The sequence below is a fragment of the Sphingobacterium bovisgrunnientis genome, from assembly GCF_009829085.1.
GTDB lineage: Bacteria > Bacteroidota > Bacteroidia > Sphingobacteriales > Sphingobacteriaceae > Sphingobacterium > Sphingobacterium bovisgrunnientis.
Window position 1 is genome coordinate 1 of record NZ_WUQY01000029.1, and the last position, 53,916, is coordinate 53,916.

Consider the following 53,916-nt stretch of genomic DNA (forward strand, 5'->3'; position numbering starts at 1 on the left):
AGGGATTCGAACCCCCGAACCTGTGACAGTTAACGGTTTTCAAGACCGCCGCATTCGACCACTCTGCCAGCTCTCCGTCACAAAAGTAGAAATTCTTACTAGATCTACAAAACTTATTTTACGCTTGTATCTTTATCCTTTGAAAATGAGCTTAATTAATTTGTTTTAGGCAAAATAAAGCTCTTTAAGGATTATGGAGTAAGTATTTCTCGACAGTGTTTTCGGATATTTGAAGCTATTTTATCAATAGGAAGATCGTCAGTATCCGTACCGAATGGTTCTTCAATGGACTCACCAATCATCTCAATGGTAATAAGTACATAAAATATAAATGGGACAGCCAATGCTACAAAGTAGCCCATAGAAAATACATAGCCCACAGGAAGAGTAATCGAGTATATAATAATAAATATCTTGATAAATGAACTGTAGGCAATAGGAATAGGAGTGTTCTTAATGCGTTCACATGCGCCACAAACACCAGTCATAGCAGTTATGTCTTCATATACTATTCTATATTGATCGCCTGAAATAACACCGTTTTTATACAAATTATTTACTTTGCGAAATATGAGTGACGCTACTTGATTTGGACCATGTTTTTTATCGTCCAATTCTACCAATTCTGGATGTTCTTTTTCATCCAGCATAAATTTTGTGTAGTCTGATCGTAAAAAATTAAATAATGTCTCTGCGAATAATGGAATTGACTTTCGGAAAAAATGACGATTCACTTTATCTTCTGCCGGCAACATTGCATTTAGTTTTATGGATAGTGTACGGCTCAAATTTGTCAGTGCTCCCCATTGTTTTCTTGCTTCCCACCATCTATCGTAAGCAGTATTTGTTCGAAATACTAAAATCAACGATAATACAAAACCCAATAAATTGTGAACTGTTGTAATATTTTTAATCCAACTTTTGTCAGATAATTTCAAGTATTCTAGTTCCAAATAGGCTACTCCCCAAGAAAATGCAGAGACTAATATAAGAATAGGGAATATTTTTTTAGAATGATGAGATTTTAATAAGTGTATAATTGTATGAAACCAGTCTTTGGGGTTATAAACTTTCATTAACTAATATTGTTGCTATAAATTGTTAAATAACTTATTTTAGTCGCAATATGGCGAAATATCAGAAAACGAACAAGAAAAAAATATCATCACCAGGGGACGAGAGAAGGCGATATTTGATATATAGCATTGCCATACCTTTGAGTATTATATTGTTAATTGCGGTTTGGATATATCGACATAGTATTCAGTATTACTATCATGTACTCTTCGACAAAGAAATAAAAGAATCAACATCCGAGAAAAGTAAGCATGATGCGCGTAATATTTTGCTGATGCAAGCCCATTCGGATAAATCGTTTGGTATTGATGTGAGCCAATATCAGGGCAAGATTTTATGGGATTCGGTAAGTTTGATAAATGAGAAATTCCCTATAGATTTTATATTTGTCCGTGCGACAATGGGGGAGAATGCACGTGATAGTAGGTTTCAACGGAATTGGGAAGGGGTAGAATCTATAAATAAACTACGTGGTGCTTACCATTACTTCAGGCCAAATGAAAATTCAATTAAGCAGGCTAATAATTTTATTAAAACAGTAAAGTTAAAACCAGGAGACTTACCACCTGTTTTAGATATTGAAGAACGTCCACGTATGCAGTCGATGGACAGCTTGCGTGTAGGATTGAAGCGTTGGCTTGATAGAGTAGAGGCACATTATAATGTACGCCCGATAGTATATTCGGGAGATAGTTATTTTACGGATTTTTTGGAAAAGGAATTTAAAGATTATAAATTATGGATAGCCAACTATAATTTTTGGGTTGAATCGCCAAAGGCACATTGGGATATTTGGCAGTTTTCTGAAAAAGGAAGTGTAAAAGGAATAAAGGGCTTTGTCGATCTGAATATGTATCAGTCTGATGTGGAAGATTTAGAAAAATTGAGTATAACTTATAATTAATTAAAGATTATGGCAAGTTTTAACGATTTGATAGCAAAAAACAATTTAGTATTAGTTGATTTTTCAGCAGAATGGTGCGGTCCCTGTCAGACTTTAGCTCCAATTCTAAAAGAAGTGAAAGAGCATTTTCAAGATAAATTAAGCATTATAAAGATAGATGTTGATAAGAATAATGCATTGGCTAGAAGCTTTTTAGTTCAGGGAGTACCTACGATGATTTTATATAAATCTGGTCAACAGGTGTGGCGTCAGAGCGGCCTATTGACCAGAACAGATTTAATATCGGTTATTCAGAAATATGCTGACTAATCGATATTATCCGATAGATCCGTACTTGGAGATTGAATGCGGGTCATTATTATCTTATCAATACGATTTCCATCCATGTCTAAGACTTCCAATTTATGACCTTTGTATGTGATGGACTCACCTTCTGAAGGTATGTGATCAAGATAAAGAAACACAAGTCCTCCGACTGTTGTCACATTTGATATCTCATCTTCATCTTCTTCCGAAAGACCCAATTCAAATCTATCAAAGAAATCATCCAACTGATACCTTCCATCAATAATGAAGGAACCATCTTCGCGTTGACGTACTAACTTAGATTTGTTTTCTTTTGTTTCTTCGTCAAATGCGCCAACTAAATTTCCCAAAATATCTTTCAATGTAATAATACCTTGCGGACTACCATATTCATCTATTACTACAGCTTGGGTAACTTTACTAGTTTTAAGTAATTCTAATACGGCATAAATTCCACTATTTTCATTCACAAAAGGAATCGGCTGTATTAATTTCTGAATATTTGGATTATCATTTTGAATAAAAGCTTTTAACAAATCTTTTGTCGAAATAATACCTTTCATATTATCAAAATTCCCTTCACAAACAGGGTATTCGGTATGATTTGATTTTAAAATATACCCTTTAATATCTTCAAAAGAGTCTTCAATATCCAAATAGGTGATATCATTACGGTGTACCATGATATTGATAGCGCGTTTATCTCCAATTTCTAAAAGTCTATCCACCAAGTCATGTTCAAAACCTTCGATCACACCACTATCGACACCTTCATCCACCAAAGCCTTAATTTCTTCCTCTGTGACGGTATTTTTAGAACTTTTTATATTTAATAGCTTTACGACAAAATCCGTAGCCACCGATAGCGACCATACGAATGGTCTTACTATTTTGCTGAGAGTGTCCATGGGGATAGCGATTAGCGAAGCATATTTTTCAGGAATTGCCATGCCGATTCTTTTCGGTACGAGCTCGCCAATTACTAATGTCAAGTATGTAATTATTAATACGACGATACCTACAGATAGCGTATCGCTATACTTTGAAAGTAAAGGAATGTTATTTAAAATTTCAGCGATATATGTAGAAATCGATCCGCCTGAGAAAAAACCGGTCAGTATACCGATTAGCGTTATTCCAATTTGTACGGTCGATAAAAATTGATTGGGGTCGTTTTTTAATTTAAGGGCTCTTTTAGCTCCAGAGTTTTGATTACTAATTGCTTGTAAACGTGCTTTTCTACTTGATACTATGGCTATTTCGGAAGCTGACAAAATACCATTTAATACCATAAGCACCAAAATGACGACTATCTCTGTGATCATAAATATGATTTGTGTTCTTTAATTACGAATATAAGAAATTATACAGAATTCTGAATCTAAATTGTTCAAGTAAATGGTGCAAACGTTTGATATAAAAAAAAGCTTTATTTAATACGATGAATTATTGATATTGGACAATATTTGAAAATCAAGTGCATGAATTTAACCAATGACTTTAATTTAGAACTGAAAAATGTTGTCTCTCAATTTGAGATTTCTGGTGAAATCTTAAGTATTGAGAAATTTGGTTCTGGTCATATTAACGATACATTCAGAGTTCGTATAGTTTTGTCCGATACTTCTTATTTATTGCAGAAAATCAATCATCATATATTTCCGAATGTAGACGGTTTAATGCAGAATATTCAGCTGGTAACCGATCATTTAAAGAAAGTGCTAAGTGGTAAGGTTGAAAATGTTGATAAACATACCCTTACCATTATATCCTGTAAAGATGGCAAACGCTATCATCATGATGCTCAGGGCAACTATTGGAGAGTGTTTGTGTTATTAGATAATGTAAAGAGTTATGATATTGTCGAAACCTACCAACAGGCATACTCTGGAGGAAGGGCATTCGGACAATTTCAAAAGCAGCTTTCTACCCTTGACGCGCGTGAGATAGTTGAAGTTCTACCGAATTTTCACAATATTGATTTCAGATTAAATAATCTAAAATCAGCTGTGGCGGCAAATAAAGCTAATAGATTGCTAGAAGTTCAAGATATTTTGGATTTTATAGATTCCCGAGAAGAGCGCATGCGTACAATTCTTCGTATGGCAGAAAATGGTGAATTGCCTTTGCGAATAACACATAATGATACCAAGTTTAATAACGTATTATTGGATGAGAATGATGAGGTTCAGTGTGTGATAGATTTAGATACGGTAATGCCAGGTTATGTTGCGTATGATTTTGGTGATGCTATTCGAACGATTATTAACTCAGCTGCAGAGGACGAAAAGGATTTATCGCAGATTGTACTTAATATTCCACTATATCAAGCTTATGCGGAAGGATATTTGGAAGAAGCAAGAGAGTTCTTGACTGAAAAGGAGATAGAATCTTTGTTCTATGGAGTTTTGTTACTTCCATTCATGCAAGCTGTTCGTTTTCTGACAGATTATATTGAAGGTGATACCTATTATAAAATTCACTATATTGACCATAATTTGGTTCGTGCACGTGCGCAAATGAAATTATTTCAGGAACTCGAAGTGCATGAGTCTCAGCTGAAGGAAATATTGAATAATAGTCTATCGATTGAACAGTAAATGAATACGCTACAAGTACCTAAGATTCATATTCCATCTATAAATTTGGAGTCTTTGCGCTTCGCATTTAGCGATTTAGTTTGGCATAATATAGATAATACACCGTGGGTGAATGAATATCCTTACAAGCCAGAGGTTAAATTCCAAATTGCGTACGATAGTGAGCATATATTTTTGCATTACAAAGTTCAGGAAGAATTTGTAAAAGCAACTTACATACGAGCTAATGAAAACGTATGGGAAGACAGTTGTGTCGAATTCTTTATATCATTTGATAATCGTCAAACGTATTATAATTTTGAATTCAATGTTTTAGGTACAGGATTGATTGGATATGGTCCAGCTGTCAAAAGTGAAAGACAAAGGTTAGATCCAGCACAAATCGATGCCGTAGATGCTTTTGTGCAATTAAAGAAAATAAAAGGTAAGAAAGAGTGGGAAATTGGATTAGTAATTCCGAAATCCACATTTGGAAATGTTGGAGAATTAGAAGGAAATACTTTTCATGCTAATTTTTATAAATGCGGAGATGGATTGCCACAACCTCATTTTATTGCATGGAATACTATTGATTTGCCTAAGCCTAATTTCCATCGACCAGATTTTTTTGGAGAAATTAGTTTTATATAAATTATAAAAATAGCGAATCGTAAGATTCGCTATTTTTATAATTGACGTCGATAGAATTTTCTTTTTTCTACCTTATTACTCCAGTAGATAATAATAATTGTACCAACTATTGTCGGCGAAATCCAATATATAACGTCGTTAAGCTGCAGTCCTGTTACTATAAATGCTGTGAATGATGCAATTAAGGCACCGACCATTCGCCCTATATGACTTTTTAACCAGCCTAATTTTTCTTTTTTGAATCTTTTAGAATTTCGGAAATCATTTATCGATAAGAAGAGTCCAAAAGCTGCGAAAATGAAATAAAGTAATGCTTCTTCAATTCTATCTATTTTAAAAACACCAAAAATCAACATTATTAATGAAGGGATGAGCATGGAAGTAGATACAATTCTATCGAAAAGATCAGCTTCAATTTTGTCTGAATTTTTAAACGTCAAAGCTCGTTTACCAGCTATAATCATGTAAATCGTGAATAGTCCAATTAAAAATAAGAAAGCATTTTGGTGATTTGGTAAAACAGCAATGATTAATGATAATGAGGAACTAATAATAATAGACACAGAAAAGATGTGTCCTGTATTACGATGTCGCGACCTTCCTTTTCGAAAATACATACTCGCTAATCGAGAAAATAAGCCTAATCCACCAAAAAATGCATGGATATAAATAATAACTTTAATAAAAATCTCCATTAGGTTAGTTTGATGATGTGTGATATATAATCAACATTTATAACTACATAATGTTTTCTTTTGGATTAAAATTGTTTCAAAAAAAATAGCAAATCATATGATTTGCTATTTTAACTAATTTTTAAATGTAGTATAACTTTCGATAATATAAACCTTTAGGTCTTCGTCTGTGGTATTTTCGATAAATTCTACGCTAGGTCTAAATCGCTCTCGAAATAAAGCGATATCCGAATCACTTAGTGGCAATAGCGATCTTACCAAATGCTTTGTAAATCTTTGATCTATTTTTCGAGCTTGATATTCTTCAAAAAGTATATCCACATTTTTGCGGGCATTTTTTGCATCACGTCCAAATAGTCGAGATGGAGAAACTTTTACGCCACCTTTATTGCGTGGTACTTCAACAATTTTGCCAGCATTCTTAGCTTTCTCAAGTTCATCTGCCAATACGTTGTCCGTTAATCTTTTTACCAATACTTCATCGATATGCAGAATATTTTCATCTTTATTTAAATAAATTCGACGAACTGCATCGTCGTAATAAAAAATTGTGTCTGCATCGTAACCAAGAATATTTACGGCTAAATAATCGTTGACTTGCCCTCCAATTTTGAAAGCACCATCGCGATTGGAATTTGCTATTTCATTGGTTCGTAAGTTTTTAATTTCGACATTGTACAGCGGCTTACTACTTACCAAATCGTAAATGTAACCATTGATCTGTTGCGCATGTGAAAATGTCGCTAAGAGCGTAATAAACCCTAAAATTATATATCTAATCATCTATTTTGTGTTCCAAGTATTATTATCCGGATTTATGTCGGGGTACACGTTGCGTGGATCCAACTGAACTTTTGATAGTTTTTCTGTCGAGTTCAATTTGAAAGTCCACACTCTATTTCTTTCCCAGACTTCAACAGGCAACTTTGTTGTGATTTTTTTACCACTGACCGTTGTTGCTTCTATTTCAATAGGCATTGGAAGTTTACCTAAGTTTTGAACAGTTATTAGCGCTCCTTTGTTCTCATCTAATTCTACATATCGAACTTCCGAAATAGCTTGATCCATTTGCCAGTTGTGTTGAAACATTCCTCTCCAATACCAATTTAAGTTTTCGCCAGTTTCGTTTTCAATTGTACGGAAAAAATCATTTGGCGTAGGGTGTTTGTAAGCCCAATAATCAATGTACTTACTAAATGCAACATCAAAACGCTCTGGGCCGATGATTTCTTCACGCAGTAATCGCAACGCATAAGCTGGTTTGTAATACGCTAAATAACCAATATGTCGTTCGCGCATATTTTGTGGCGAACTCATTACGGGTTCTAGGGAAGGATTAAAAAGCGCTTGTGTTAAATTATTTTTTGCACCGAATCGCTGGTTATATTCGCCTTTATTAAAATGTTGGGTAGAAATTTCATTAATAAAAGTATTGAAGCCTTCGTCCATCCAAGCATGTAGTCTCTCATTGCTGCCTACAATCATCGGGAACCAATTGTGTCCAAATTCATGATCTGTAACACCCCAAAGATCTCCACCTTTAGCATTGTAGCCACAAAATGACAAAGCTGGATATTCCATTCCGCCAACATTTGATGCAACATTAACTGCAACAGGATAAGGGTATTCTAACCATTTTCTAGAATAATGCTCTATCGAAGCTTTAGTATATTCAGTTGATCTCTCCCACCCGTTTTTACCGTTACTTTCTTCTGGATACAGAGATAACGCTAGACTTTTTTTACCCGATGGTAAATTGATTTTTGCGGCATCCACAATAAAAGATGCAGAAGAAGTCCAGGCTACATCATGCGCGTTTTCAAGTCTGTATTTCCAAGTCAGGTCTTTTTTGTTTGGTCTAGTATTTTTGTCCGTAACTTCTTTCAAAGAACGAATCATAACGGTCTTATCCGAATTTTGAGCTTCATTATAGCGTGCTAACTGTGTTTGTGTCCATACTTCTGAAGGGTTCAACAGTTCGCCACCCAAAGCAACAATGTGATTGGCTGGTGCAGTAATTTCTACGTTGAAATCACCAAATTCGAGATAAAATTCACCTGGACCTGTATAGGGTTGTGTATTCCAACCTAATATGTCGTCAAATACGCAAACACGTGGATACCATTGGGCGATAGAATACACCTTGCCATTTTTAGTAGGAAGTATTCCAGTTCTATCTGCACCATATTCTGGAATGGAAAATTCAAAATCCATTGAGAATGTAATTTTACCACCTTTTGCCGGTAAAGGTTTGGGTAAATTGATGCGCATTCGCGTGTCAGTAATCACATAATTCGTTGTCGCTTCGTTATCAATTTTGAGGTTTTGCAACACATAACCTCCCTCGAAATTATTTCCTGCGCTTCCATATCTGCTCTCGGTAAGTGGAACTATAGCTTGACCTCTAGATTTTGAATTGAAGAGATTCTGATCCAATTGAAACCACACAAAACCCAATTCCTCCGGACTATTGTTTGTATAGGTAACAATCAGAGAACCTTTGATTTTATCCAGTTTGTCATCTAGTGATGCTTTAATAGTATAGCTTGCTGCATTTTGCCAATATGCGGGGCCTGGTTTGCCACTTGCAGAACGGTAGGCTGTGCCATCTGAAGTATAAAATCCTGGGCCAAAAGCTTCTAAATAACTATAATCACTTTTTGTTTGAGCCTCAGAAATTTGAGGTGTAAATAGCGTGAAAGCTAAACCTACTAAAAGAAATTTAGATATGTTTTTTATCATAAGGCAGAAAGTTTTTGTTGGTATGTTGCTTCATCAAATCCTAAGATAATTTCATTTTCCAACTCAATAATCGGACGTTTGATCATACTGTTATTTTGTAATAATACTGCACGTGCTGATTGCTCATCTACGACAGCAGCTTGTTGTTCTGGCGAAAGTTTTTTCCAGGTTGTACCTTTTTTATTAACTAAACTTTCCCATGAAACAAGTTGTTGCCACGCAATCAATTTTGAAACTTGAGCAGGTTCTTTTTTATAATCATGAAAAGTATATTGAATATTATGTTCATTTAACCAATCCAATGCTTTTTTAACAGTGTTACAATTCTTAATTCCGTAGACGTCTAACATTATATTTCCTTTTAGATAGTAATTAAACACTATAAATGTACAGATAATTTCAAATTATCTGTTTTAAAAATGAAGGTTCAACGTATTAAAAAGTAGTATAATGACTGCTGACTGAAGATATGAATGTATTGAATCTAATTTTTATTTCATGGCAATTACTGATCTAAAAAGTTATCTAATAAGTTGATTATTCCAATTTTTGTAGCATTATATTGAATTGATAGTGTATTTTTTACACTATTATTTTTTTTACTGATAAATTAATTATATTTTTATAACTTCATTAAAAATAATACAAAATGAGCCTAAAAGATTATAAAGGTGTTTTGACTGGTGATCAAGTTCAAGAATTATTTGAGATCGCTAAAAAACACAAATTTGCTTTACCTGCTGTAAACGTTATAGGTACAAACTCTATTAACGCAGTATTAGAAACAGCTAAAGCTGTAAACTCTCCAGTAATTGTTCAATTATCTAATGGTGGTGCACAATTTTATGCTGGTAAAACATTAAATAACGATGGATTAAAAGCATGTATTTTGGGTGCTGTATCAGCAGCTCAGCATGTTCATTTATTAGCAGAGCATTATGGTGTAGCCGTTATTTTGCATACTGATCATGCTGCTAAAAAATTACTTCCTTGGATTGATGGTTTATTAGATGCTGGTGAGAAATTCTTTGCGCAAAGCGGTAAGCCTTTATTCTCTTCACACATGTTGGATTTATCAGAAGAGCCATTAGAAGAAAATATTGAGATCTCTGCAAAATACTTAGCGCGTATGAAACCACTAGGTATGACAGTTGAAATCGAATTGGGTGTAACAGGTGGTGAGGAAGATGGTGTAGATAACTCTGATGTAGATAGCTCTAAATTATACACTCAACCTGAAGAAGTAGCTTACGCTTACGAAGAATTGTCTAAAGTATCTGATAAATTTACAGTTGCTGCAGCTTTTGGTAATGTACACGGTGTTTACAAACCAGGTAACGTGAAATTACAACCAGTTATTTTGCACAATTCTCAAGAATATATTCGTGAGAAATTTAATTTGACTGCTGAAAAACCAGTTAATTTCGTGTTCCACGGTGGTTCGGGATCATCTCCTGAAGAAATCGCTGAAGCAATTTCTTACGGCGCAATCAAAATGAACATCGATACAGATATGCAATGGGCAATGTGGGATGGCGTTCGTGCTTACGAAGCTAAAAACCACGATTACCTACAAGCGCAAATCGGTAACCCAGAAGGTGAAGATTCACCAAACAAAAAATACTACGATCCACGCGTATGGTTACGCAAAGGTGAAGAGGCTTTTGTTACACGTTTGACGCAAGCATTCGAAGAATTAAATGCTATCGATGTTAACAGTAAATTGTAATACCAAACATTCTATATAGTAGAAGGGGTTATTGATTGAACATCGATAACCCTTTTTTATTCCCATAAAAATCTCCCATCACCGCGCATTTTACTGCGTATTTCTTCATATAAATACAGTATATTTGCTTTTTAAATTTGAAGGCATAACACCTGTATGAAGCATATACGTAATTTTTGTATTATAGCACACATTGACCACGGTAAAAGTACCTTGGCGGATAGATTATTAGAATATACAAACACTATCTCACAACGAGAAGCACAAGCGCAACTTTTGGATAATATGGATTTGGAACGCGAACGTGGTATCACGATCAAAAGTCACGCGATCCAGATGGATTATATCCAAGATGGTGAAAAATATACTCTGAATCTTATTGATACGCCTGGACACGTGGATTTCTCCTATGAGGTATCTCGTTCTATCGCGGCGTGTGAAGGTGCATTATTAATTGTGGATGCTTCACAAGGTATTCAAGCACAGACTATTTCCAATTTGTATTTGGCAATGGAGCATGATTTAGAAATCATCCCGATTCTAAATAAAATGGATTTACCTGGTGCAATGCCAGAAGAAGTAAAAGATCAAATTATCGATTTGATCGGAGGGAAACGTGAAGATATTATTCCTGCTTCGGGTAAAACTGGGTTGGGAATTCCAGATATTTTAAGAGCTATAGTAGAGCGTGTTCCAGCACCTGTTGGTGATCCAGAAGCACCACTTCAAGCATTAATTTTCGATTCTGTTTTCAACTCTTTCCGTGGTATCATGGCGTATTTCAAAGTGGAGAATGGCGAAATTCGCAAAGGCGATAAAGTAAAATTTATTGCTACCGGTAAAGAATATTATGCCGATGAGATAGGTACATTGAAGCTAAATCAGGTTGCTAAGGATGTTATCAAAACTGGTGATGTAGGCTATATTATTTCTGGTATTAAAGAAGCACGAGAAGTAAAAGTAGGGGATACAATCACGCATAAAGACCGTCCTAGTACAGAAGCTATTAATGGTTTCGAAGAGGTAAAACCAATGGTTTTTGCGGGTATTTATCCTGTAGATACAGAAGATTACGAGGAATTGCGTGAATCAATGCACAGGTTGCAGCTGAATGATGCTTCTTTGGTTTTTGAACCAGAATCTTCAGCAGCATTAGGTTTTGGTTTTCGATGTGGTTTCTTGGGTATGCTTCACATGGAGATTATTCAAGAGCGTTTGGAACGTGAATTCAATATGACTGTAATTACTACAGTTCCCAACGTTTCTTACAAAGCTTATATGACCAAAGACAAGGAGGAAATCCTCGTTCATAATCCATCGGACTTGCCAGATCCAAGTAAATTGGATATGATTGAAGAGCCATACATCAAAGCAAATATTATTACGAAATCTGATTTCGTGGGACCAGTAATGTCACTTTGTATTCAGAAACGTGGTACTATCATCAATCAATCATACTTGACTTCTGATCGTGTAGAATTAGTTTTTGAGATGCCAATGGGAGAGATTGTATTTGATTTTTATGATAAATTAAAAACCATTTCTAAAGGGTATGCTTCATTTGACTATCATCAAATAGGCTACAGACAATCCGATTTAGTGAAATTAGATATTCGTCTTAATGATGAGCCTGTAGACGCCTTGTCATCCTTGATACACCGTAGTAATGCATATGATTTTGGTAAGAAAATCTGTGAGAAATTGAAGGAACTTTTACCACGTCAACAATTCGAAATTCGGATTCAAGCATCAATTGGTGCGAAGATTATTGCCCGTGAAACTATTTCGGCTTTACGTAAAGACGTAACTGCTAAATGTTATGGTGGTGATATTTCGCGTAAGCGTAAACTATTGGAGAAACAGAAAAAAGGTAAAAAACGTATGCGTCAAGTAGGTAACGTAGAGATTCCGCAATCGGCGTTTATGGCTGTTTTAAAATTAGATTAGTTCGTAGATCAACCTATAAAAATATATAAGCATGAGATTATTAGACGGTAAAGAAGTATCCGCTAAGATTAAAGAAGATATTAAAAGAGATGCTGCTGAATTTACAGCTACTGCGGGTCGTAAACCTCATTTGGTAGCGATCTTAGTAGGAAATGATGGCGGTAGCGAAACATATGTTGCAAGTAAAATGCGTAACTGTGAGTTGGTTGGCTTCGAGTCAACAAACATCCGTTACAGCGTAGATATTACCGAAGAAGAGTTAATCGCTAAGATCGAAGAGATCAATAAAGACGAAAACATTGATGGATTAATCGTTCAATTACCATTACCTAAACATATTGATCCAGATAAGATTACAGAAGCTATTGATTACCGCAAGGATGTAGATGGTTTTCATCCTATTAACTTGGGTCGTATGCAACGTAATTTGCCATGTTTTACTCCAGCGACGCCTTATGGCATCATGTTGATGTTGGAGCATTATGGTATCGATACGGCAGGTAAGCACGCTGTAGTGGTAGGTCGCAGTAATATTGTGGGTTCACCGATGAGTATTTTGTTAGCGCGTAACAGTAACCCTGGAAACTGTACAGTTACATTAACTCATAGTCGTACTGCGGACCTGAAAACTGAAGTTCTTCGTGGTGATATCGTTGTTGCAGCTATTGGTAAGAAAAATTTTGTAACTGCTGATATGGTAAAGGATGGTGCTATTGTAATTGATGTGGGTATTAATAGAGAAAATTCGACAGAAACAAAATCTGGTTTTAAATTATATGGCGATGTAGATTTCGAAGAAGTTTCAAAAAAAGCTTCTTGGATCACGCCTGTACCGGGTGGTGTAGGGCTAATGACGATCGTTGGGTTGTTGAAAAACACACTTGAAGCAGCAAAAGGTACTATTTACAGCAAATAATATAGTTGTTATTGGCATAAATATTGCAATGTTATCGCAGTTAATAAATTTTTAAACTAATAAATATGAAAAAAATTGCACTATTAGCTGTTATGGCAGGAGCGTTAACATTTACTGCATGTAATAGTACACCTTCGAAAGATAAAAATGCGGATGGCGAAGTTACTGCTGGAGAGCATTTAGATCATTCTTTAGAAAATTTGGATGACGCTACTCATGCGGCAGCTCATCAAGCTGAAGAAGATTATAATAAAGCAAAAGCTGAGTTAGATGCAGCTGTTGCAAAAGGAGACAAAGAAGCTGAGGAAGCGGCTCGCAAAACTTTAGCAGATGCTGAAACGGCTTGGGAAAAAGCAAAAGCTGATATTAAAGACGCTGCTGATAAAGCTAAAGATGGTATCAACAATGCCGTTGATGTGACTAAAGATGCAGCAGACAAAGCAGGTGATAAAATTGAAGAAGGAGCTAACAAAGTAGGTGACACTGCTAAAGATGCTGCTAACAAAACTGAAGCTGTGGCTAAAGATGCTGCAGAAAAAACAAAAGAAAAAGCTAAAGATATTAAAGAAGCTTTAAGAAACTAATTAAACAAATACATTTTGGTAAAGCGTCTATCAATTGATAGACGCTTTATTTATTTTTGGGTATGGACAAAGATAGAATTTTAGAGGAGTGTTTCGCTATAGTGGATCAAAAGATCGCACAAGTAAATCTGGGTATCCAAGATGCAAATCAAAGTTTACAAGATGATACAAAGAGTAGTGCGGGTGATAAATATGAGACAAGCCGTGAAATGATTCAACAGGATTTGAATCGCTACGAGCAACAATTGAAAGTTCTGAATCAAGATTTGGATATTTTGACTCGAATCAAAAATCAGAAATTGGATGTAAAAAAAGTAGGATTAGGATCTTTAGTTAAAACAGATAAAGGATTTTATTTTTTAGCGGTTAGTATTGGACAAATTTCAATTGAAGACCAAAAAATATTTAGCATATCTACAGCTTCGCCCATTGGAAAAGTGCTAGTCGGCAAAGCTGTTGGTGAAAGCTTTGAGTTTAATGGTGCCAAACAGCTTATTAAGAGTGTAATTTAATTTATTGTACTCAAGTCCTTTATGACTGTCAAAACAAAAATAATTATAGCAGTACAGAAGAACATATGCCCCATAAAGAATATTGTTCTTTTTTTTCTGGGTTCTTCTTTTAATTTATAACTTTTCCAACTATAGAACATACCCAAAGGAGATAGGATTAATACAAGAATAAAAGGAAGTACTGTGATAAACTCTACTAATATCAAATAATCTTCTTTGAAAGGTTTAATCAATTGATTAATGAAGATTATAGACAAGATTAAATTGATCGTATATATTCTAAAAATTTTAATGGATATTGTTAAATAACTATTTAGAGGTTTATTACTAATTTTCATACTAGTAATTTAATTAAATTTTTCCAATTGTCCCAATAAGCCCGTTAACCCACCAGTGTGTACAAAAAGTATTTTACTTTCTGGGCTAAAGTAATCATTTTGAATTAAATCATGTAAGGCAAACATAGCTTTACCTGTATAGGTGGGTTCGATCATGATGCCTGTAGATTTGACGTAGTTTTTTACAAATGCAATTAGCTCTGGTTTTACTTTGGCGTATCCACCAAAGTGATAATCTAAATGTAATTGTACTTGTTCAATAGGGGTATCATATTTTAGCATTTCATCCAAAATAAAACCACCGTTTTTTAAAACTGTAATTACATGTAATTGTGTATTTAAATTACAGTCTGAAATTCCTTGTGCAATACCAGCCGCGGTAGTTCCCGTTCCAGCGGCACAGAACATGTGATCGTATTGATTTTTTAATTCATCAATTAATTCTTTGCAACCATAAATTGCTTCCAGACTTGCGCCACCTTCGTCAATAAAAAAGTATTCTTCTTTATTCTCCAATTGCTCAAAAAGTTGAGGTTTATCTTTATACTCTTCGCGTGATACAAACCTCAATTGCATACCAAACAGCTTACACATATTCAGCACAGGATTACTAATTTCTTCCCCGCGTACAAAACCAATAGTTTTAAATTGAAAAGTAGCTCCAGCGCAAGCGGTAGCCAAAAGATGATTAGACCAAGCTCCTCCAAATGTAACTAGTGTACTCTTATTTTCTTGTTGTGCTTTTTGTAGATTATATTTAAGTTTTCGCCATTTATTCCCAGAGATAAAAGGATGAATCATGTCATCTCTTTTAAGATATACGTGCACTTTCTTGCTTTCGTAAAGTGGATGATTTACCTTTTGTTCAGGGCTGTAAATTTGCATGTAATATTAATTGTAATCTTGAGTTTAAATTCCTGAAAAATAATCACTGAATAATCAGTGATTTTAATACCAGAACACTCCAAAGTTAATAGATTTCGGCTTATTTCCTGTACTTTTGTACCATGTCTGAAGATTTGGAATTAATCGAACAAGAGGAACAGGAATTATTTGAACACGTACGAATTGTAGCTGAAAAAGGCGTCACTTTGATACGTGTAGACAAATTCTTGATGAATAGAGTAGAGAATACCTCGCGTAATCGTATTCAAAATGCTATCGATGCAGGGTCCGTACGTGTGAACGATAAACCTATCAAAGCAAGTTACAAAGTAAAACCGTTTGATGTTATTACAATGGTTTTACCAGATCCTCCACGCGATAATGAAGTATACCCAGAGAATATACCGCTTGATATCATTTACGAAGATGATGATGTGTTGCTGGTTAATAAAGAGGCGGGAATGGTTGTTCATCCAGGATTTAATAATTATACAGGAACTTTAGTAAACGCTTTAACATATCACTTAAATCAATTACCTACATTACCAGGCAATACAGGACGTCCTGGCTTGGTACACCGTATTGATAAAGATACTTCGGGCTTATTGATTATAGCGAAGAATGAGTGGGCGATGACTTTTTTAGCAAAGCAATTTTTTGAGCATACGATCAACCGTCGTTATATTGCGTTAGCTTGGGGAGATATTGCTGAAGATGGCACGGTGAGTGGTTATATTGGGCGTGATTTGAAAGATAGACGTATTATGTCTATGCATGAAGATCCAGAAAAAGGCAAATGGTCGGTAACGCATTATCGTGTTTTAGAACGTTTGGGCTTTGTGACGCTGATCGAATGTCAATTGGAGACTGGAAGAACGCATCAGATTCGTGCGCATATGAAATCTATTGGGCATCCGTTATTTTCGGATAGTACATACGGTGGGGACAAAATTTTGAAAGGAACAGCATTTACTAAATATAAGCAGTTTGTAGACAATTGTTTTGCTATATTACCTCGACAAGCACTTCATGCGAGATTGTTGGGTTTTGAGCATCCTGCAAGTAAGCAAAAAATGGATTTTGAAGTACCGATGCCACAAGATATGCAACAGGTTTTAGAAAAGTGGAGAGCGTATGCAGCGCAAATTAATAGTTAATTGAAAAGAGTTTATGCCGATACATTATATAAATTTTAATGGAGAAATAGTTGCAGAAGATGCAAAAATATTGACTGTTGAAAATAGAGGTTTGCGATATGGAGATGGTATTTTTGAAACCATGCTCTATCAAGGTGGGGAGATAAGGTTTTTGCATTTACATATCGAGCGATTGCAACGCAGTATGCAGAAGATTCAATTGGAGCAATCGGCGATGTTTGACGAATATTTCATCAAAAAAATTACAGATGAATTGATTCGAAAAAATAATATGGTTGGCCAACGTGTACGCGTTAGATTAATTGTTTATCGAGATGGTGGAGGAATCTATTCACCTGCAACCAATAAACCAGCTTATATTTTGCAAGTGCAAAAAGTAGATATTCAGGTTCGGGATAAAAAGGTTGGTCTTATTGTAGATTTATATTCGGAGATCAAAAAGCCGTATAGCGATTTGTCAGAGCTAAAATCAAATAATTCATTGATTTACGTTTTGGCAGGGAATTTTAAAAAGAAATTTGATTACGATGATGTATTTATCTTGAATCAAGAAGGATTCTTGTGTGAAGCTTTGACCTCTAATATTTTTGTGTATTACGATAAAGTATTATACACACCAGCTTTAAATCAAGGTTGTATTGATGGTGTCATGCGTCGTGTTGTGATGGATATGGCAGAAGATGAAGGTATACCTGTTGTCGAAGCACAAATTAGTCCGGAAATTATGAAAAAAGCAGATGAGCTATTTTGTACAAATGCCGTTCAGGGAATTCAATGGGTAATGGGGTATAAACAGAAGCGTTATTTCAATAAAATATCGCGCATCCTGCAAGAAAAATTACGTACTTGGAATTATAATAAAGAAGATTAGGCTTTGATTTTTGGTTAAAGTCAGTCTTTTGTTGAAAATATTTTAAATGTAGAGTTGTGACAAAATTTAGATGATGCGACGCTAGCAATTGTTTATTTTTGTCCTTAATGATTTTACCCTCATGGGTAAAAATATAAATATAGATTCATGGAACTAAAATTAAAACGTCCATTAGCTTTTTTTGATTTAGAAACAACTGGTGTAAATATTGCATCCGATAGAATTGTTGAGATTTCAATACTAAAAGTAAATGTTGACAATTCAGAAGAAGTATACACACGTAGAGTAAATCCTCTGATGCCAATACCAGTGGAATCGTCAATGTTTCATGGGATCTATGATGAAGACATCAAAGATGCACCTACATTTAAAGATTTAGCACAGGAAATAGCAGATTTCATTGGCAATTCTGATTTAGCAGGATACAATTCCAACAAATTTGATGTTCCCATGCTAATGGAAGAATTTTTAAAAGCGGGTGTTGATTTTAGTTTGGACGGTCGTTCTTTTGTAGATGTACAAAATATATTCCATCAGATGGAACAACGTACTCTGAAGGCGGCATATAAATTCTATTGTGGCAAATCTTTGGAGAATGCACACCAAGCAGAGGATGATGTACGTGCGACTTACGAAGTACTAAAGGCGCAATTAACAAAATACGAAAACGAAAGTTTTACAGATAAGCATGGCGCTGTGTCTTATCCAGTTGTGAATGATGTGGAAGCCTTGCACAAGTTTACAAATCTTACAAAGCCTGTCGATTTTGCTGGACGTTTTGTTTACGACGAGCAAGATGAGGTATGCATCAATTTTGGTAAGCATAAGGGTAGAAGATTAACAGATGTGTTTGACGCAGAGCCAAGCTATTACGCTTGGATGCAAAATGGTGACTTTCCTTTGTATACTAAACGCATTTTGGAGAAACACTGGAATGCCTACAAAAATGAGAAAAATGCACAGAAGCAACCTGCTGACAAAGCTGTGAAAGCTGATGTACAAAAGCCTAAAGTAGCGGAGCCAGCTAAACCTATCACAAATGATATGTTGGCAAGTCTGCAAAGTAAATTCGGTAAAAAATAAATCTTAACATATAATGAATAAAGAGCAAGTATCAGAACATGTTAATTGTTTGATCATTGGGTCTGGACCTGCAGGATATACTGCGGCGATTTATGCAGCTCGTGCTGATTTGAAACCTGTAGTATATACTGGAATCGTTCCTGGTGGTCAGTTGACTCAAACTACTGAAGTAGATAATTTCCCAGGTTATCCAAATGGCATTACAGGACCAGAAATGATGGAAGATTTGAAAAATCAAGCTGAGCGTTTCGGTACACAAGTACGTTTTGGTTACGCTACGAAAGTTGATTTTTCACAAGATGGTGGAATTCACTATGTAGAAATTGACGGTAAAACCGTGATTTCTGCCGATACTGTTATCATTTCCACCGGTGCGACAGCTAAATGGTTGGGCTTAGAATCAGAGCAAAAATATAACGGTTTTGGGGTGTCTGCTTGTGCTGTATGTGATGGATTCTTCTACAAAGGCCAAGATGTAGCGATAGTTGGGGCAGGAGATACGGCAGCAGAAGAGGCAACATATTTAGCGAAACTGTGTAATAAAGTCTATATGTTGGTTCGTCGTGATGAATTCAGAGCTTCAAAAGCGATGTATCACCGCGTGATGAATACACAAAATATTGAAGTATTGTACAACAGTGAAGCGGAAGAGATTCTTGGTGATGGTCAGGTTGTAACAGGTGTACGTGTGAAAAATAATAAAACGAATGAAACTCAAGACTTAAATGTAACAGGTTTCTTCGTAGCTATTGGTCACAAACCTAATACTGAGCTATTCCAAGGTATTTTGGATATGGACGAAACAGGCTATTTAATTACACAGCCAAATGTTACAGCAACAAATATTCCAGGTGTATTTGCTTGTGGTGATGTGCAAGATAATGTATATCGTCAAGCTATCACAGCAGCAGGAACAGGTTGTATGGCTGCATTAGAAGCTGAAAGATACTTAGCAGCAAAAGGAGATCACTAAACTTCTACAGCTTTTACAAACAATAAACGCTCGGATTTTTCCGAGCGTTATTGTTTTATCCTAACTACTTCTTTTCTTTATTTGCTTTGACAAGTCGATAACTTATATAGAGTAATAACAACCAAACTGGTATTAATTCTACTGAAATCTTTAAATCGGTCAACCACATTAATCCTAATACACCGAACAAGAAAATCAATGTCAAATAATTACTTATTGGGTAGAACAAACTTGGGAATTTCGTTTTTTCATTTGCTTTGCTTTTCTGCTTTTTAAAATGCAAATGTGTCCAACAAATCATAATCCAATTGATCACCAGCGAAGAAACTACCAAAGACATTAGAATACCAAGTGCCTCTTCGGGCATAATTTTATTAATGATGATACATATACCTACCAAAGCAGCTGACACCATTAATGCCGTGATTGGCGCATGATTTTTGTTGAGTTTTTTCAAAAATTTAGGCGCATTTCCTTGTTCTGCTAATCCATAGAGCATTCTTGAATTGCTATATACACAACTATTGTATACGGACAAAGCCGCTGTTAATACTATTATGTTAAGAACATTAGCAATGAAACTCATGAAATCGTATGTCTTTCCAAATAGTGTAAAATGCTTGTCATTCAATATATCAAATACTTCTACAAAAGGACTTGTATTTGCCGTAATAGATCGCCAAGGCATCAATGAAAACAAAATAAACAATGCACCAACGTAAAAAATTAAAATACGAATAAGTACTTGGTTCGTCGCTTTAGGAATGTTTTTCTCTGGGTTTTCAGCTTCTGCTGCTGTGATGCCGACTAATTCAAGTCCGCCAAAGGAAAACATAATTATTACTAAAGCGGCTAAAAGGCCTTGATAGGATCCATCAGCATTTTGTTCAAACCAACCTTTTGGAAAGAAGCCTCCATCATTCACTAAATTTTGAACTGTGGCGTGTTCGCCTTCAGCACCAGATATCAATAAATAGGCACCAAATATGATCATCGCAATGATTGCCGTTACTTTGATGATAGAAAACCAAAATTCTGTTTCGCCATAAACCTTTACAGAAGTTAAATTCAATGCGTTGATGACAACAAAAAAGAAAAGACTGGATGCCCAAAGTGGTATTTCAGGCCACCAAAACTGCACGTATACACCAATAGCAGTCAATTCGGCCATACTTACTAGTATGTAAAGAATCCAATAATTCCAACCCGAAGCAAAACCTGCGAATGGTCCCCAATACTTGTTAGCGAAATAGGAGAAGCTACCGGACACAGGTTCATCTACAACCATTTCGCCTAATTGTCTTAAAATAAAGAATGCAAAAATACCTGCAATAGCATATCCAAGTATCACGGATGGTCCAGCTAATATAGCGGCTTTACCAATTCCTAAAAACAATCCCGTACCGACCGCACCCCCAATAGCGATTAATTGGATGTGCCTGTTGCTTAATCCTCTTTTTAATTGATTTTCTTTGTTTTCCTCCACCGTAAATGTTTATTTAATCGTATTTATATTTTTAAATCCTATTATTTCATCCCAATATGTGCCTGGTTTACGATAATATACTAGTATTTGGTATTCATTTTCTGTTTCAAAAAATGATCCTGCGTACAAATCTGTATTTACCTCAGTTTCGTTTTTTCGGATGTATTCATAATTATAAATGCCTTGTTTTAACAATTGCTTAGTTTCCCATAAACCACTTTCTGAATTATACTTGAGTTTATTTTCAATAGTGGTATTGAAATTATTAAATGCACCCACAAGGTAAATATCTCCTTTAATATTTGCAGAATCTTTTAGCGAAAAATGTGCAGAAATATATTCACTTTCTAGTTCAGCATTATCGAAGTCTATATTTCGGATGAAAAACCGACCGTTTTCATCTAGTTTAAATTCATATTTTTCGTTAGATACTTTATCGTCATTATACAATTGTGCGTTGATGACGATATCGCGCACAATATTCTGGATTGCCGATGAGGTACTTCGCATACTTCGTAAATCCAGCGTTCTAAATTCATTATTCCCTTTGAAATCTAAAGTAGAAGGTTGATTGTATGTGATTTTTTGAGGGCTTATTTGAGAAATCTCTTTAAGAATCTTATAGTTATCAATACGCTGATTTTGGAAAGCATGGATTTGAATATTTACAGCTGGATTAATAATTTCTTGTTGCGAATTTACTGTAATATTTAACTTTTGATTTTTTGATTTTTGAGCAGAAATGGGAGAGAGTAGAATTTCTACATCCAAATTTACAGAAGCGTTTAAAACATAAATCCTCCTACTGAAAAGTAATCTAGCTTTATCCGCATCTTCGTAAACTTTCAATAAAAAATTGCCAGCAACTTTAGGTCTACTGTTTTCATTTGGAAATACAAAAGAATAATGAGTATAAGGTGTTAATGTATTTTTTGATGATTGAATCTCAAATATTCTATCTTCTTCATACCCAATCAAAGCATCTAATAGTGGTAATCGACTCGGAGACCAATCAGCATTGCAGTGCTCTACACTATAGTATAAAGCACGGTTATCCGCACGCAAATCGTCAAATGAAATCTTTAGAAATTTTTGATTTTGTAAATTAATTATAGGAAATACAGCCTCTTTATCGACATGATTCAACTGTACACTTTTTATGTATGAGCAATAATTTATATTGTCATAGATTAAAGTGTTTTTAACAGTTCGATTATCATCTTGTTTCTTCTTTGGCTTTTGCGCAAAAATATTTAAGCTACATAATAGAAATAACGCGCTTAATATAAATGATTTAGGTTGAATCATTTAACGTAGAAATAAGTTACCTCATTTGAACTATTTTATCAACGACGTATACCGTATTACCACGCCATGGCAATGCTCCTTTGTACTCTTTATAATGAAGATCGAAGAATTTACCGCTATTACTTTCTAATATACTGTAGATAGAATCGCTTTCTACAGAAAATACAAACTCATTACTAGTGACTACACCCGTACGGCTTCCACCGAAGCCTTCTTGGATAAGTTTGCCTTCATAAGTTTTAAAGAGATTTCCCTTTTTTACTGCGTAGTTTAAATATCCTGATTTAACGCCTTCGCCAAAGACAAAATAGTATTTCCAATATACGATGCCTCCAACGACTAAAAATGCTACTAAAACTAACCAACCTAAGAATGATTTCATTTTTGAACCTTTATTTTGTGTGTGTACCGATGAATCAGCCATAATTGAATTAATTGTTGTATTTAAATATACTACAATGTTTCAATAATTAAGATACATCTTACGATAAATTTCTCTACTTGTCAGCATAAAAGTACTTATAAAAGGAAAGCTCCATCCTAAGATGAAGCCCTCCATTATATACATTTACCTAAATGTTTACAAATTTACTATTTCTTCTTTGATTTTTTGTTGTGTATTTGAACTAATTGGAACTAATGGTAATCTCACGTAATCTTTTCCAAATCCAAGCTCTTGCAAGATATATTTTACACCACAAGGATTACTTTCTACAAAACATAAGTCAGTAATTTGCAGTAATTTATTATGGATTGGTCTAGCTTCTACATAATTGCCCTCTGCGCATAAACGCGCCAATGTAGAAACATATTTTGGATAAGCATTACCTATTACAGAGATAATTCCCACCGCACCTAAAGCCATCATTGGTAATGTAGCAGGATCATCTCCCGAAATTAATAAGAAATCAGCGGGCTTATCTCTCAATATTTCTGAGAATTGTGCAAAATTTCCTGAAGCTTCTTTAATCGCTACAATATTTTCAAAGTCATTAGCTAGACGCAAAGTCGTCTGTGCGGTCATATTTGAGCCTGTTCTTCCCGGGACATTATACAAAATAACTGGAAGTTTTGACGCTTCAGCTACTGCTTTGTAATGTTGGTAAATACCTTCTTGTGTTGGTTTATTGTAGTAAGGTGATACTGAAAGTATCGCGCAATAACCATCTGTATCAAAGTTTTTTATAGCTTCAATGATTTCCTGCGTATGATTTCCTCCTATACCAGCTACTAATGGTATTCTACCATTAACCTTATCCTTTGTAAATTTCCAAATCTTCTTCTTTTCCTCAGAGCTTAATGTAGCTGTCTCACCTGTAGTTCCTAACGAAACTAAATAATTCATACCCTCTTCGATTTGAAACTCAATTAAATTTCCTAAAGTTTCAAAATCTACACTTCCATCTTCATTAAATGGTGTAACCAACGCTACACCTGCTCCTTGAATCTCCGTCATTTTGATTTTTAAATTTATTATATAAGTTATTCTTGATTAATCATTTGTAATAGTTCCTTTTCAGAAATTATAGGAACATTTAATTTTTCTGCTTTTGCTAATTTTGAAGGCCCCATTTTGTCGCCAGCCACCAAATAATTCAGCTTTGCTGAAATACTACTTATCATTTTTCCGCCGTGTGATTCGATCAATTCTGTTAATTGCTCACGCGAAAAATCAACAAACACACCAGAAATTAAAAAAGTTTTTCCAGCTAATCCATCACCAGCAAGGATCACTTCTTTTTCTTCAATCTGAAATTGCAAACCATAGTTTTGAAGCTTATTTAGCTCCTCTACATTATCTACATCTTGTAAATAAGTGTGTAAACTTTCGGCTATACGAATTCCAATATCTTGTACCGAAGCAATTTCTTCAATGCTCGCGGATTTAATATTATCTAAAGATTTGAAATGAAAAGCCAATTTCTTAGCTACAGTTTCACCTACATGGCGTATTCCTAACGCAAATAATACTTTCTCGAAAGGCTTCGACTTTGATTCTTCAATACCTTTCAACATATTATCAATAGACTTTTGACCGAATCTTTCGATGTTGACCAATTGATCGCGTTTTGCTGCTAATGAATATAAATCCGAAATATGACGAACCAAATTCATGCGGTAAAGTGTCTCAATAGTCTCGTCACCGAGCCCCATAATATCCATCATTTTACGCCCAATGTAATGCTGGATTTTACCCACAATTTGAGGCTTACAACCATTTTCATTTGGACAATAATGTACAGCTTCGCCTTCTTGTCGCACCAATTCGGTTTCACATTCTGGACAATGCGTAGGGTAGTGGATAGGAGTCGCATCTGCTAATCGTTTGTCAGCATTAGCAGCGATTATTTTTGGAATAATCTCACCACCTTTTTCAACAAAAACGGTGTCTCCTTCGTGTAATCCAAGACGTTCAATCTCGTTTGCATTGTGTAGGGAAGCTCTTTTTACCGTTGTACCAGCGAGTAATACAGGTTTCAAATTTGCAACAGGCGTAACTGCACCTGTACGACCTACTTGGTAGCTTACACTCTCCAAAGTCGTTTCTACACGCTCGGCTTTAAATTTAAATGAAGTCGCCCAACGAGGTGATTTCGCTGTAAAACCCAGTTCTTCTTGGTAAGAGTAATCATTTACTTTGATTACAATTCCGTCGATATCGTAAGACAGTTTGTGACGTTTCACATCCCATGCATGCACAAAGTCTAAAACTTCGTCAATATTTGCACATAATTTGCTTTCTTCAGAAACAGGGAATCCCCATTCCTTTACTTTCGTTAGACTTTCCCAATGGGTAGCGAATAACTTGTTTCTGTTTTCCAAATACAAGAAATATAAGAAACAGTCTAAAGGTCTTTTCGCAACTTCTGCTGAATCCTGTAATTTAATGGTACCCGAAGCAAAGTTCCTTGGATTCGCATAGGTTTGCTCGCCATTATCTTCACGCTCTTTATTCAGACGCAGAAAAGCTGATTTGTGCATAAAGATTTCACCACGAATTTCAAATAATTCTGGGAAATCTGATTTTTTCAATTGATGCGGAATCTTACGTATAGTTTTGACATTTTGTGTCACATCATCTCCTTGCACACCGTCACCACGAGTGATACCTTGCACTAATTTTCCATTCTCGTAAGTCAATGAAATAGAAAGTCCATCAAATTTTAATTCACACACATAATCTACCGGGTGTCCAATCGCTTTTTGCACGCGATTATCAAAATCCCGTAACTCTTGTTCGTTGTACGTATTGCTCAGTGAGAGCATCGGCCAACGGTGTTTTACAGTTTTGAATTTGCTAGTAATGTCACCACCAACTTTCAATGTCGGCGAGTTTGGATCTCTATACTGAGGGAATTCGTTTTCTAATTTTTCAAGTTCTTTGAGTTTTATATCAAAGTCAAAATCCGAAATAGCGGAATTAGCCAGTACATAATATTGGTAATTATACTCGTTAAGTTCTGCTGTTAATTGTTCGATTCTTGCTTGAATATCTTGTGACATACGCGACGAAATTAATAAAATTAAAATGCTTAAAATAATTTAGAAACCAATATTTTATGAACTATAACTGCTAGGAGAATAGTGTGAAAATTGGATGTTCTATGAATTGAGTTGGGTTAAAAATTATTTGCTGATAAGTCAGTAAATTTTTGAATTTTATTCATATAAAAATCCCAAATAATGGATTTTTGATAGATTCCATTTTTGTTTGCTATTACAGAATATTTTTTACGTTTTTTAGAATTTCTAATGAAATTGATAAAAAAGTCTTGATGAGCACGACTTACAGCCCAGGCATCTTTGCCTTTTCCTTGAATAATAAAATGTATCAAGGCTAATAAATCCAGCCATAGACGGATAAAAATAACTACAAAAGCATTTGCAAGAGGTAAATTCTTCTGTAGCATAAAAAGATTATTTCTAAAATTTAGATACGTCTTTTTCGGATTGCTGGTATTAAGTGTTCCACCACCAACATGAAATACTGTACTTGTTGGACAATAGCCAATTTTGTAACCTAACTTTTTTAGGCGCCAACATAAATCAATTTCTTCCATGTGCGCGAAAAAATCGGCATCAAAACCTTGGGCTTCTTCCCAAGCAGATGATTTTATAAATAAAGCAGCGCCAGTGGCCCAGAAAATTTCCTTCTCATCATTATATTGACCTTGATCTTCTTCGGTGATATGGAGAATTCGTCCCCGACAAAATGGATAGCCTAAGGCATCTATATAGCCACCTGCTGCACCTGCATGTTCGAAATGTGTTTTCTTGTGGTAGGCAAGAATTTTAGGTTGGGCAGCGGCATAATTTTCACGCTCCATCATGTCGATTACGGGTTCAATCCAATTATCAGTTACTTCTACATCAGAATTTAATAGTACGTAATAATCAGCCTCAACTTTTTCTAGAACTTTGTTATAGCCACCAGCAAAGCCATAGTTTTGATCGTTTTCTATGACGCGGATATGGGGATAAATTTCTTTGACAAAAGACATAGAATCATCCGTCGACGCATTGTCTCCAATGACGAATTCAATATTAGGATAAGTACTGTTGTAAACCGAAGGTAGAAATTTCTCCAAGAAATATTTACCGTTCCAGTTTAATATTACTATAGCTACTTTTGGGTAATGTGTCATGCCTTTTCTCTTCGCTGTCTTTTCCATCTATTATGCGTCCAAAGCCAATATTCGGGCTTTCTTCGAATTAATTCTTCTGTGTATTTGTTATGAATATGCGTTATTTCAAATGGTTCATATGCAGAAGGATCTTCTACCAATGTAGTGAATTTTGAGTAATAATAGCCTCTTTTTTCTTTGGGTATGATTTCACAAAAAACAATTGGGTTATTTGTCATTTTTGCAATTCGCTCTGGACCGGTGTATACTAATGAATCTTGATTCAAAAATGTCAAGTAATAATCTGAATCTTGATATACTGGTGTCTGATCCGCTACGAAGACACTGAAATATGGAGAGTTTCTTAAACGTACAATGTGTCGTAATATTTGTTTCATAGGCACCATTGTAGCACCAAATCGGGTACGTATTCCATTGTAGACATCATCAAAATCTTTATTATTGAGTGGTTTGTATATAACCAATCGTGGAAAATCAGTCATAAATGACAAGCGATGAATTCCCCATTCCCAATTGCTATAATGAGAGGTGACACATATGATGCCTTTGCCAATATTCAGGTGTCTGTAAACTTCTTCGGTATTAATTAATTCAACTCTATCAATCACTTCTTGCTCAGTGATACTCGCCATTTTAATTGCCTCAACGATAAGATCAGGGAATTTTTTGTAAAATTTCTTTGCAATGAGTTGAATTTCTTCTTCTTTTTTTTCGGGAAAAGAATTTCTTAAATTTTTAAAAACAATCTTCTTCCGGTATCCGAAGACGTGGTAAATAAGTACGTAAAGCATATCCGATAAAAGATAGAGTAACCCAAAAGGTAATTTGGATAAACTCCAAAATGTATATCGAAGGATGCTTTTGCTCATTAACGTATCTTGCTTTTCTATGCTACAAATATCCTCAAATTAACTTATTTTTGCGGTAAATTTTAAGAAGTAAGTATAAATATGTCTAATTCAATCATTTTACCTGCGTGTTATCTTCCTCCAGTGCCTTATTTTCATGCAATTGCACGAAATGAAGGAAATATCATACTTGATAAACATGAGCATTTTCCAAAGCAAACTTTTCGTAATAGAACTGGAATAGCGACAGCAAATGGTATTTTGAATTTAGTTGTGCCTATTGATCATGGGCGCAAAATGCATATGCCTATGAAGGATGTCAAGATTAATTACGATCACGATTGGCAGCGTTTACATTGGTTGAGTATACAGACAGCTTACCGCAGTTCGGCTTATTTTGAATATTATGAAGATGATTTTAAAGCGCTTTATGATACGAATTATGAATATTTGTTCGACTATAATGTTGCGCAGTTAGAATTAGTACTAAAATGTCTTAAGTTAAAACGTACAATAGAGTTTACACAAAAATTTTCTAAGACTTATGATCAGCTAGATTTACGTAATCTCATTCATCCCAAAAAAGAATCAGTTTACGTAAATCCTAAACCTTATTACCAAGTTTTTGAGGAAAGAACTGGATTTATTCCGAATGTTAGCATTATTGATCTAATATTTAACCAAGGTCCCCAAAGCAAAAATTATTTGTAGTATATCTGCTCTCACATTCTAAAACTTTTAGAGCCTGTTGTTGTTATGAGAATATAAAGCCTAAAAGTATTTTATGTCTAAATATTTAACACTTGTTATTTGCCTGATTTGCGCTGTGCAAATTTCTCATGCGCAAAAGGGAGCTGATACTATTCACTACCGTAAGGTTTATTATTTTGCAGGAACTGGACTTGCTTTACCAATAGGTAAAACTAAAGAAGTACTTTCTCCAAAATTATTCTCGGGAAGTATGGGTTTGGATATTTCCTTGAAAAATCCCAAGTATTATCTCTATCCAGCGTTGTACACGTTTAATTTTGCTTACGATCAGAAGATTGCCGATAATAAATATAATCATACAATAGAAAATGGTAATTCAAGTATCTATATGTTAAGCTTAGCAGGTGGCACTCGTAAACAAATGAAACGTTTGAATACCTATGTCTATGCTGGTCCTAGTTTCGGATTAGTGAATGAGCCGCGTGCACAGCAAATTGGTACTACAGTCAAAATAGATTACAAACGTTCTTTTGCTATTGGAGGTAAATTGGGGATAGGTGCTGATTATAAATTCAAAAGTTTCTTTCTTGGTGGAGAAGCGGGCTATATGGGGCATTTGACAAGAATACAAGATCGCCCATTTCATGCTTTAACTGTATTATTCGGCTTAAAATCGGATATAACTAGACTCAGCGACAAGGTCGTCGAAATTATTATACCGTCTTCAAACTAAAAGTCATTTGTTAAAAAAATGTTAAAATAAAATATCTAAATAATAAAGTGAATGCTATATGCGTTTTATGAGTAGAAATTAATATTCATAATTTCATATTTAGGTTAATAATTGGTTTGGTAACCCCTGAAGCTCTCCGCTTCAGGGGTTTCTTTTTTATTTCTAATTATTCTTAATCTTGGCATATTATTTGATATTAAATATTCGAATATAAAATTTTCAATAATTTCATATTTAGGTTAATAATTGGTTTGGTAAACCCTGTACTCTCCGTACAGGGTTTTTTTATAATTCTTGCTTTCGATAATAATACTTTTTGTCTTCTTCCGTAATTTCACGCAACACTTTACAAGGGTTTCCGACAGCGATTACATTTGATGGAATATCTTTGGTAACTACAGATCCCGAGCCTATTACAGTATTGTTGCCAATATTTACATTGGGATTTATCACGGTATTTCCTCCGATCCATACATTGTCACCAATAGTTACAGGTAGTGCATATTCCAATCCTGTGTTTCTTATTTCGTGATGAATGGGGTGTCCTGCTGTATAAATCGCAACATTAGGTCCAAACATGACATTCTCGCCAATAGTTACAGGCGCGCAATCCAAAATTGTCAAATGATAGTTGGAAAAGAAATTATTTCCGATTCTAATATTGAAGCCATAGTCACAATAAAAAGGTTGTTCTATACAGAATAATGCATCTGTATTTGCAAATAAACCTCTAATTAGCCCTTTTCGTTCTTTATAATTTTTGGGATCAATTTGATTGTATCTATAACAAGTGCGTTGCGCTTCAAGTCTCGCTTTTTGTAATTCTCTATCTGAAGCCATGTATGGCTTTCCAGCAATCATTTTTTCTTTTTCTGTCATGCTTTTTGTCTGTGTGTGAATATTCCATTAAGATAGCTAAAGTCATTTTTATTCCATTAATTTAAGTTAAGAATCCGCTATACATTTATATTAAGTATCTTTGTAAAATCATTAAAGTATGGATAAACACATTTCAAATAGGATTGGTGTCATCGGGAGTGGTAGTTGGGCGACGGCTATGATTAAGATGTTGACAGACAATCTAACAGAAAAAGATATATATTGGTGGGTTAGAAAGCAAGAGGATATCGATTACATTCAATCGTATAATCATAATCCAAGTTATTTGACCGCTGTCGAAATTAAAATACCTTTTGAAAACATTTCTTCTGAAGTGAAGTTTGTATTTGATAGGAGTGATGTTGTCGTGTTAAATACACCTGCAGCTTATCTTAAAGATGCTTTGCAAGGTCTTACGGCAGATGATTTTAAAGACAAAATCATTGTTTCAGCCATAAAAGGCATTATTCCAGATGAAAATCAAATAATAGGTGAATACTTGACAAGCACGTACAATGTTCCCTTAGAAAATATAGTTGTAATAGGTGGTCCTTGCCATGCAGAAGAAGTTTCGCAAGAGAAGTTGTCGTATTTGACTTTTGGATGTAATACTATTGAAAATGCCGAAGCAGTTGCTTCATTCTACAAAAGCAGATACATCAATACCATTATTTCGGATGATATTTTTGGCATTGAGTATGGCGCTGTTTTAAAAAATATTTATGCTTTGGCAGGTGGAATTTGTCATGGCTTAGGTTTTGGAGATAATTTCCAAGCGGTATTGGTGTCGAATGCTATCCGCGAGATGGAGTATTTTGTAGAGGCTATAAGTCCCGCTTCAAGAGACATTAATGCATCCGCGTATTTAGGCGACTTGTTGGTGACTGCTTATTCACAATTCAGCCGTAATCGAACTTTTGGTAATATGATTGGTAAAGGTTACAGCGTGAAATCAGCACAATTAGAAATGAATATGGTAGCAGAAGGTTATTATGCATCTAATTGTATACAGGGTATTATCGCGCGATATCAATTGGATATGCCGATTTGCCATATGGTGTACCAAATCCTGTATAATAATAGTCCAGCAATAAAAGAAGTTAACATATTAGCACAGAAATTGTCGTAAAAATCATGACAAAACAACATATAGCAGCATCTTATCAGACAATACAAGACGAAATCACAAAAGCGCTTGAGGAATTAGATGGAGGAGCGAAATTCCAAGAAGAGATTTGGGAACGCGAAGGCGGAGGTGGTGGAAGAACCCGAATTATTCAAAATGGTAACATTTTAGAAAAAGGGGGCGTAAATTTTTCTTCTGTTCACGGAAAGTTGCCAGAACCAATAAAAAAGGCCTTTGGTGTAGACGAAGATGATTTTTTCGCTACAGGTGTGTCCATTGTTATCCATCCTAATAATCCGCATGTGCCTATTATTCACATGAATATTCGTTATTTTGAGTTGAATGAGCAGATTCGTTGGTTCGGAGGTGGTATTGATTTGACACCGCATTATGTCGTGGAAGATGACGCAGCATTTTTCCATCAACAACTTAAAAATGTGTGTGATAACCACAAAGAAACATTCTACGCTGAGTTTAAGACATGGGCTGATAATTACTTCTTTATTAAACACAGAAACGAAACACGTGGTATTGGTGGTGTATTTTATGATAAATTAACTCCCGAAAAAACAGGCTTGAGCTATGAAGAAATTTTTAATTTCTCATGTGATTTGGGAAGAGCTTTTGCACCAACATATATTGAGTTAGTTAATGAACATCGTCATCAATCTTTCACACAGCGTGAAAAAGATTGGCAATTGTTGCGTCGCGGACGTTATGTAGAATTTAACTTAGTTTACGATTCAGGGACTAAATTTGGATTAGAAACCAATGGACGTATTGAGTCGATTTTGATGAGTTTACCAGCACAAGCGAATTGGTTTTATGACTTCAAAGCAGAACCAGAATCAGAAGAGCAAAAAACTTTAGATTTGCTGAAGAAAGGTATTCAGTGGGTATAATTATCAACTATTAATGATAAATTTTAATCGTTTCAAACTAGATAATGGTTTGACAGTTTTGGTTCATGAAGACCATACTACGGCTATGGCGGTGGTGAATATTCTATATAAAGTAGGGGCTCGCGATGAATCTCCTGAGCAAACTGGTTTTGCCCATTTGTTTGAGCATTTGATGTTTGGAGGTTCGGTTAATATTCCGAATTACGATGCGCCGTTGCAATCTGTCGGCGGTGAAAATAATGCTTTTACAAGTAACGATATTACCAATTACTACATCACTCTTCCTTCGGATAATCTTGAAACAGCATTTTGGTTGGAAAGTGATAGAATGTTAAGTTTAGCTTTCAGTGAGCAAAGCTTAGAAGTTCAACGTCAAGTAGTTTGTGAAGAGTTTAAGCAACGTTATCTGAATCAGCCTTACGGAGATGTATATTTAAAATTACGACCTTTAGCTTACAAAGTGCATCCGTATCGATGGGCAACGATTGGTAAGGAATTGAAACATATTGAGGATGCAAAAATGGAAGATGTGAAAGCATTTTTCCATAAATTCTATACCCCTCAAAATGCCATTATGGTCGTAGCTGGTGATGTAACTTTGGAAGAAGTGAAAGCACTATCTGAAAAATGGTTTGCAGATATTCCGGCAGGAAATGCGTACGAAAGAAATCTGCCGCAAGAACCAAAACAAGTGGAGGCGCGTCAAGAAATCGTAGAGGCCGATGTACCTGTAGATGCTATTTATATTGCATTTCATGGAGTTGAGCGGTTGTCTCCAGATTACTATACCACTGATTTGATTTCTGATTTGCTATCTCGTGGTTCATCTTCGCGCTTGTATCGTTCTTTGGTAAAAGAAAATCAACTTTTCAGTGAGATTAATGCCTACATGATGGGCAGCATAGATACCAATATGTTTGTGGTCGAAGGCAAACCTTTAGCTGGTGTTTCATTAGAAGAAGCTGAGCAACATATTTGGAAGGAGTTAGAGAAAATTAAATCCGAAAAAGTAGAAGAATCAGAACTTCAAAAGGTTAAGAATAAAGTAGAATCGACGATGCTTTTTGCGGAATTATCTATTTTGGATAAAGCGATGAATTTAGCATTTTTTGAAATGCTAAGTCAGGCGGAAGATTACAACCAAGAAGTCGCAAAATACGCAGCAGTGACAGCTGATGATGTCCTACGTGTAGCTAAGGAGCTGTTTTCGAAAGAAAATTCTTCCACACTTTTTTACAAATCAAAAGAGAAGGAAAATGCTGAATAGAACGATAGCACCTGATTTTAAAGAGATAAAAGGTATTAACCTTGTGGAGCCAGAAAGGTTGGTTTATCCGAATGGCTTGAAAGCTTTTATTTTCCAGGCTACTGATTTGGATTTAATAAAATTGGAATTCACTTTTGATAATATTTTATTGAAAGAGCAATTAGCGATTTTGAATCCTGTACTTTCTTCGATGCTCAAAGAAGGAACCAAAACGTTGACATCGAAAGAAATAGCGGACACGGTTGATTTTTATGGAGCTTATTTAATGCCAGAATACAGTTTTGACCAAAGCTCCTTGACGGTGTATACGATGCATAAATACGTAGATAAGGTATTACCGATTCTAGCTGATATTTTGCAAAATTCCATTATTCCGCAATCGGAATTGGACATAAATATTCGAAACAATAAGCAATCGTTGCAAATATCTTTGCAAAAAAATGATGTGCTTGCAAGACGCAATTTTTATAAAGAGGTTTTTCAAGGTACGAGATATGGTGTTCTTCCTACAGAAGAAATTTATGATTCAATTTCACGTGATGCTATTTTAGCATTATATCGTCGACAAATACAACCTTCAAATTGCAACTTGTTTGTTGCCGGAAATGTTGATGATAAGATAAAAAACTTGATTTCATCGTTTTTTGGTCAAGAATGGGAGAATAAAGAAGAGCTCTACAAGCCTGCAAGTATAGAATTTGGTTCTTACGCTTCAGAATTGTACATCGAAGAAAAACCTGATGCTTTGCAATCCGCTGTTAGATTAGGCGGTTTAACTATCAATCGTAGAGATGCTGATTTTCCAGCTTTACAATTTGTAAATACATTATTTGGCGGTTTTTTTGGTTCACGACTGATGCGTAATATTCGTGAAGAAAAGGGATATACGTATAGCATCGGATCGTATATCGGGAATCTGAGGCATACAGGCTTTATTACCATAGCTTCGGAAGTGGGAGTTGATGTGACGAAGCAGACGCTCGCTGAAATTCGGAAAGAATTTGAAATATTACGCCAAGAAAAAACTTCGGAAGACGAAATTGGATTGGTGAGAAATTACATGCAAGGGATGTTGTTGGGAAGTTTGGAAAGCATATTTTCTCATGTAGATAAATTTAAAGCAGTTTATTTTTCTGGTTTAGATACTGATTATTACAGTTATTATTCTGATGTAATCAAAAATATGGATGCTAGCAAAGTTCAAGATATTGCAATCCGTTATTTCGATTACGATAAATTATTTAAAGTAGTAGTTGGGAAGATTTAGAAAACAAAATATTAAATCAGAAAGCTCAATGATTAATTTCATTGAGCTTCTGATTTAATAGAGTAGGAAAGGAGAAATTTCGGTTTGCCACTCTTCAATTCCTTCCTTTGTATTTATATTATGTTGTTTTAGATAATTAAAAGCATTTGGAATTCCTAGAAGCTTGTCTAAATGCCGGCTTCCAGTAGGATTTGCGTTTGTATAATAGTTTCGTTCGGTGAGTTTATCAGGGAATAATCGATAAATCAGTTGGATTAAATCAATAAAATACTGTACAGAATGAAATGTCTGTGGATTATTAGGAATAACTCTTAATCCATGACACAATTCTCCTGCAAAAAGACTTATTTCGGGTGTGTAATGTACAATTTCTAAAGTAGCATCAGTTAATTCTGCACTAGCTGAATTGTAAAGTAAATTGGCATCAATCCAAGGCGCACCAAATTGCGCAAATGGAAATTCAGTACCACGTCCTTCATTGATATTTAAGCCTTCGCAAAGACATGCTCCAGCATAAGTATAAATTGTTCCTCTATTTTGGATAGCAGGTGAAGTTGGAAAAAATGTATATCCGATATTTTCAGATCTATTCCAATTTTGCATTTTTAATACTTGTAAATCAATATTAGGATAATAAATAGCCTTAAAATATTGTGCTAATTCGCCAAAAGTACTATGATGAGTTATGGGCATGTTGAATCTTCCGATGAAAGAGCTACACGATTCGTGCAAAAATGGACCTTCAGCAAACTGAATAGCATGAGCCATTGGATTTGGACGATCTAAAAGTATTACTGGTTTATTATACTTTTCACAGCTTTCTAAGACATAAGTCATCGTCCATAAGTATGTGTAGAAACGCGCACCAATGTCCGGTAAATCTATTAGTATTATATCGATTTCTTCTAAATCATTTGCTGTAGGAGCAAGTTTTTCACTGTAGAGGCTTACAATAGGAATATTTGTTTTCGAGTCAATTTGGTGCTTAATATAAGCACCATCTTCTCCTTTTGTATCAAACCCATGTTCGGGCGCAAACAATTTTACAATTCTCAAGCCTGCTTCTTTTAAGGCTATTCTGCTATGTAAACCGTTGCAGGTCAACGATGCGGCATTACATACTAGACCAATTCGTGCGTGTTGATAATTTTTAGCTTGTGATATAAGCACATCTATGCCAAAAAGTACGGTAGATTTCATCACCGAAAATAGCAAATTACATGTGAAAATAAGATAGTCTAATTCTTAGCTGGTGGAATATTGTCCTTTTTATACTGTTTAGGACTGGTGTCGGTTACACTTTTGAATATTTTATGGAAATTCACAAAGCTATTAAAACCACTCTCGAAACTAATTTCTTTTAGATTCATATCGGAAGATTTCAGTAGTCTACAAGCATGAGAAACACGAAGTTCTGAGACAAATTGAATAGGCGTTTTTCCTGTTTTCTGTTTGAAATAACGGCAAAATGAATTTTTTGTCATTTTTGCTAAATCTGCCAGCGCATCCAACTCAACTTTACTGCGATAATTGTCTTTTATGTAATTTATTACATCGTTCATTCTTTTGTTATCAGATGAATGGTTGAAAACCTCATAATTCTCACTGATTAATAGTTTTGGATTGTTTTTCTGAAAATAATAAAGTGATTCAATCAGCTTTGTGATTTTTAATATATCCGACTGTTCACTTACATTATAAAAAAGGCTTGTAAATATCGATGAACACTGTTCGAGATACAGTGCTCTTGAAGAGTTTAGTATCAAATTTTGAAGATTCTTTGTTTCTTGGAGTTGAAAAAAATCATTTCCAAGGAAATTAGGTTTAAAATGAATAACTATACAATCAATTGGATTATGCTCATTTAAATAATCATCGTCAAATAACCAATAATGCGGTATATTAGGACCAATGAGTACGCAACTGTTTTCGGCAATACTTTGAATACAATCACCAACAAATAAAGTTCCTGTGCCTTTAGCCAAATAGATAAATTCAATCTCTTCGTGATAATGCCAAATGTTATGATTTTGAGGGTATGTATCCCTTCGCACATGAAGACTTTTGTGATAACTATCTGTTAAGCTCAATTTTTTCATAGTGATAGCCTAAATTTACTTGGTTATTCTTTGATCTTCTAAAACTACTAATTATTTGGGTAATATAGTTTATGTATTTGGTAAATTGGTTAATGCAAGTTTAAATGTTTACTAGTAAATTTACTTAATCAATTATAGACATCATTATGAGTAGAAAAGATCAATACACCTTTGCAATTATATTAATCACATCTTTATTCTTTTTTTGGGGCTTCATACATAATCTTGACCCTATTTTAATTAAACATTTGCGAAGTGCATTTAGCCTATCCCATTTTCAGGCATCGATGGTGGATTCTGCTGTGTTTTTTGCTTACTTTCTGTTGGCAATTCCGGCAGGTCTAATCATGCAGAAGTATGGCTACAAAGCAGGGATTTTGGTAGGATTAAGTTTATTTGCACTTGGATGTTTTTTATTTATCCCTGCCGCTAACACTGTTAGTTATACTTTCTTTTTGACAGCATTATTTATTTTGTCTTGTGGATTGACCATCTTGGAGACTGCCGCTAATCCCTATATTACTGTCTTGGGAGACCCTGCAAAAGCTACACAGCGCCTGAATTTTGCACAATCATTCAATGGTCTTGCTGCATCCTTAGCTCCAATTGTGGGCGGAATATTTATTTTGGCAGAGGAGCCAAAATCTGCAGAAGAACTAGCGCAGATGACGGATGTTGCAAAGGAAGCATATATCCAAGCAGAGACTGCATTGGTAAAAGGACCTTATTTGGTTTTAGGTATAATCATTTTGATTGTAGCGGTATTATTCTTTTTAACCAAGTTGCCTGATATAAAAGAGGAAGAATCAGATACTAAAGCCGGTTTTTTCAGTAGTCTACGTCATATAAATGTTCGTTGGGGAATTGTTGCACAATTTTTCTATGTGGGTGCACAAGTATATGTATTCAGTTTCTTATTAGTCTTTGCGGAAGATGCACTAGCTATGGCAGGCCAAGATGCCAAATACTATGCTGGGCTTGCCGGATTGCTGTTTATGATTGGACGTTTTGTTGGTACATTTTTTATGCGCTTTGTCGCACCATACAAATTACTGATGTTATATAGCTTATGCTCGATGTTATTATGCCTCGTTGTAATTTTAGGCACAGGGATGATAACACTATATGCTTTGGTAGGTATCACATTTTTTATGTCAATAATGTTTCCTACAATATTTGCGATCGGTATACAAGGTGTAGGCCGTGATACAAAGTCAGCTTCAAGTTTTATTATTATGTCAATAGTTGGTGGAGCGATTATTCCTCCGTTGGCAAGTGTTATAACTGATAATACAGGTAATATCCATTTATCATATAGTGTTGTATTTGTATGTTTTGTGGTTATATTATTATTTGGATGGTATACACGAAATGTACAGGCTATTAAAAATTAAATAAATAATGAAAAAATATGTATTAGCATTGGATTTGGTTGACGATGTAGAGCTGATAGCCGAATACGATAATTACCATAAAGAAATATGGCCTGAAATTAAAAAGTCCATATTGGATTCAGGTATTATAAATATGGAGATTTACCGTTTTGGTAATAGGTTGTGCATGTTGATGGAGACTGAAGATGGTTTTAGTTTTGAAAATAAAGGAAAAATGGACGCAGGAAACGCTAAAGTGAAGGAATGGGAAAATTTGATGTGGAAATATCAACAGGCTATTCCTGGGGCAAAAGCTGGTGAGAAATGGGTCATAATGGATAAAATATTTCAATTGTAATAATGGAAAGAGATAGGTTGCATTTTTTGCAGATACACCCTAAAGATAATGTATTAGTCGCATTGCGCGATTTAAAAGCAGGAGAGAAAATAGATTTCAATGGAATCAGTGTGTTGTTGCAAGAAGATATTAAAGCAAAACATAAATTCACGTTTTTTAACTGTGCGAAAGATCAAGAAATCTACATGTATGGCGTTTTAGTGGGAAAATTAAATTACGCTTTGCCCACAGGAAGTCTGATTAATGTAGATAATTTACGTCATGCTGCGGATGATTTTAAATTGGGCGAGCGCAAGTTGGATTGGCAGCAACCCGATGTTTCGGCATTTAAAAACAGAACTTTCCAAGGTTTTCACCGCTCCAATGGAAAAGTTGGGACAGCAAATCATTGGTTAGTTATACCATTAGTTTTCTGTGAAAATAGAAATGTATTGACTTTAAAGTCAGCTTTGGAAGAGAAGTTGGGATACAAAGTTCAAAGCAAAGACTATTCAAACGAAGTCGATGTTTTATTAGAAAAATATAAAGCTGGTGCATCAATTGATGAATTACTACAATTGGATTTAACATCTTCTACTATCACGCAAAAATCAAATAAACCATTTGAAAATGTGGATGGTGTTAAGTTTTTAAATCACGATATGGGATGTGGTGGCACTCGCATGGATTCTGATGCTTTATGCGGTCTTTTGGCTGGATATGTCACGCATCCGAATGTAGCAGGCGCTACAATTTTAAGTTTAGGTTGTCAACATGCGCAAGCATCAATATTAAAGGCTGAAATTGCGAAACGCGATCCGAACTTTAACAAACCATTGTATATTTTCGAACAACAAAAAGAAGGAACTGAAGCTGAATTGATGCAAAAAGCTATTAAAGCTACATTTGCAGGTCTAGCGCAAGCCAATACACAAACTCGTCAACCTGCAACATTAGATAAATTGTGTATAGGATTGGAGTGCGGTGGATCGGATGGCTTTTCGGGTATTTCTGCAAATCCTGCTCTAGGATATGTTTCAGACATTATTGTATCGTTAGGCGGTTCAGTGATTTTAGCTGAATTTCCAGAACTTTGTGGTGTAGAACAAGAATTAAGTGATAGATGCATAGATGAAAATACAGCCGAATGTTTTATGCACCTCATGAAAACCTATAATGCTAAGGCTGAAGCGGATGGATCGGGTTTCTATATGAATCCATCTCCTGGAAATATTCGTGATGGCTTGATTACGGATGCGATAAAGTCAGCAGGTGCGGCAAAAAAGGGCGGAACATCTCCTGTTAAAGCTGTTGTTGATTACCCCGAACTAGCGGACAGTCCTGGGCTAAACTTATTGTGTACGCCTGGTAACGACGTGGAAAGTACCACAGCTGAAGTTGCCGCTGGTGCAAATATTGTCTTATTCACCACAGGTTTGGGGACACCGACTGGGAATCCTATTACACCAGTAATAAAATTATCCACGAATACTACTATTTATGAGCGTATGCCTGATATTATTGACATCAACTGTGGGACAATAATCGATGGACAAGAAACTATTGAGGAAGCGGCACATCGTATCCTTGAATATGTAATCGAAGTAGCAAGTGGCAATGAAATTCCTAAAGCTGTGAAATTGGGGCAGGATGATTTTATTCCGTGGAGAAGAGGTGTTTCACTTTAAAAGGTCTTCTTAATGAATAGGTAAATGTGATAGAGTATTTCTATTCAACAAAAGATAATTAAAAAAAATACTGGGACTTATCTAATGAAAAATTCGATAATCCTGATGTTATTAAAGTCAATTGAAATAAAATGTCAAAATTAACAGGAAAAATCGCTGTAGTAACAGGAGGAGGAAGTGGTATAGGTCAAGCTATTTCCGAAGTTTTTGCACAAGAAGGAGCTCACGTGCATATCTTAGATTTGAATGCTGAAGGAGGAGAAAAAGTTGTGCATGGAATTATTTCGCATGGTGGAAAAGCTACATTGCATGTATGCTCTGTTGCAAATCAAGCAGAAATTATAAAAGCTATTGAGTCGATAGGACGTGTAGATATTTTGATTAATAACGCAGGAATTGCGCATGTAGGTAATTTGGAATACTGTCCTGAACAGGATTTTGAAAAAGTTTTTCAAGTTAACGTGAAAGGCGCCTATAATGCACTGTATGCGGTAATTCCTAAGATGAAAGCGCAGGGTGGTGGTGTAATACTTAATCTTGCTTCTATTGCGGCATTAGTCGGTATTTCGGATCGATTTGCCTATTCGATGAGTAAAGGGGCAATTTATGCTATGAGCTTGTCTGTGGCACGCGATTACATGAAAGATAATATTCGTTGCAATTCGATATCACCAGCTCGCGTGCATACACCTTTTGTAGATGGATTTATTGCGAAAAATTATCCTGGAAAAGAGGAAGAAATGTTCCATAAGTTGTCGGATTCGCAACCGATAGGACGTATGGCGAAACCAGAAGAAATCGCTAAATTGGCTTTATTCTTATGTTCGGATGACGCGGCTTTTATTACAGGGAATGATTATCCTATTGATGGAGGATTTATAAAATTAAACAACTAAAACTAATATACATTTAGATATGAAATTAATAAGATTTGGTGAGGTAGGACAGGAGAAATGTGGTGTTCAAATTGAAGGTAAAAATTATGATGTTTCATCTTTTGTTTCAAATTATGATGAGTCATTTTTTGCAAATAATGGCTCGGAAAAATTGCAAGGTTATTTGGATGAAAATACAAATAAATTAGCCGAATTGTCTGCGGATGTGCGTTTAGGTGCTCCGTTTGCAAGACCTTCAAAAATTGTTTGTATAGGTTTGAATTACAAAGATCATGCAGAAGAAACTGGTGCTGCATTGCCAGCTGAGCCTATTATTTTCATGAAATCTACGACCGCTTTAGTTGGTCCAAATGATACAGTCGTTATTCCTAAAAATTCAAAAAAGACCGATTGGGAAGTTGAATTTGGGATTGTAATCGGTAAAAAAGCTACTTACGTAGAAGAATCTGAAGCATTGGATTATGTGGTTGGATATGTATTGCACAATGACGTATCCGAACGTGAATTCCAGATCGAGCGTGGTGGTACTTGGGATAAAGGAAAAGGCTGTGATACTTTTGCTCCTATGGGACCTGTGTTGACAACAAAAGAAGAAATTAAAGATATCAATAATGTCAATCTTTGGTTGAAAGTTAATGGTAAAACATATCAAAACGGTAATACTAAAAATTTAATTTTCTCGGTTCCATTTATCGTTTCTTATGTTTCACAATTCATGACTTTATTGCCAGGGGATGTTATTTCTACGGGCACACCAGCAGGAGTGGGGTTAGGTTTCAATCCTCCTATTTACTTGAAGGAAGGCGATGTGATTGAATTAGGAGCAGATTATTTGGGAGAACAGCGACAAGAGGTCATTAACTATAAAAAATAGATCATGCGTATAGATACCCACCAACATTTTTGGATCTATGACAAAGACCGAGATTCATGGATAACAGAGGAAATGTCTGTTATTCAACGCAACTTTTTGCCAAATGATATTTCTCAAACTTTAAAAAATAACAACATTGATGGTGTTGTGGCAGTACAAGCTAGTCAGTCACATCAAGAAACCTATTTTTTGACAGAACTTTCGCAAGTCTATAAAATGATTAAAGGTGTCGTTGGATGGGTAGATTTGCGTTCATCTCAAATTGAGGCATACTTAGAAGAGTTTAGAAAGCACGATATTATAAAAGGCTTTCGTCATGTAATAGAGGGAGAGCCCGATGGTGACTTTTTGATTAAAGATGATTTTCTTAGAGGAATTGAAAGTTTGACGGCTTTTGATTACACCTACGATTTACTCATTCGTCCGCGTCATTACCAAAGTACATTGGAATGCGTACGGTCTAATCCTAATCAAAAATTCATGCTGGATCATATGGCTAAGCCGGCTATTAAAACCAAAGAATTTGAAGATTGGGCTGTTTTCATAGAAGCTCTTTCTAATTTTCCAAATGTGTATTGTAAAATATCGGGGTTGGTAACTGAAGCTGATTGGAAAAATTGGGAGTTAGATCATTTTACACCATATGTTAATCACGTAATCAAATCTTTTGGAAAAGATAGAATATGCTTTGGTACGGACTGGCCAGTATGTTTAATTGCAGCAAGCTATGAACAATGTATTGAAATTGTTCAAGATAAAATGAAGGATTTTACAGCGAAAGAGCTTGAACAATTTTGGGGTCTGAATGCCGTGAAATTTTATAATCTAAAATAAATCAACCATCTAACCATTATGGATTTAAATTTAAAAGATAAAGTATTCATCGTTACGGGTGGAGCAAAAGGAATAGGAAAAGGTATTGTATTAGCTTTAGCTAAAGAAGGCGCCATTCCTGTTATTGTAGGAAGAAAGCAAGTTGACAACAATTTGGTGCGTGATGAAGTACTAGCCTTAGGCAGTGAATGTTTGTGTATTGAAGCAGAATTGTCTATTCCTGAAGAATCAAAGAAAACAATTGATCTTGCGCTTGAACAGTATGGTCGAATTGATGGTATTATAAATAATGCAGGTCAAAATGATGGCATTGGTTTAGAAAATGGCAGCTATGAGGGGTTTATCGAATCATACCATAAAAATGTAGTGCACTATTATCTAATAGTTCATCATGCATTGCAAGCTTTGAAAGATTCTAAAGGCGTAATCGTAAACATTAGTTCTAAAACAGCGGAAACAGGCCAAGGAGGAACTTCAGGTTACGCAGCATCTAATGGCGCTAGAAATGCTTTGACAAGAGAATGGGCTGTAGAACTTTTACCTTACGGTATTCGTGTAAATGCGATAATCGTTGCTGAATGTGCTACACCACAATATGATACGTGGATTCAAACACTGGACAATCCCGAAGAAACATTAAAGAAAATTACCGATAGAATACCGTTAGAGCATCGCATGACTACGCCAGCAGAAATAGCAAATACAGCAGTATTTTTATTGTCAAATCGATCTAGTCACACAACAGGCCAATTGGTATATGTGGATGGAGGTTATGTGCATCTCGACCGTGCATTAATAAAAGAATAAGGGATATTTACTCCCTTATTCTTTTATTAGTTATAATAAATTTTAGATAAACTTTCGGTATCGAAGCCTTTATCTAAGACTCCATCAAATTGAAATTTAGAAGTCTTATTTTCTGCTAAAGTACCTTCAGCAGTATTAGCAAAAACCTTTGTATTATTTAGGTTTTTGTTTGTTTTAATCATTTCCAATACATTCCATCCTGATAATTGAGGCATTATAATATCAGTGATTACAATATGAGGTTTGGAATTTTCAATGTATGAAAGTGCTTTGTGCGCGTCTTCAAAATATTGAATGTTCTTATAATTATTGAATATCTGTTTAGCAAGCAATATATTGATCTTATTATCGTCAATGAGAACGATAGACGTATCATTAGGTAATAGTTTTTTGGAATTAGAATTTCCTTCTTTTTTCGTTGTCGGGGATTTATCTAGTGATAATGGTACTTGCAAAGAGAAGGTCGAGCCAATACCCAATTGACTTTTAACACTCAATTTACCTCCAATATGTTTTGCTAATAACTGTGAAATATGTAAACCAAGTCCAAATCCAACTTTTGTCTTTTCACCTTCCACAGTATAGTATTTTCTGAAGATTTGATCAATTTTTTTCTCGTCAATACCTATACCAGTGTCTACAACGTCAATTTGAATTTTATCTCCAGCGATTTTACTTACTACTTTGATTGTTCCTTTGTTCGTGTATTTAAGTGCGTTGCTTATTAGATTCGAAATAATTTGTCTTAATCTAAATTCATTAGATTTTATTGTTAGAATATCATTAAGATGGTTCTCATTTATAAAATTAAGACCTTTTTGATTTGCTTGATATTTGTGTAAACTAAAGGTATCATTGACGATTTTTGATATATACACTTCATCCATTACGACATCTATTGCTTGGGATTCTATTTTGCTGAGGTTAAGAATATCATTTACAGTATTGTTAATAAGATTAATATCGTAATTGATATTTGAAAGAATTTTATCGTCTATTGCTTCTGTTTTTTTAGAAGTCAATAATTTCACCACACCCTTTAAAGAATATAATGGAGAACGTATTTCGTTACTTATATTCGCTAATAAATTTGTTTTTTCTTCAGCTAATTTTGAAGCGTATTCTTTTTCTTTTATCAGCTTTTTCTCATATTTAGAAACAACATATTGGTAATAAATAATAAACATTAACATCAATAGTATAACACAAAGTGCCATTATTGCATAAGATCTAAATTTTTGTGTATTCAATTTGTAAAGAATATAATCGTCTTTTTCCGCACTTCTAAACTTTGAATATTCTATCTCTCGAATCGTTTCGATAGACTTTTTAAGGTCATTAATGAGTTGATAATTAGATGTTATTAGCTTCCTTTCCTTTTCTTTTGAGCGTAATATATGCTTCTTAAATTGGAGAAATTCTTAGAATAACTTTCTTCATTTGTTCGAATTAAATTTTCAATATTTTTCTGTACAATATCTATCTGATTTACATTCAAAACTGCTGAACTAGAGGTATTTAATACAGTATCGTTTTTCGCATTAAATATTCTTTTGAATAAGCTTTGTTTTTTCTTTACGATTGTATCAGCATCTACCTCTACTCTCGCTAATGTATCATTAAGTATACGGTTAATGACAGAATCAGAATTGGTAAGTCTTCCTCTTTGTTGACTTCTTAATCCTATATTGTTTTTGCTGAAATTTTCGTCGGCAAAAATTATTAAGTTGTCAATTTGTTTTTTCAATGCCAAATATTGCATTGAAAGTGACTGGTCAAGAACTTCAATCTCTTTCTTAGCAGAATTAGGTGTATTACTTGTAGGAATTGAATCTAGTGTATGGATTATTTTATTTAAGGTGTCTAATTTATTTTGATAATCCTTAAAACTCTTATCATCAAATGAGATGGCATATAATCGAAATAAATTGTCAACCTCAGTAAATGTCGAAAACAATTCATAAAGCACAGGTGAAAGCTTTGAATTGTTTGAGTACGCAATATTTAATCTATTCTCAATTTCTTTATACTGTTTGTATTGAGAAATAAAGATTGTACACAGTAAAATAAATGATGTTATTATAACTACTAATAATAAGAGTCTCAGTAATAAAGTTTTTCGAAATCGCACGGTTGTTCAGTTTAATATGCGAAGATTCCAAAAAGAAAACTAACAATTTTAAATTTCACGAAATACTTTCTTTCTGTTATAATTGTTTTCTTATTAAAATAATTTTATTTAATATTAAATCCTAATTTCTTTAATCCTTCTTTAATCTCTGGTGCATTCATAAATAAGTTCCAAATGAACTGCGATCTGTAGTTTTCAATCATTACAACAATAGGTCCTTGGTCAATTGCCAAGTAACGTTGTGGAAACCAATTAGCCGTCTCGCTATACGCATCATAAAACCCATAATCCCCCCAAACTTTTGATTCTAAATTATTGAAAAGGTAATTTGCAAAACTCATACTTTCTTTCGGAGCATAAGGCATTGATGCTAAGGCTGCGGTAGGAGATATGACGCCTTTATCATTATCGGGATGATGTGCATCATACCCACTTACAGAATAGCTTGCTGTCAATCCCCAACCTTTGTCAGCTCCATATCCCACAAAGTTATTTGGATTTCGTTTTGCATGTTCAATATGTATTTGCGTATGATTATGGACTATTTTTCCATAATCTACATATTCGTCTTTTAAACCATTAGGGTTTAATCCTAAAAAACTATAATGTGACCAAAATAATGGACCTACTTCACCTGGATGAGCATTATGTTTTGCTTCAGTAGGAAGGCCATATTTTTGGATGTCTGTTTTAATTTGACCGCTTCTAGCCCAACCGCGGTCATAAACTTGTTTTTCAATAGGAAATGTAGGGGAAGACGCCGCTAATACATAGGTAATTAGACATTCATCAAAACCTTGGATCGGATGATTCATTCCAAATTCGTGTTCTGGACTCCAATGCCAATAAATCACATCCTTACCATTTGTGTAATGCTTCCAATTTATTTCTTTCCAGATATTGTCTGCTAATGCTGCTATTTCTTTTTGCTCTTGCGTACCATTTTTATAATATTCTCGCACACAGATTAGTGCTTGCGCTAAAAATGCCGTTTCAACAATGTCGCCTCCATTATCTTTATCCCCAAAAGCTTTTACTTTTCCGCTAGGTCCTTCATACCAATGTGCATAGGCGCCTTGGAACCTAGGTAATTTAGAAAGATATGTAAGTGATTTCTTAAAGCGATCCTGAGCTTCTTGAGGTTGGATAAACTTGCGTTGTTCGGCAACCAAAATACCCATTAATCCAAATCCACTACCACCGATAGTGATGACGTCCTTATCATTTTGAGGATATTCACCATCCATATGGATACGTTCTCTAGCCAAACCTGATGTTGGCTCAGCACCTTCCCAAAAGTATTTGAATGTTTGGTGTTGGATTTTTGTTAGTAAATCTTCTGTTGCTTTATCGTGCTTATTAATATCAGATGATTTGCATCCTAAAAATAAACATACTGCTAAAATATATATTAATTGTATTCTCATAGTGTATGAAAGTGTATTCCTCCATAGCGGAGGAATACTAATTTATTTTGAAATAAGTCTTGCGGCTGACAAATAATAAAAGCCAGAGCCATTTGTATTATTTTCACCTGAAGTAACTGTTACCGTAATCTTACCTGAGCTGTCAGGTTTTATGTCTTTTGCTACTACTGTGTTGGTGCTATTATTTGAAGTATTAAGTCTTACAACGACTTCGTTAGTTCCAGAGGAAATAAATTTAGTCTCGCGATTATCTGTTACATTGCCCCTTGAACCAAAAAATGTTATATCGTAATTCAAATCTTTATCCAAACCGATAAGTTCAAATTTACTTTGAGTTATAATCATCCCTCCAAAATCACCTTTTGAATTACCAAAGTAAGAATATCTCGAAACTGTTGAAGGCATGTTCAATGGTGTAGTACTCGTTGTAGGTCCATCCGCGTTGACACCATTAAATCTTTGTGTAATGGTTAGTTTAATACCAACATAGGAGCCAATGCTATCCTTTAGATTGATGGAAGTACCAGCTAAGAATGAATTAATTTGATTCCAATGATCAGCAGCAGCATTATTACCAAAATCCAATAATACACTGCTTGTCAGAGGTCCGCCAGCTCCACCCTGAAAATCGGTCATAGGTGTTACTTCGTTAGGTTTTTGTAGAGCCAAATGTGCTGCATTTTGTGCTATGGCAACTTCAAAATCAGATAAACCCTGAGGCTTGTAACTGTTACCAATCACATTAGTCCCCATAAGACTTTCATACCATGTACATGCAGCTAAATATCTTCCTAATGGCATGCTCAAGTGGTAGCCATCTCGCGTGAAATTATCTTCCACGACGCTAGTTCTACCATTTTGTATTGCTGTACCTGCCGGAATAATCATATCGATGTCAACCAATTGTTTCGCTTTATTGACAGCGTCAACAATGGCTGTGTACATCTGCATTTGGTCTTTGTTGTAATTATCAAAACCAGCATGTGTAGAATTTTTGGCGTATGCCCAAGTTTGGTATAAGATAAATTTTACATTTTCATTTTTAGCACGTGGTGCTACATAATTGTACAATTCAGCTAAAGAGGCAGACCAGGTATCAAATTTCCCTGAATTAGAACTTTCTTGCTGAAAGCTGATATGTGTCCAATTTTCGCTTGCTAAAGCCGTAGCTATTGATGTGTTTGCTACTGTAGTTTTATTTCCTTCAGCATCAATTTTACGAAAGCTATATGCACCTGCATTTGCTTTTATATTGTTTACATGTTGTTCTAATGTAGCTCCGCCGATGTACAGATTTCCAATAATGATTTTCTGTCCATTAGCTTTAGCAAGATCATACAAATGTGTTTCTATGGCATCTTCGGAAAAACTATTACCAATAGCAAGTACACGAATAGTTCCATCATCTTCTGGATCAGGAATGATATTCATTACTGGTCGTTCCATTTTTTGACAGCTCATAAAAGCGAGTAATGTCAAAAAGGAAAATATTTTATATATATTAATTTTCATAAGTTATCAATTTATAGCTTATCTGTAGTCTGGGTTTTGCACTAAAACACCAGCAGATTTATCAATTTCTGGCTGAGGAATAGGGAAGAAGCGGTGTTTTAACTGGTAGTTTACATGTCCTGCATCTCGCATAGTTTCTACATCAATATCCCAACGTATTAGATCATAAAAACGTTCATTTTCCATTCCTAATTCGACTTGTCTTTCATGACGAATCGCATTACGAAGAGCTACTTGATCGCGTGTAGTCACGGCTGGTAAAACAGCAGCGTTACCACCTCTTGCACGTGCTCTCACACGTTCAAGAAAATCCAAGGCTAAGTCAACATTTGCGTTTCCACCCACTTCATTTGCTGCTTCTGCTGCTAACAGAACCACATCAGCATAGCGAATCAGACGTACATTGAACCAATCTCCAAACCTGCTTCCGTATCTTGTACGTAATGTAGGGTTAGTATATACTTTTTTGTTCCAATATGGTCGTGGAAGGTTATCTGGTAATACTTCACCATATGGTTCATTGCGTTGTCCAGAATATAAAAATGTTACATCTTTTCGTGGATCATTTACCTCAAAAGCCTCTAGCAATCTAGGATGTGGAATATTCCAACCCCAGCCCAAATCCCAAGAACCTGATCCGCGTACACCTTGACGGCTGGCATAAGTAACACCAAAATTTTGTACGCCATCAAATAGTGCTTGTATTTCGAAAATTGATTCTTTGCTATTTTCACTTTCCTCACGGAAAATCATATTGTAAGGAACACTCAAATCATAAACTTCAGAATTAATTACTTGCATAGCAGATGCCAGAGCTTCACTAAACCTCTTACGTGCCATTAGCGTTTTAGTTTGCACAGCTAAAGCAGCACCTTTAGTAATACGTCCAGGATGACTGGGCCATGTCGAGGGTAAATAGGCTACGGCGTCCGTTAAGTCAGCATCAATTTGCTGATAAATATCATTAATACTTGATTTCGGAATATTCGCGGAAGCTTGATCTGTAATTTTAAAAGTTACTAAAGGAACTTCTCCAAATGTTCTGACCATATTAAAATAAGCCCATGCACGTAGGAATTTCATTTCTCCAATATTGGCTAATGTACCTTCAGATGGATTATCGATAGAATCTGCAGTCGCTAGTACATTATTGGTCAAATTGATTAGGTTGTAATGCCCAGACCAGTAGTTGTTCACTAACCAATAATCCAGCGGATAATTGAAATTATCAAATATTGGTCCTGCGCCAGCCTCATCTCCCGTGCTACTTCCTAATTGCGCATCATCAGAACGAATGTTGTGTAATGCAACATACGGTAGTCCACTGGTCGCCTCAGATCGTAAGCCGGCATATGCGGCAAAAACTTGTCCCTCTAAGGATCCTGTAGGCATATCTTCTTCTGTAAATCTTCCTTTAGGCTTAATATCTAACCAATCTTTACTGCAGCTAGCAAAGAGTAAAACAAGGAAAATGCCTGTGATTATTTTATATCTATTTGTTATTGTTTTCATAATGATGACCTAAATAATCGTTAAAAATTTAAGTTTAAACCAAAGGTATAAATGGCAGGAACTGGGTAAGTACCATTGTCAATACCAAATGATGTGGTACTTCCGCCAATTTCAGGCGTGAAACCTGTATTTTTCGAAAATGTAGCAACGTTCTGTGCATTCAAGAATAGGCGCAAACTTTTCAAACGCATACGTGATACTGTTTCTGCTGGTAAAGTATATCCCAATGAAATATCACGAATTCTGAAAAAACTTCCATCTTCAATGAAATAAGTAGAATATTGTCTGTTGACTGATCTTCCTTCGTGTAGGATTGGCTCCCAATTGGATGTACCCACACCATTCCATCTGCCTAATCTATCGGTCAAGAAATTGTAAGTAGCAAATTGATTTTGATTCCACGTTCTTAGGATTTCGTTACCATAAAGACCTTGTAATTCAATTCCTAAATCAAAATTCTTGTAAGAAGTACCTAATGATATACCATAATAGAAATCAGGAGTCGGGTTTCCTATCATTGTTCTATCTTGTGAATTAATGGTTCCATTACCATCGATATCTCTGTATTTGATGTCACCTGGTAAGAATGCTCCACCACCTAAACCATTTGTTGCATATTGATCAACATCTGCTTGTGTTTGGAATATTCCATCATGTATATACCCCCAAAAATAACCGATAGGGTAGCCAGCAATTGTTCTCGATGCACCATTGATAATATCATAGCCATCTGTCGAAAGTTTTACAACTTTGTTTTTTACAGTTGTAATATTACCACCAATTGTGTAGCTCCAATCTTCATTAATGGTTTGTGCCCAAGTCACACCAGCTTCAATACCTTTGTTTTGAATTGTACCTAAATTGCTTAAGCCTGGTTTACTTCCTAGAATACCTGGTACACGTACTAAAATATCTTCCGTGTTTTTATTGTAGTATACAGCTTCGACACTTAAACGGTTTTGAAGCGCATTCAATTCAAAACCAGCTTCCCAGGATTTCACTACTTCCCAATGTAAGTTCGGGTCTGGGATATATTCAGCTTCATAAGCTGGAATTAATTGATCTCCAAATACAGCAGAATTCCCTGGAACCATTAATGGATACATTGGGTACCAATTTCCGCCAACATTTTGGTTACCTAGTGAAGCCCATGAAGCTTTTAATTTCAGATTATTGATAGATTCAACATTTTGCATAAAGCTCTCTTGACTTACCACCCAAGCAGTACCGATTGAGTAGAAATTTTGCCAAGGCTTACCATTTTTTGCAAATGCAGAACTTCCATCTCTTCGGAAAGAGGTATTGATCAAATATTTACCGTCGTAATTGTATAATGCTCTACCCAGCCAAGAAAGCGTGCGGTATTCTGATGCGGTTGAATTTCCTGTTGTAGTGTTTGGATCTCCAATATTTACGTACCAATAATCTGGATCATTTGGGATTTCTAAACCTTCACCTTGGGTTCTACGCGCAGTAGTAGCTTCAAGTCCTTGTAAATAAGTTGTAAAACCTCCCATCAAGGTTAGATTGTGCTTATCAAACGTATTTCTGTAGTTCAATAACCAGTCTGTTTGGTATTTGTAATGCGTATTTTGTTCGTGATTTACCGAAGTTAATTGGTTACCAATACGTTCCCTTTTGTCATCACCCTGGATATCTGGGTTATATACCGAAACTAAACCTTGATAAGATCTGAAATTATTAAATCCATAATCCGCGGATAAATTAACTCTGAAATTGAAGTTCTTTAGAAAATCAACCTCTGCATACCAATTTGCTAATGCACGATAGTTGATTCCAATATATGTGTTTTTACGTTCTTCAATATCCACTAATGGATTGTTTACTTGTGCACGTTGAAAGTCCGGAAGAGAATGATAAAGACCGTATTCATTGTTGAAGACAGGAGCTATAGGTGCGGCAAGTATTGCACCGAAAACTCCTCGCTCTTGCGGTAAACGTGCTCTATAGCCATTCAAGACAATACCTGTCCGAAAATTATCCGTTAGTTTAACCTCATCTGTCACGTTGAAAGTGATTTGGCTGTGCTTTTCGTGATTAATAGTACCTTCATCCTTAGAATATCCCAAGCCCATTCGAAAGGTGTTTTTATCTGTTGCACCACTGACGCTTAGATTATTGTAGTTCAAAATTCCGTTAGTAAAAATTTCGTCTTGCCAGTTTGTATTTCCTGTCCAATTTGTATAGTCGTATGGGTAATTACCTTGGTTAAAACGTTGTTCCTCATACAATTCTTTGAATTGTTCGGCATTTGCCATATCCATATGTTTTGCTACATTCTTAACACCTATTCGAGAATTAAATTCAAAATTCAGTTGACCTAGTTTTGCTCGCTTAGTAGTGATAGCAATAACACCATTTGCTCCACGAACACCGAAAATCGCTAAGCTGGAAGGGTCTCTTAGCACTTCAATCGTTTCGATGTCATTTGGATTTAGGTAATTAATATTGTCATTTAACAATCCATCAACGACATAGAGTGGCTTAGCTCCATTGATTGAATTAGTACCACGGATACGAATATCTGGTTCTTGACCTGGTCTACCAGAATTCGTAACTTGTAGTCCCGGAACCTTACCTTGCAAATTTGCAACAGGGTTAGTACCTGGTTTGTCCACAATGTCTTCACCCTTAATTTGGGTGATAGAACCAGTTAAGTCACGTTTTCTAGCTGTACCGTATCCGATGACTACTACTTCTTCTAAAGCATTATCGTCGCTTACAAGAAAAACATCTATCGATGTCTGGTTTCCAACAACGATATCTTGTGATTGATAGCCAATAAATGTAAATGTCAACGTATCACCCACTACAGCAGCAATAGAATATTGACCTACAGCATTTGTTTGTACCGCTGTCGACTTATTTTTAATAGCGACAGTAACCCCTGGTATAGTGACTAAAGATTGCTCATCTTTTACTACACCAGAAATTGTATTTTGCGCAATAACCGAATTAGCATAGAGCAAAACCATGAATAAAGTAAATATATACCTCATATAATTTTGATTTATAATTTTTTATGTTTAATTGTTTGGCAGCTTTTGTGTGTTGTGATAATGATGTTTTATGTACATATCACTATGTTAGCGTTCTACACAAGTGTATATTAAACAAATAAGTACGGTTTTCGTTTGCGAAATACTTAAATTTTATGCCATGCTTAGGGTATAAAATAAAAAACGGGATATGAATTTCATATCCCGTTTCTTGACTTTGGCTAGTTTCTCATATATGAAAGAAGAAACAGCATTATTCATGATTTTACCTTGTTTCGCTAATT

At 35.2% G+C, this 53,916-nt stretch carries 49 protein-coding genes; 26 read left to right on the forward strand and 23 right to left on the reverse strand.

The window, feature by feature from the left end; translation table 11 throughout:
- Nucleotides 1-191 precede the first annotated feature (191 nt).
- Nucleotides 192-1,076 (reverse strand): bestrophin family protein, encoded by an 885-nt coding sequence (locus GOQ16_RS13145; protein WP_160069698.1) that lies wholly within the window; start codon nt 1,074-1,076, stop codon nt 192-194.
- 140 nt (nt 1,077-1,216) lie between these two features.
- Here GOQ16_RS13145 and GOQ16_RS13150 point away from each other — a divergent pair, with 140 nt between their 5' ends.
- Together GOQ16_RS13150 and trxA are read left to right on the forward strand one after the other, a co-directional pair.
- Complete coding sequence (locus tag GOQ16_RS13150) at nt 1,217-1,981, forward strand: glycoside hydrolase family 25 protein (RefSeq protein ID WP_240141044.1); 765 nt, start codon at nt 1,217-1,219, stop codon at nt 1,979-1,981.
- A 9-nt stretch (nt 1,982-1,990) separates the two neighbouring features.
- Complete coding sequence (gene trxA, locus GOQ16_RS13155) at nt 1,991-2,290, forward strand: thioredoxin (RefSeq protein WP_160069700.1); 300 nt, start codon at nt 1,991-1,993, stop codon at nt 2,288-2,290.
- Here the strand turns inward: trxA and GOQ16_RS13160 are convergent.
- Nucleotides 2,287-3,612 (reverse strand): hemolysin family protein, encoded by a 1,326-nt coding sequence (locus GOQ16_RS13160; RefSeq protein ID WP_160069701.1) that lies wholly within the window; start codon nt 3,610-3,612, stop codon nt 2,287-2,289. The genes trxA and GOQ16_RS13160 overlap by 4 nt on opposite strands.
- A 156-nt stretch (nt 3,613-3,768) precedes the next feature.
- On the opposite strand from GOQ16_RS13160, the gene GOQ16_RS13165 reads away from it, so the two are divergent.
- Both GOQ16_RS13165 and GOQ16_RS13170 read left to right on the forward strand, forming a co-directional pair.
- The gene (locus GOQ16_RS13165) at nt 3,769-4,887 is read left to right on the forward strand and encodes a phosphotransferase enzyme family protein (RefSeq protein ID WP_160069702.1); all 1,119 of its coding nucleotides are present in this window, start codon (nt 3,769-3,771) and stop codon (nt 4,885-4,887) included.
- Nucleotides 4,888-5,517, forward strand: coding sequence for a carbohydrate-binding family 9-like protein (locus GOQ16_RS13170; RefSeq protein WP_160069703.1), 630 nt, complete (start codon nt 4,888-4,890; stop codon nt 5,515-5,517).
- Between the two features lie 35 nt (nt 5,518-5,552).
- Here GOQ16_RS13170 and GOQ16_RS13175 read toward each other — a convergent pair whose 3' ends face one another.
- The 4 genes from GOQ16_RS13175 to GOQ16_RS13190 all read right to left on the reverse strand — a co-directional run bounded on the left by GOQ16_RS13175 (nt 5,553) and on the right by GOQ16_RS13190 (nt 9,304).
- Complete coding sequence (locus tag GOQ16_RS13175) at nt 5,553-6,212, reverse strand: hypothetical protein (RefSeq protein ID WP_160069704.1); 660 nt, start codon at nt 6,210-6,212, stop codon at nt 5,553-5,555.
- Between the two features lie 114 nt (nt 6,213-6,326).
- A complete protein-coding gene (locus GOQ16_RS13180) occupies nt 6,327-6,995 on the reverse strand; it encodes a hypothetical protein (RefSeq protein WP_160069705.1) in 669 nt (222 codons plus the stop codon).
- Nucleotides 6,996-8,954, reverse strand: a complete 1,959-nt coding sequence (locus GOQ16_RS13185; protein ID WP_160069706.1) for a M1 family metallopeptidase — start codon at nt 8,952-8,954, stop codon at nt 6,996-6,998.
- Nucleotides 8,951-9,304 carry a Spx/MgsR family RNA polymerase-binding regulatory protein gene (locus GOQ16_RS13190; RefSeq protein WP_160069707.1) on the reverse strand — a complete coding sequence of 118 codons (354 nt, stop codon included), beginning with the start codon at nt 9,302-9,304 and terminating at the stop codon, nt 8,951-8,953. Before GOQ16_RS13190 ends, GOQ16_RS13185 begins: the two co-directional genes overlap by 4 nt.
- A 299-nt stretch (nt 9,305-9,603) precedes the next feature.
- Between GOQ16_RS13190 and fbaA the strand changes: the two genes are divergently transcribed.
- From fbaA to GOQ16_RS13215, 5 genes are all read left to right on the forward strand, one after another.
- Entirely contained in the window at nt 9,604-10,683 is a 1,080-nt protein-coding gene (gene fbaA, locus GOQ16_RS13195) for a class II fructose-bisphosphate aldolase (RefSeq protein WP_160069708.1), read from the forward strand.
- A 156-nt stretch (nt 10,684-10,839) separates the two neighbouring features.
- Nucleotides 10,840-12,630 (forward strand): translation elongation factor 4, encoded by a 1,791-nt coding sequence (gene lepA, locus GOQ16_RS13200; protein WP_149912660.1) that lies wholly within the window; start codon nt 10,840-10,842, stop codon nt 12,628-12,630.
- A 31-nt stretch (nt 12,631-12,661) separates the two neighbouring features.
- Nucleotides 12,662-13,546: a bifunctional 5,10-methylenetetrahydrofolate dehydrogenase/5,10-methenyltetrahydrofolate cyclohydrolase gene (locus GOQ16_RS13205; RefSeq protein ID WP_160069709.1), complete on the forward strand. Its 885-nt coding sequence runs from the start codon at nt 12,662-12,664 to the stop codon at nt 13,544-13,546.
- Nucleotides 13,547-13,611: 65 nt separating this feature from the next.
- A complete protein-coding gene (locus tag GOQ16_RS13210; RefSeq protein WP_160069710.1) occupies nt 13,612-14,130 on the forward strand; it encodes a hypothetical protein in 519 nt (172 codons plus the stop codon).
- Nucleotides 14,131-14,192: 62 nt separating this feature from the next.
- The gene (locus GOQ16_RS13215; RefSeq protein WP_160069711.1) at nt 14,193-14,642 is read left to right on the forward strand and encodes a GreA/GreB family elongation factor; all 450 of its coding nucleotides are present in this window, start codon (nt 14,193-14,195) and stop codon (nt 14,640-14,642) included.
- 347 nt (nt 14,643-14,989) lie between these two features.
- Here GOQ16_RS13215 and GOQ16_RS13220 read toward each other — a convergent pair whose 3' ends face one another.
- On the reverse strand, nt 14,990-15,865 hold the full coding sequence (locus tag GOQ16_RS13220) for a 1-aminocyclopropane-1-carboxylate deaminase/D-cysteine desulfhydrase (protein ID WP_160069712.1): 876 nt from the start codon (nt 15,863-15,865) through the stop codon (nt 14,990-14,992).
- A 122-nt stretch (nt 15,866-15,987) separates the two neighbouring features.
- On the opposite strand from GOQ16_RS13220, the gene GOQ16_RS13225 reads away from it, so the two are divergent.
- From GOQ16_RS13225 to trxB, 4 genes are all read left to right on the forward strand, one after another.
- Nucleotides 15,988-17,022, forward strand: coding sequence for an RluA family pseudouridine synthase (locus GOQ16_RS13225; protein WP_160069713.1), 1,035 nt, complete (start codon nt 15,988-15,990; stop codon nt 17,020-17,022).
- Between the two features lie 13 nt (nt 17,023-17,035).
- Nucleotides 17,036-17,893, forward strand: coding sequence for an aminotransferase class IV (locus GOQ16_RS13230; RefSeq protein WP_160069714.1), 858 nt, complete (start codon nt 17,036-17,038; stop codon nt 17,891-17,893).
- 147 nt (nt 17,894-18,040) lie between these two features.
- The gene (locus tag GOQ16_RS13235; RefSeq protein ID WP_160069715.1) at nt 18,041-18,976 is read left to right on the forward strand and encodes an exonuclease domain-containing protein; all 936 of its coding nucleotides are present in this window, start codon (nt 18,041-18,043) and stop codon (nt 18,974-18,976) included.
- A gap of 13 nt (nt 18,977-18,989) precedes the next feature.
- Nucleotides 18,990-19,949, forward strand: a complete 960-nt coding sequence (gene trxB / locus GOQ16_RS13240) for a thioredoxin-disulfide reductase (protein WP_160069716.1) — start codon at nt 18,990-18,992, stop codon at nt 19,947-19,949.
- A gap of 64 nt (nt 19,950-20,013) precedes the next feature.
- Here the strand turns inward: trxB and GOQ16_RS13245 are convergent, their stop codons facing one another.
- From GOQ16_RS13245 to GOQ16_RS13275, 7 genes are all read right to left on the reverse strand, one after another.
- Nucleotides 20,014-21,435, reverse strand: coding sequence for an amino acid permease (locus tag GOQ16_RS13245; RefSeq protein WP_160069717.1), 1,422 nt, complete (start codon nt 21,433-21,435; stop codon nt 20,014-20,016).
- A 9-nt stretch (nt 21,436-21,444) separates the two neighbouring features.
- A complete protein-coding gene (locus GOQ16_RS13250; RefSeq protein WP_160069718.1) occupies nt 21,445-22,743 on the reverse strand; it encodes a type IX secretion system plug protein in 1,299 nt (432 codons plus the stop codon).
- A gap of 16 nt (nt 22,744-22,759) precedes the next feature.
- Nucleotides 22,760-23,167 carry a hypothetical protein gene (locus tag GOQ16_RS13255; RefSeq protein WP_204987486.1) on the reverse strand — a complete coding sequence of 136 codons (408 nt, stop codon included), beginning with the start codon at nt 23,165-23,167 and terminating at the stop codon, nt 22,760-22,762.
- Nucleotides 23,168-23,323: 156 nt separating this feature from the next.
- Nucleotides 23,324-24,199 (reverse strand): 4-hydroxy-tetrahydrodipicolinate synthase, encoded by an 876-nt coding sequence (gene dapA, locus GOQ16_RS13260; protein ID WP_160069719.1) that lies wholly within the window; start codon nt 24,197-24,199, stop codon nt 23,324-23,326.
- A gap of 26 nt (nt 24,200-24,225) precedes the next feature.
- The gene (ligA, locus tag GOQ16_RS13265) at nt 24,226-26,247 is read right to left on the reverse strand and encodes an NAD-dependent DNA ligase LigA (RefSeq protein ID WP_160069720.1); all 2,022 of its coding nucleotides are present in this window, start codon (nt 26,245-26,247) and stop codon (nt 24,226-24,228) included.
- Nucleotides 26,248-26,363: 116 nt separating this feature from the next.
- Nucleotides 26,364-27,416 carry a glycosyltransferase family 2 protein gene (locus GOQ16_RS13270; protein WP_240141045.1) on the reverse strand — a complete coding sequence of 351 codons (1,053 nt, stop codon included), beginning with the start codon at nt 27,414-27,416 and terminating at the stop codon, nt 26,364-26,366.
- Nucleotides 27,386-28,258, reverse strand: a complete 873-nt coding sequence (locus GOQ16_RS13275; RefSeq protein ID WP_160069721.1) for a lysophospholipid acyltransferase family protein — start codon at nt 28,256-28,258, stop codon at nt 27,386-27,388. Before GOQ16_RS13275 ends, GOQ16_RS13270 begins: the two co-directional genes overlap by 31 nt.
- An 81-nt stretch (nt 28,259-28,339) precedes the next feature.
- Between GOQ16_RS13275 and GOQ16_RS13280 the strand changes: the two genes are divergently transcribed.
- Nucleotides 28,340-28,948, forward strand: a complete 609-nt coding sequence (locus GOQ16_RS13280) for a WbqC family protein (protein WP_160069722.1) — start codon at nt 28,340-28,342, stop codon at nt 28,946-28,948.
- Nucleotides 28,949-29,021: 73 nt separating this feature from the next.
- Nucleotides 29,022-29,681: a hypothetical protein gene (locus GOQ16_RS13285; RefSeq protein ID WP_160069723.1), complete on the forward strand. Its 660-nt coding sequence runs from the start codon at nt 29,022-29,024 to the stop codon at nt 29,679-29,681.
- 285 nt (nt 29,682-29,966) lie between these two features.
- Here the strand turns inward: GOQ16_RS13285 and GOQ16_RS13290 are convergent, their stop codons facing one another.
- Nucleotides 29,967-30,560, reverse strand: a complete 594-nt coding sequence (locus GOQ16_RS13290) for a sugar O-acetyltransferase (RefSeq protein WP_160069724.1) — start codon at nt 30,558-30,560, stop codon at nt 29,967-29,969.
- 118 nt (nt 30,561-30,678) lie between these two features.
- Here GOQ16_RS13290 and GOQ16_RS13295 point away from each other — a divergent pair, with 118 nt between their 5' ends.
- Genes GOQ16_RS13295 through GOQ16_RS13310 form a run of 4 tightly spaced genes read left to right on the forward strand, consistent with a single transcriptional unit; the run spans nt 30,679 to nt 35,122 of the window.
- Complete coding sequence (locus GOQ16_RS13295; protein ID WP_192922531.1) at nt 30,679-31,689, forward strand: NAD(P)H-dependent glycerol-3-phosphate dehydrogenase; 1,011 nt, start codon at nt 30,679-30,681, stop codon at nt 31,687-31,689.
- Nucleotides 31,690-31,691: 2 nt separating this feature from the next.
- Entirely contained in the window at nt 31,692-32,588 is an 897-nt protein-coding gene (gene hemF / locus GOQ16_RS13300) for an oxygen-dependent coproporphyrinogen oxidase (RefSeq protein WP_160069745.1), read from the forward strand.
- 13 nt (nt 32,589-32,601) lie between these two features.
- Nucleotides 32,602-33,855 (forward strand): M16 family metallopeptidase, encoded by a 1,254-nt coding sequence (locus GOQ16_RS13305; RefSeq protein ID WP_160069725.1) that lies wholly within the window; start codon nt 32,602-32,604, stop codon nt 33,853-33,855.
- Nucleotides 33,845-35,122 (forward strand): M16 family metallopeptidase, encoded by a 1,278-nt coding sequence (locus GOQ16_RS13310; RefSeq protein WP_160069726.1) that lies wholly within the window; start codon nt 33,845-33,847, stop codon nt 35,120-35,122. Before GOQ16_RS13305 ends, GOQ16_RS13310 begins: the two co-directional genes overlap by 11 nt.
- Nucleotides 35,123-35,176: 54 nt before the next feature.
- Here GOQ16_RS13310 and GOQ16_RS13315 read toward each other — a convergent pair whose 3' ends face one another.
- Both GOQ16_RS13315 and GOQ16_RS13320 read right to left on the reverse strand, forming a co-directional pair.
- The gene (locus tag GOQ16_RS13315) at nt 35,177-36,322 is read right to left on the reverse strand and encodes an exo-beta-N-acetylmuramidase NamZ family protein (protein WP_160069727.1); all 1,146 of its coding nucleotides are present in this window, start codon (nt 36,320-36,322) and stop codon (nt 35,177-35,179) included.
- A 38-nt stretch (nt 36,323-36,360) separates the two neighbouring features.
- Nucleotides 36,361-37,221, reverse strand: a complete 861-nt coding sequence (locus GOQ16_RS13320) for an AraC family transcriptional regulator (protein ID WP_160069728.1) — start codon at nt 37,219-37,221, stop codon at nt 36,361-36,363.
- Between the two features lie 146 nt (nt 37,222-37,367).
- Here GOQ16_RS13320 and fucP point away from each other — a divergent pair, with 146 nt between their 5' ends.
- The 7 genes from fucP (at nt 37,368) to GOQ16_RS13355 (ending at nt 44,030) form a co-directional block, all read left to right on the forward strand.
- A complete protein-coding gene (gene fucP / locus GOQ16_RS13325; protein WP_160069729.1) occupies nt 37,368-38,615 on the forward strand; it encodes an L-fucose:H+ symporter permease in 1,248 nt (415 codons plus the stop codon).
- Between the two features lie 7 nt (nt 38,616-38,622).
- Nucleotides 38,623-38,952, forward strand: coding sequence for an L-rhamnose mutarotase (locus tag GOQ16_RS13330; RefSeq protein ID WP_160069730.1), 330 nt, complete (start codon nt 38,623-38,625; stop codon nt 38,950-38,952).
- Between the two features lie 2 nt (nt 38,953-38,954).
- Nucleotides 38,955-40,619: a UxaA family hydrolase gene (locus GOQ16_RS13335; RefSeq protein WP_160069731.1), complete on the forward strand. Its 1,665-nt coding sequence runs from the start codon at nt 38,955-38,957 to the stop codon at nt 40,617-40,619.
- A gap of 131 nt (nt 40,620-40,750) precedes the next feature.
- Nucleotides 40,751-41,515, forward strand: a complete 765-nt coding sequence (locus GOQ16_RS13340) for an SDR family NAD(P)-dependent oxidoreductase (RefSeq protein WP_160069732.1) — start codon at nt 40,751-40,753, stop codon at nt 41,513-41,515.
- Nucleotides 41,516-41,534: 19 nt separating this feature from the next.
- Nucleotides 41,535-42,389: a fumarylacetoacetate hydrolase family protein gene (locus GOQ16_RS13345; RefSeq protein ID WP_160069733.1), complete on the forward strand. Its 855-nt coding sequence runs from the start codon at nt 41,535-41,537 to the stop codon at nt 42,387-42,389.
- Between the two features lie 3 nt (nt 42,390-42,392).
- Nucleotides 42,393-43,223 carry an amidohydrolase family protein gene (locus GOQ16_RS13350; protein WP_160069734.1) on the forward strand — a complete coding sequence of 277 codons (831 nt, stop codon included), beginning with the start codon at nt 42,393-42,395 and terminating at the stop codon, nt 43,221-43,223.
- An 18-nt stretch (nt 43,224-43,241) separates the two neighbouring features.
- Nucleotides 43,242-44,030, forward strand: coding sequence for an L-fucose dehydrogenase (locus GOQ16_RS13355; RefSeq protein WP_160069735.1), 789 nt, complete (start codon nt 43,242-43,244; stop codon nt 44,028-44,030).
- Between the two features lie 26 nt (nt 44,031-44,056).
- On the opposite strand, the gene GOQ16_RS13360 is transcribed toward GOQ16_RS13355, so the two are convergent.
- The 6 genes from GOQ16_RS13360 to GOQ16_RS13385 all read right to left on the reverse strand — a co-directional run bounded on the left by GOQ16_RS13360 (nt 44,057) and on the right by GOQ16_RS13385 (nt 53,632).
- Nucleotides 44,057-45,217 (reverse strand): ATP-binding response regulator, encoded by a 1,161-nt coding sequence (locus GOQ16_RS13360; RefSeq protein ID WP_160069736.1) that lies wholly within the window; start codon nt 45,215-45,217, stop codon nt 44,057-44,059.
- Between the two features lie 176 nt (nt 45,218-45,393).
- Nucleotides 45,394-46,161, reverse strand: coding sequence for a hypothetical protein (locus GOQ16_RS13365; protein WP_160069737.1), 768 nt, complete (start codon nt 46,159-46,161; stop codon nt 45,394-45,396).
- 104 nt (nt 46,162-46,265) lie between these two features.
- The gene (locus GOQ16_RS13370) at nt 46,266-47,588 is read right to left on the reverse strand and encodes a glucoamylase family protein (protein ID WP_160069738.1); all 1,323 of its coding nucleotides are present in this window, start codon (nt 47,586-47,588) and stop codon (nt 46,266-46,268) included.
- 42 nt (nt 47,589-47,630) lie between these two features.
- A complete protein-coding gene (locus GOQ16_RS13375) occupies nt 47,631-49,049 on the reverse strand; it encodes a DUF4886 domain-containing protein (RefSeq protein WP_160069739.1) in 1,419 nt (472 codons plus the stop codon).
- 69 nt (nt 49,050-49,118) lie between these two features.
- Complete coding sequence (locus GOQ16_RS13380; protein WP_160069740.1) at nt 49,119-50,612, reverse strand: RagB/SusD family nutrient uptake outer membrane protein; 1,494 nt, start codon at nt 50,610-50,612, stop codon at nt 49,119-49,121.
- 20 nt (nt 50,613-50,632) lie between these two features.
- Entirely contained in the window at nt 50,633-53,632 is a 3,000-nt protein-coding gene (locus GOQ16_RS13385; protein WP_160069741.1) for a SusC/RagA family TonB-linked outer membrane protein, read from the reverse strand.
- Nucleotides 53,633-53,916: the final 284 nt, after the last annotated feature.

Excerpts from the sequence above, each read along its gene's own strand:
- GOQ16_RS13165 (WP_160069702.1), top strand. The coding sequence starts at position 3,769 with ATGAATTTAACCAATGACTTTAATTTAGAACTGAAAAATGTTGTCTCT.
- GOQ16_RS13295 (WP_192922531.1), top strand. The coding sequence starts at position 30,679 with ATGGATAAACACATTTCAAATAGGATTGGTGTCATCGGGAGTGGTAGT.
- GOQ16_RS13335 (WP_160069731.1), top strand. The coding sequence starts at position 38,955 with ATGGAAAGAGATAGGTTGCATTTTTTGCAGATACACCCTAAAGATAAT.
- GOQ16_RS13375 (WP_160069739.1), bottom strand. The coding sequence starts at position 49,049 with ATGAGCTGTCAAAAAATGGAACGACCAGTAATGAATATCATTCCTGAT.
- lepA (WP_149912660.1), top strand. The coding sequence starts at position 10,840 with ATGAAGCATATACGTAATTTTTGTATTATAGCACACATTGACCACGGT.
- GOQ16_RS13305 (WP_160069725.1), top strand. The coding sequence starts at position 32,602 with ATGATAAATTTTAATCGTTTCAAACTAGATAATGGTTTGACAGTTTTG.
- GOQ16_RS13185 (WP_160069706.1), bottom strand. The coding sequence starts at position 8,954 with ATGATAAAAAACATATCTAAATTTCTTTTAGTAGGTTTAGCTTTCACG.
- GOQ16_RS13320 (WP_160069728.1), bottom strand. The coding sequence starts at position 37,221 with ATGAAAAAATTGAGCTTAACAGATAGTTATCACAAAAGTCTTCATGTG.
- GOQ16_RS13190 (WP_160069707.1), bottom strand. The coding sequence starts at position 9,304 with ATGTTAGACGTCTACGGAATTAAGAATTGTAACACTGTTAAAAAAGCA.
- GOQ16_RS13160 (WP_160069701.1), bottom strand. The coding sequence starts at position 3,612 with ATGATCACAGAGATAGTCGTCATTTTGGTGCTTATGGTATTAAATGGT.
- GOQ16_RS13180 (WP_160069705.1), bottom strand. The coding sequence starts at position 6,995 with ATGATTAGATATATAATTTTAGGGTTTATTACGCTCTTAGCGACATTT.
- GOQ16_RS13275 (WP_160069721.1), bottom strand. The coding sequence starts at position 28,258 with ATGAGCAAAAGCATCCTTCGATATACATTTTGGAGTTTATCCAAATTA.
- GOQ16_RS13235 (WP_160069715.1), top strand. The coding sequence starts at position 18,041 with ATGGAACTAAAATTAAAACGTCCATTAGCTTTTTTTGATTTAGAAACA.
- GOQ16_RS13225 (WP_160069713.1), top strand. The coding sequence starts at position 15,988 with ATGTCTGAAGATTTGGAATTAATCGAACAAGAGGAACAGGAATTATTT.
- ligA (WP_160069720.1), bottom strand. The coding sequence starts at position 26,247 with ATGTCACAAGATATTCAAGCAAGAATCGAACAATTAACAGCAGAACTT.
- GOQ16_RS13255 (WP_204987486.1), bottom strand. The coding sequence starts at position 23,167 with ATGGCTGATTCATCGGTACACACACAAAATAAAGGTTCAAAAATGAAA.
- dapA (WP_160069719.1), bottom strand. The coding sequence starts at position 24,199 with ATGACGGAGATTCAAGGAGCAGGTGTAGCGTTGGTTACACCATTTAAT.
- GOQ16_RS13310 (WP_160069726.1), top strand. The coding sequence starts at position 33,845 with ATGCTGAATAGAACGATAGCACCTGATTTTAAAGAGATAAAAGGTATT.
- GOQ16_RS13175 (WP_160069704.1), bottom strand. The coding sequence starts at position 6,212 with ATGGAGATTTTTATTAAAGTTATTATTTATATCCATGCATTTTTTGGT.
- GOQ16_RS13205 (WP_160069709.1), top strand. The coding sequence starts at position 12,662 with ATGAGATTATTAGACGGTAAAGAAGTATCCGCTAAGATTAAAGAAGAT.
- GOQ16_RS13355 (WP_160069735.1), top strand. The coding sequence starts at position 43,242 with ATGGATTTAAATTTAAAAGATAAAGTATTCATCGTTACGGGTGGAGCA.
- GOQ16_RS13220 (WP_160069712.1), bottom strand. The coding sequence starts at position 15,865 with ATGCAAATTTACAGCCCTGAACAAAAGGTAAATCATCCACTTTACGAA.
- GOQ16_RS13145 (WP_160069698.1), bottom strand. The coding sequence starts at position 1,076 with ATGAAAGTTTATAACCCCAAAGACTGGTTTCATACAATTATACACTTA.
- GOQ16_RS13350 (WP_160069734.1), top strand. The coding sequence starts at position 42,393 with ATGCGTATAGATACCCACCAACATTTTTGGATCTATGACAAAGACCGA.
- GOQ16_RS13215 (WP_160069711.1), top strand. The coding sequence starts at position 14,193 with ATGGACAAAGATAGAATTTTAGAGGAGTGTTTCGCTATAGTGGATCAA.
- GOQ16_RS13370 (WP_160069738.1), bottom strand. The coding sequence starts at position 47,588 with ATGAGAATACAATTAATATATATTTTAGCAGTATGTTTATTTTTAGGA.
- GOQ16_RS13330 (WP_160069730.1), top strand. The coding sequence starts at position 38,623 with ATGAAAAAATATGTATTAGCATTGGATTTGGTTGACGATGTAGAGCTG.
- trxA (WP_160069700.1), top strand. The coding sequence starts at position 1,991 with ATGGCAAGTTTTAACGATTTGATAGCAAAAAACAATTTAGTATTAGTT.
- GOQ16_RS13345 (WP_160069733.1), top strand. The coding sequence starts at position 41,535 with ATGAAATTAATAAGATTTGGTGAGGTAGGACAGGAGAAATGTGGTGTT.
- GOQ16_RS13290 (WP_160069724.1), bottom strand. The coding sequence starts at position 30,560 with ATGACAGAAAAAGAAAAAATGATTGCTGGAAAGCCATACATGGCTTCA.
- GOQ16_RS13315 (WP_160069727.1), bottom strand. The coding sequence starts at position 36,322 with ATGAAATCTACCGTACTTTTTGGCATAGATGTGCTTATATCACAAGCT.
- GOQ16_RS13340 (WP_160069732.1), top strand. The coding sequence starts at position 40,751 with ATGTCAAAATTAACAGGAAAAATCGCTGTAGTAACAGGAGGAGGAAGT.
- GOQ16_RS13170 (WP_160069703.1), top strand. The coding sequence starts at position 4,888 with ATGAATACGCTACAAGTACCTAAGATTCATATTCCATCTATAAATTTG.
- GOQ16_RS13280 (WP_160069722.1), top strand. The coding sequence starts at position 28,340 with ATGTCTAATTCAATCATTTTACCTGCGTGTTATCTTCCTCCAGTGCCT.
- trxB (WP_160069716.1), top strand. The coding sequence starts at position 18,990 with ATGAATAAAGAGCAAGTATCAGAACATGTTAATTGTTTGATCATTGGG.
- GOQ16_RS13380 (WP_160069740.1), bottom strand. The coding sequence starts at position 50,612 with ATGAAAACAATAACAAATAGATATAAAATAATCACAGGCATTTTCCTT.
- GOQ16_RS13285 (WP_160069723.1), top strand. The coding sequence starts at position 29,022 with ATGTCTAAATATTTAACACTTGTTATTTGCCTGATTTGCGCTGTGCAA.
- GOQ16_RS13210 (WP_160069710.1), top strand. The coding sequence starts at position 13,612 with ATGAAAAAAATTGCACTATTAGCTGTTATGGCAGGAGCGTTAACATTT.
- GOQ16_RS13385 (WP_160069741.1), bottom strand. The coding sequence starts at position 53,632 with ATGAGGTATATATTTACTTTATTCATGGTTTTGCTCTATGCTAATTCG.
- GOQ16_RS13360 (WP_160069736.1), bottom strand. The coding sequence starts at position 45,217 with ATGTTTATTATTTATTACCAATATGTTGTTTCTAAATATGAGAAAAAG.
- fucP (WP_160069729.1), top strand. The coding sequence starts at position 37,368 with ATGAGTAGAAAAGATCAATACACCTTTGCAATTATATTAATCACATCT.
- GOQ16_RS13270 (WP_240141045.1), bottom strand. The coding sequence starts at position 27,416 with ATGGAAAAGACAGCGAAGAGAAAAGGCATGACACATTACCCAAAAGTA.
- GOQ16_RS13230 (WP_160069714.1), top strand. The coding sequence starts at position 17,036 with ATGCCGATACATTATATAAATTTTAATGGAGAAATAGTTGCAGAAGAT.
- GOQ16_RS13250 (WP_160069718.1), bottom strand. The coding sequence starts at position 22,743 with ATGATTCAACCTAAATCATTTATATTAAGCGCGTTATTTCTATTATGT.
- fbaA (WP_160069708.1), top strand. The coding sequence starts at position 9,604 with ATGAGCCTAAAAGATTATAAAGGTGTTTTGACTGGTGATCAAGTTCAA.